Source organism: Kitasatospora sp. NPDC057223, from assembly GCF_042669755.1.
In the GTDB taxonomy this organism is placed as follows: Bacteria; Actinomycetota; Actinomycetes; order Streptomycetales; family Streptomycetaceae; genus Kitasatospora.
Map to the genome: position 1 here is coordinate 1 of NZ_JBHUWW010000030.1, position 56,584 is coordinate 56,584.

Genomic DNA, 56,584 nt, shown 5'->3' on the forward strand with positions numbered 1-56,584 from the left:
GGCCCGGCCCCCGTTTCGTCCGGGGGCCGGGCCTGCGGCTTTCGGCTGTCCCGGACGAATGTCCGATTGAGGGTCAAATATTCGGGTTGGGAGGGGTTTGGACTCGATCGCGCCGACTCGCTAACGTCTGCCACCAGGCCTCCGCTCCGACGGCCGCCCACCCCGGGCGGCGGCGGGTGCCGGGCCGCAGGAATGGAGCCGCGCCGCATGGCGATGCACCGTCACCAAGTTCCAGGTGTGCACACGCTGGTCCGCGCGCTGGTGCTCACCGCCGCCGCCAGTACGGCGCTGGGTGTGACGGCCGGCGGCAGCGCCCTCGCCAGCCCCGGCGGGCCCGGCGGGCCGCCTGAGAAGAAGGACGTCAAGGCCCAGGTCGACCGCCTCTACGACGAGGCCGAACAGGCCTCCGAGAAGTACAACGCCGCCCAGGAGTACCAGCGCCGTCTGCAGGCCGAGACGGGCTCCCTCCAGGAGCAGGTCGCGCTGGCCCAGAACGAGGTCAACCAGCTGCGCGGCGAACTCGCCACCGTCGCGGGCGCCCAGTACCGGGCCGGCGGGATCGGCCCGGCCGCCCAGCTGATGCTGGCCTCCGACCCGGCGGGCTACCTCTCCCGGGCCCGCAGCCTCGACCAGGTCGCCGAGCGGCAGAGCGAGACGCTGCACGACGTGGCCGACCGCCAGCGCCGGCTCGACCAGCGCCGGGCCGAGGCCACCGGCAAGCTCTCCGAGCTGGAGGAGGCCCGCCGGGCGCTGGCCGACAACAAGCAGCAGATCCAGGACCGGCTCGCCAAGGCCCAGAAGCTGCTCAACAGCCTCGGTGCCACCGGCCGGGCCAGACTCGTCGCCCAGGACGCCAGGGAGGCCGAGCAGCGCGCCACCCGGGGCACCGACCGGCTCGATCTCGGAACCGCCCCGCCCGCCTCGGACCGCGCCGCCGCGGCGCTGGCCGCAGCCGTCGCCCGGATCGGCTCCCCGTACGTCTACGGCGCCTCGGGGCCCGGCGCCTTCGACTGTTCGGGTCTGATGTACTGGAGCTGGCGGCAGGCCGGAGTGACCCTGCCGCGGACGTCACAGGGCCAGGCCTACGCGGGCCGGCGGGTCGCTCTCTCCGACGCACAGCCGGGAGACCTGGTGATCTTCTACGGGGACAGGCACCACGTCGGCATGTACGCCGGCGGGGGAGTCGTCGTGCACGCCCCCTACCCCGGTGCCCGGGTCCGCTACGAGAGCGTCAGCGCGATGCCCGTCACGGGGGTGGTCCGGCTCTGAGCCGCACCCTTCCGCACCCGGCGGACGACACCGGCGACCTGCCCCGCGAACGCGCCGGGGCGGGTCGCTCCGTGCTGCCCGCGGCCGCGCCGCTCTCCCGGCGCGGGGCACTGCTGCTCGCCGCCGGCGGCCTGGCCCAGCTCTCGCTGCCGCCCGCCGCCCCCGCACCCCCGCCTGCGCCCGCCGCCGGCCTGCCCGGGGCGGCGGTGACGGCCCTGCTGGCCGCCCGCGCCACCGCGCTGCGCACGCATGACGGCGCCGCGCTCACCGCCACCAGCACCGTGACCGCCCGGGCCGGCCAGTTCGGCCTGCTGGCCGCGCTCGCCGCCGTCCCGCTGGCCGGGCTGGAGTACCGGAGCCCCGTCGTCAGCGGCTCGGTCGCGGGTGGAGCGGCCACCGTCACCGCCGAACTCGCGGTACGGATCGAGGGCCACGACGGGTACCCGGCGCTGTTCGCCCGGCGGCTCACGCTCGCCGAGGAGTCCGGCGGCTGGCGGGTCGCGGGGGAGGAGACGGCCGGCGGCGCCGTACCGCTCTGGGACCTGGGCGCGGTGCAGGCCGCCGCCGGAGCGCACTGCCTGGTGCTGGCCACCGCGGGCGGCCCGGCGGCCCCCGCGGCCCTCGCCGAGGTGGGGGACCGCGCGGTGACGGCCGTCAGCGCCGTCTGGGGCGGCGGCTGGGCCGGCCGGCTGCTGCTGGAACTGCCCGCCACCGAGGAGCAGTTCGCCCGCCTGCTGGACGTCCCCGCGGCCGACTGGACGGAGATGGCGGCCGTCACCACCGCGGCGGCCGGCGCACCCCGGCAGACTCCCGCCGACCGCGTCCTGGTCAACCCGGACGCGTACGGCAGGCTCAGCGCCGTCGGCCGGCAGGTCGTCACCACCCACGAGGCGACCCACGTCGCGACCCGCGCCGACACCCGCCCCTGGACGCCGCTCTGGCTCTCCGAGGGCGCCGCCGACTGGACGGGCTACCTGGACACCGGCCGCACGCCCCGGCAGATCGCCCCCGAACTCGCCCGGGCCGTCGCCGCCGGGCAGCTGCCCTCGGCCCTGCCCGCGGACGCGGACTTCGCGGCCGGCGCACCCGGCATCGCGCGGACGTACGAGCTGGCCTGGCTGGCCTGCGACCTGATCGCCCGCAGGTACGGGCCGTCGAAACTGGTCGCCTTCTACCGCGCGGTCGGGGCGGCCGGCGAGGGCGCCGGGCGCGAGCAGCAGCTCGACCGGGTGCTGCGGGCGGAGCTGGGCACCGGGCTCGGCGAGTTCACCGGCGACTGGGTCGCCGAGGCGCACCGGCTGTTCGCGGCCTAGCCCGTACCGGGGGGCCGCAGGATCGGGCTGTCGAGCCCGCACCGGCGGGACTCGGCGCTCAGCGCTCGGCGCCCGCCGTGGGCCGGTCGATGCCGTCCAGCAGGTCCTGCTCGTAGGCGATGCCCGGCCGGACGGGGTAGGCGGCCGTGACGGCCGCCGGCTCCGCCACGGGGACGAGGACCACCGTCGGGGCGGCCACCGGGCCCCGGGTGGAGCGCCACAGGCGGACGCAGGACAGCACCGCGGCGGCCAGCAGCAGCAGGTTGCGCAGCCCCAGCACGATCACGCCCCACGGGTGGCTCCCGGTCACCTGGCCGAACAGCACCGGGAACTCCAGCGTGGTCAGCGGGGTGGCGATCAGGATCAGCACCGCCACCGGCCGCTGGCTGGTGCCCCGGACGGTCAGGCAGACCGCCGCCACGCCGACCAGCCAGACCAGGTACTGCGGGCTGATCACCCGGCTGGTCACGGTGAACACCAGCAGGGCGGCGAGCGCCGCGTCGTACGTGGTGGCGGCCGTGCGGCGCTTCGTGGTGAGCCGCCAGAACAGCAGCCACGCGAAGCCGGCCAGCGTCCCGGCCACCATCACCTTGGAGATCACGCCGACCCACGGCCCGAGCATCTCGGTCGAGCCGTAGTTCATCTTCACCTGGCCGTCCCAGGCACCGGCCATCCGCGCGAAGTGCAGCGGCATGGCCCCCAGCGACTCGACCTCGATGCCGCGGTCCTTCTGGAACATCAGGAACTCGAAGGCGCCGTTCATCCCGGCGGCCAGCAGGAAGCCCAGGCTCCCGGCGGTCGCCGCGGCGGCCGTCCAGGAGCGGCGGGTGCGCCGGCCGGAGGGGGTGCCGACCAGGGCCAGCAGCGGCCAGATCTTGATGATGCCGCCGAGGCCGAGCAGCATCCCGCCGATCGCGGGCCGCCGCAGCAGCGCCAGCAGCCCCGCGACGCAGAGCGCCGTGACCAGGATGTCGTACCGGTTGTAGATCATCGGGCCGAGCAGCGGCACTCCGGCCACCCAGACCCAGGCCCCGGTGAAGCTGCGGCCCCTGCGCAGGCCGGCCCGCAGCAGCAGGCCCATGGTCAGCGCGTCCACCACGCCGCAGACCACCCAGAACGACACCAGGTAGGACCAGGGCAGCAGCCCCGGCAGCATGATCACCAGGGCGGCCCCGGGCGGGTACTGCCAGGTCACGTCGTCCAGCGGGAAGGTGCCCGTCTGCAGGACGCCGTACCAGCCGTGGTAGATCACCCAGACGTCGGTGCTGACGTCCCCCATCAGCCGGATGACGCCGGTCACCATCAGCAGCAGCAGAGTGCGGCTGGCCACCCAGCCGGCCCCGAGCGCCCACAGGGCACCGCCGGCCGCCCGGGGAGCGGCGGGGACCGGAACCGGCCCGGTCGCGGCGTCGGTGCTGTGGCCGTCGGCGCTGCTGGATCTGCCGGGCTTGCCGGCCTGGGCCAACTCCACTGCGCTCCCTCGTTCGTCTCGGACACCCTTGCCGCAGGCGCCGCGCGACGCCGGGGGCCCTGCGGCCGGCGCTGGAACCAGCCGGCCGCGGCCCACCTGTTGCTAGGACGGACCCGGGGGGGAAACGGTTGCCGTACGTCGTTCCGTTCCCGGCGGGTCGTGCTGTTGACCTATCGTACGGATCACCGAGCGGTACACCGAGCACCCCCCGACCGAGCGAGCCGTGGCCTGATGCACAAGACCCTGATCGTCACCAACGACTTCCCGCCCCGGCCCGGCGGTATCCAGGCCTTCGTCCACAATATGGCAGTACGTCAGCCCGCCGGGAGCATCGTGGTGTACGCCTCCACCTGGCGCGACGGCGCCGAGTGCGCCCGCTTCGACGCCGAGCAGCCGTTCCCGGTGATCCGCGACCGCACAAAGGTGATGGTTCCCACACCGCGGGTCACCCGTCGGGCGGCCGAGATCCTGAAGGCGGAGAGCTGCGACTCGGTGTGGTTCGGCGCCGCCGCCCCGCTGGGCCTGATGTCCCCCGCGCTGCGCCGGGCCGGCGCCGGGCGGCTGCTCGGCATGACCCACGGGCACGAGGCGGCCTGGGCGCAGCTGCCCGGCTCCCGGCAGCTGCTGCGCCGGATCGGGGCCGGCACCGACACCCTCACCTACCTCGGCGAGTACACCCGCTCCCGGATCGCCGCCGCCGTCGGGCCCGAGGCCGCCGCCCGGATGGTGCAGCTGCCACCCGGCGTCGACGAGCAGACCTTCCACCCCGGCTCCGGCGGGCCCGAACTGCGCCGCCGGCTCGGCCTGGCGGACCGCCCGGTCGTGGTCTGCGTCTCGCGCCTGGTGCCGCGCAAGGGCCAGGACACGCTGATCGAGGCGATGCCGCAGATCCTCGCCGCGCTGCCGGACACCGTGCTGCTGATCGTCGGCGGCGGGCCCTACCAGGGCGACCTGGAGAAGCTGGCGGACGCCCGGGGCGTGCGCGCCTCGGTGCGCTTCACCGGGGCGGTGCCCTGGTCGGAGCTGCCCGCGCACTACGGCGCCGGGGACGTCTTCGCGATGCCCTGCCGCACCCGCCGGGGCGGGCTGGACGTCGAGGGCCTCGGCATCGTCTACCTGGAGGCCTCGGCGACCGGCCTGCCGGTGGTGGCGGGCGACTCCGGCGGCGCGCCGGACGCCGTGCTGGAGGGCGAGACGGGGTACGTGGTGCCGGGCCGCTCCGCGGCGGACGCGGCCGAGCGGATCGTCCGGCTGCTGAACGACGAGGCGCTCCGCCGGCGGCTCGGCGAGGCCGGCCGGCGCTGGGTGGAGCGCTCCTGGCGGTGGGACCTGCTGGCCGGGCGGCTGACCACGCTGCTGGCCGCGTAGCGCACGGCCGACGGCCCGCGCGGCCTTCGGGGCCGTGCGGGCCGTTCGTCGTGCCGTGCGGGCGCGTCAGCGCCGGTAGAGGGCCTCGACCTCGGCCGCGAAGTCCTTCAGCACCAGGTTGCGCTTGAGCTTGAGCGACGGCGTGAGGTGCCCGCCGGCCTCCGAGAAGACGGTGTCGAGCAGCCGGAACTTCTTCACCGCCTCGGCGGCCGACACGGCGGCGTTGCCGTCGTCGATCGCGGACTGCACGGCGGCCAGCAGGTCCGCGTCCTCGCGCAGCTCGGCGACGGTCGCGCCGGCCGGCTTGCCGTTCAGCTCCTTCCACTTCGGGAAGAAGTCCTCGTCGAGCGTCACCAGGCAGGCGATGAACGGCTTGCGGTCGCCGACCACCATGACCTCGCCGACCAGCGCGTGCGCCCGGATGCGGTCCTCGATCACGGCGGGGGCGACGTTCTTGCCGCCCGCGGTGACGATGATCTCCTTCTTGCGGCCGGTGATCGACAGGTAGCCGTCCTCGTCCAGGCTGCCGAGGTCACCGGTGGCGAACCAGCCGTCCTGCAGGGCGTCCGCGCTGGCCTGCGGGTTGTTCCAGTAGCCGGTGAAGACCTGCGGGCCCTTGAGCAGCACCTCGCCGTCCTCGGCGATCCGCACGGCGGAGCCGGGCAGCGGCTGGCCGACGGTGCCGATCTTCGGCCGGTCGTGCGGGTTGAAGGCGGTCGCCGCACACGTCTCGGTCAGGCCGTAGCCCTCCAGCACGGTGAAGCCGATGCCCCGGTAGAAGTGCCCGAGGCGCTCGCCGAGCGGGGCGCCGCCGGAGATCGCGTGGGTGGCCCGGCCGCCGAGTGCCGCGCGCAGCTTGCTGTAGACCAGCTTGTCGAAGAGCTTGTGCCGGAGTCTCAGCGCGAGGCCCGCGCGGCCGTGGTCCAGCGCGCGGCTGTACGCGATCGCGGTGTCGGCGGCCTTGTCGAAGATCTTGCCCTTGCCGTCCGCCTGGGCCTTGGCCCGTGCGGTGTTGTAGACCTTCTCGAAGACCCGCGGCACCCCGAGGATCAGCGTCGGGCGGAACGAGGCCAGCTCGGCCGTGACGTCCTTGATCTCCGACACGTGGCCGAGCTTGATCGGGGCGATCGCCGCCGCGATCTCGGCGATCCGGCCGAGCACGTGGGCGAGCGGGAGGAACAGCAGGACGGAACTCTCGCCGGTGCGGAACAGCGGCTCCAGGCGGGCCGTCACGTTGCCCAGCTCGGCCAGGAAGTTGCCGTGGGTCAGCTGGCAGCCCTTCGGGCGCCCGGTGGTGCCCGAGGTGTACACGATGGTGGCGATCGAGTCGGCGCCCGCGGTGGACCGGCGCTCGGTCACCGTGGTCGCGGCGACCTTGGCACCGGCCTCGGCGAGCGCGGCCAGCGCGCCCCGCTCGATCTGCCAGGTCTGCTTCAGCTCCGGCAGCCGCTCGCGGACCTGCTCGACCACGGCGGCGTGCGCGTCGGTCTCGGTCAGCACGGCGACGGCGCCGGAGTCGCCGAGGATCCACTCCACCTGCTCGGCGGAGGACGTCTCGTACACCGGCACGGTGATCGCACCCGCGGACCAGATCGCGAAGTCCAGCAGCGTCCACTCGTACCTGGTGCGGGACATGACACCGACCCGGTCACCGGGGGCGATGCCGGCCGCGATCAGGCCCTTGGCGGCGGAGTGCACCTCGGCCAGGAACTGTGCGGCGGTGAGGTCGGTCCACTGCCCGTCCACCTTGCGGCTGAGCACCGCGACACCGGGGTGCCGTTCGGCGTTCTGGTGCACCAGGTCGGAGAGGTTACCGCCGCTCGGTACCTGGTAGAGGGCCGGAAGACTGAAGTCGAGCAAGACTGCTCCTCGTTCGCGACGCTGCGGGACGCCAGGACGTTACTGCCCGGTAGGCGGGTTCGGCCAGGGGGGTCGGCTCCGGTGTTCGAAGTGTCACACCTTCGCAGCTCCGGCCAGGCCCCGACCGGGTCGTTCGAATGGCACCCTACGGCAGCGCCGAGGTGACCTGCCGGTAGCCCCGGCACCGGCCTGACGGGCCGTGGGCGGAGCCGTTCGCCGATCGCGATAGCCTGCCCTGGGCGGACAGCCGACCAGCACGCACCGGATCACCGGATTACGCGGAGGGCCATACCAATGGCGGAGCACACCAGGGCGAGCATCACCATCGACGCGACCCCGGCCGAGGTCATGGCCGTGATCGCCGACTTCGCGGCCTACCCGGCCTGGACGGGCGAGGTCAAGGAGATCGAGGTGCTGGAGAGCGACGCCGACGGCCGCGGTGCCCGGGTCCGCCTGCTGCTGGACGCCGGTGCCATCCGCGACGAGCACGTCCTCGCCTACACCTGGGACGGCGACCGCCAGGTCGGCTGGACCCTGGTCAAGAGCCAGATGCTCCGCACCCTCGACGGCTCCTACACGCTGGCCCCGCTGGCCGGCGGCGGCACCGAGGTCACGTACCAGCTCGCCGTCGACGTCAAGATCCCGATGCTCGGCATGATCAAGCGCAAGGCCGAGAAGGTCATCATCGACCGCGCGCTGGACGGCCTGAAGAAGCGCGTCGAGGGCTGACGGCGACCGGGCCGGAGCAGGCACCAGCACGACAGGGCGACAGGACGACGGGACAACGACCATGACGGCATCCGCCACCGGATCGGACCCGGCGCTGCCGGCCCGCACCGTCCTCGTCAGCGGTGACAGCCCGGCGACCGCCGTCGTCGCCGCCGCCACCGCGCTGCACGCCGCCCGCCGCGGCCTGCGCACCGTGCTGCTCGCCGCCGACGACCCGCACCGCACCCTCGACACCCTGCTCGGCACCCGCCTGCACGCCGAGCCGGCCCCGTACGCGCCCGGCCTCACCGTCGCCAGGACGGACGAGCAGGCCGTCTTCCGCCGCGCCTACGGCGAGGTCGCCGGCCGGCTCAAGCCCGCCCTCGACCTGCTCGGCGCCGGGGAACTCGACCCGGAGGAGCTCACCGCCCTCCCCGGCACCGGCCGGCTCGCCCTGCTGCACGCCCTGCACGGCTTCGACGCGGACGTGCTGGTCGTCGCCGCGCCGCCGCCCGCCGAACTGACCGCCGCCCTCGCCCTGCCCGAACAGCTCGACCGCTACCTCGCCCGGCTGCTTCCCGAGCAGCGCCAGGCCGCCCGCGCGCTGCGCCCGCTGCTGGCCGCCGTCGCGGGCGTCCCGATGCCCGCCGAATGGCTCTACGAGGCCCGTGGCAGGGCGGCCGCCGCCCTCGGCCGGGCCGGCGCGGCGGTCACCGCCCCCGGCACCTCCGTCCGGCTGGTCGTCGAGGCCGCGAACCTGCGGCCGGAGGAGCTGCGCCGGATCCGGGCCGGCCTCGCCCTGCACGGCCACCGGCCGGACGCCGTCGTCGTGCACGGCGCGCTGCCGGCCGGGGCGGCCGGCTCGCCCGACCCGTGGCTCGCCGGCCGGGCCCGCCACCAGGAGGAGCAACTGGCCGCGCTGGCCGCCGAACTGGCCGGCACGCCGCTGCTCACCAGCCGGGAGCCCGAGCTGACCCTGGAGGGCGTGGCGGCCGGGCTGTACGGCGACGGCCCCGGCCCGGCCCCGGCCCGGCCGGCGCCCCGGACGGTCGAGGACCGCCTCGCCGAGGACGGCCTGCTGCTCTGGCACCTCGCCCTGCCCGGCGCCGACCGCGCCGACCTGGACCTCGTGCGGCGCGGCGACGAACTGGTCGTCGGGATCGGCGCGTACCGCCGCATCCTGGCCCTGCCGTCCGCGCTGCGCCGCTGCACGGTGGCCGGTGCCGGACTGGCGGACGGCGTACTGACGGTGCGCTTCGCACCCGACCCGGCGCTCTGGCCGAGGGGCTGACCGGCCCGCTTCCGGTAGCGTCGAAGGTGGCGGCCGCGCGTGCGGCCGCAGCTGAGGAGGCGCCCGCGATGACCACTGCCGACGACCGGACCACCCGGCCCGGCGACGACCCGGCCGGTGAGCGCACCGGAGACCGGGCCGGCGACCCCACCGGAGAGCGGGCTTCGGCCGGCCACCCGTTCGGACCGGACTTCGGCCCGCTGGTCGACGAGGTCCGCCGGTTCGCGAACGCCGTCGGCGAGAAGGCCCAGGAGGTCGGTGCCCAGGAGTTCGCCGCGGCGGCCCTCGGCTCCCTCACCTCCCTGGCCGAGCTGCCCGGAACCCTGCGCGGGAAGCACCCCGAGGTCTACGGGCACCTGTCCGCGGCCGGGGGCGAGCTGCTCGCCGCCTACCGTGCGGCCGTCTCGGGACATGAACGCCGATGGTCAAGCCGGGACGAGGCCCGGAGTGAGCACATCGACCTCGATACGCCCGAAGGGCCGTTCGCCAAGGAGTGAATCCCCTGGTCAGACATGGTCACGCAGGGGGAAACCCTGCTGACGCAGTGAATCAAAACGTACGACTTTTGAAAGCGGACGGCCATGTTCCCAGGGACTTGCTTTCGGATAATGTAGGCGCCGGTGTGTACGGGAGCGGCGCTGGACGGTACCTTTCCGTGCAGCGGGAACGAGATGAATAGCTGAGGGACACATGGCTCTGACCATCGGCGTCGATGTCGGCGGTACCAAGATTGCGGCCGGCGTGGTCGACGAGGCAGGCGAAATCCTGGCCAGGACCCGGGTACCCACCCCGGCCGACCCCCAGTGGGCGGTCGACGCCATCGCGCAGGCAGTACGCGAGCTCAAGGAGCTCCACCCGGACGTGGAGGCGGTGGGCGTAGGGGCCCCCGGCTTCGTCGACCGCGACCGCTCCACGGTGATCTTCGCGCCCAACATCGACTGGGAGAACGAGCCGCTCAAGGCCCGGATCGAGGAGCTCACCGGCCTCGACACGGTCGTCGAGAACGACGCCAACTGTGCGGCCTGGGCCGAGTTCAGGTTCGGCGCGGCGGCCACCCACGACGACATGGTGCTGATCACCGTCGGCACCGGCATCGGCGGCGGCATCGTCCTCGACGGCCGCCTGCACCGCGGCCGGTTCGGCGTGGCCGGCGAGATCGGCCACCTCAACATGGTCCCGGACGGCCTGCTCTGCGGCTGCGGCGGCAAGGGCTGCTGGGAGCAGTACGGCTCGGGCCGCGCGCTGCGCCGCTACGGCCGGGAGAAGGCCGCCGCCGACCCGGTGCGCGGCAAGCGGATGCTGTCGCTCAACGACGACGTCGCCGAGACCATCCGCGGCATCCACATCACCGAGGCCGCCGAGGCCGGCGACCCGCTGGCGCTGGAGTGCTACGACGAGCTGGCCGACTGGCTCGGCCGCGGCATGGCCGACCTCGCCGCGCTGTTCGACCCGGGCGTCTTCGTGCTCGGCGGCGGCGTCTCCGACTCCGGCCGGCTGCTGCTCGACCCGGTCGCCAAGGCCTTCCAGCGCTACCTGACGGGCGGCGTCCACCGCCCGCGCGCCGAGGTCGTGCTGGCCTCGATGGGATCCGCCGCCGGCATCGCCGGCGCCGGGGACCTGGCCCGTACGGTCTGACCCACCACGGATCCCGAGGATCCGGCAGTACCTCCGCCGACGGCGGGGCGGGAGCCCTCACCCCGCCCCGCCGTCGCGGCGTTTCGGCCCCGCCCGGGCCGGCGGCGGGCCTATCGTGACGGGCGGACCGCCCGAGCCGCAGCAGGGACGACACCGTGACCGAACAGCCCGCACCCCCCGCACCGCCCGCACCGCCCGCGCTGCCCGCCTCCGGACCGGGGCCGGACGGCAGCCGCCGGGTGCGCCTGCTCAGCTACAACATCCGCTCGCTGCGCGACGACCGGCGCGCCCTCGCCCGGGTGATCCGCGCCTGCGACCCCGATCTCGTCTGCATCCAGGAAGCCCCGCGCTACTGGCGGCCCGAGGGCCAGGCCCGGTGGCTCGCCCGGCGGACGGGCACGGTGGTCCTCTCCGGCGGCGGACGCACCGCGGCCGGCCCGCTGCTGCTCGGCCGGCCCGGCGTCGAGGTGCTCTCCGTCCACGACCGGCTGCTGCCGAAGACCCGCGGCCTGCACGCCCGCGGCTTCGCCACGGCCGTCGTCCGGGTGGCCGGCAGCGCCCCGCTCTCGGTGACCAGCTGCCACCTCAGCCTGGACGCCGCCGAGCGGTACTCCCAGTTCCTGCTGCTGCCCGGCCAGGCCGCCCTCGCCGGGCACGGCGTGATCGGCGGCGACCTCAACGAGCACCCCGACGGCCCCGGCTGGCAGTGGCTCGCCGGGCACCTCCGGGACGGCCACCCGGCCGCACCCTGGGGCGGCACCTTCACATCCGTCCCCGCGAACCCCTACCAGCGCATCGACGCCGTCTTCGCCACACCCGGCCTGCGCGTCCTCGCCTGCGGCGTCCCGCACGGCCTGCCCGGCGTCACCGGACCCGACCTGCTGGCCGCCACCGACCACCTCCCGCTGCTCGCCGTCCTGGAGATCCCGGCGGGGTAGCGGCGAACCCGGTCAGTGCAGGTCGGCACTGACGATCACACCGCCGCGCACGGTGTAGGTGCCGGTGAACACCTTGTGGCTCCCGTCGCTCTGCACGGCGTCCAGGACGACGCTCACGGTGGAGCCGGTCGCCCCGATCACGGTGAGATCGTCCCTGGCGGTGGTGGCAAACCCGGCCACGAAGTCCGTGTAGGAGTGGTTCAGGTTCCGGCCGCCGAGAGCCCAGGCCGTGCGGTAGTCCTTGGCGTTGACGGCCGCGTAGTAGGCCTCGACGGTTGCCCGCGCGCCGGCGGCCGGTGTGCTGGACACGGTGGCCGCACCCGATGCGGCGGACGGCGACGCGGCGGACGGAGAGACCGCAGGAGCGGAGGCGGCCGGTCCGCTGCGCACCGAGGCGTCGACCAGCCACTGCCCGGTGTTGTCGGCGAGGCCGGAGTCGAGCGTGAACTGGACCTTCGCCACGGTCGAGGCGGCCGGCAGCTGGAACGTGAGGAACCCGAGCCCCGTGTCGCCGGGGGCGATCGTGACGATGCCGGGGAATCCCGGCCCTGCGGCGGTGTCCGTGAACGTGGCGTTGAAGGCCTGGCCCTGGGTGTCGATCACCTGGGCGCCGTTGGACGGGGAGTCTGAGTACGGGGCGGTGCCCACGTTGTGCAGGCTGAACTGCACGGCCGCCAGCCGGTTGCCGGCGCCCGGCGTCGAGAACTGGTCCTTCGCCGCCGCCGGGTCCACCACCCGCGTCACCGTCACCGCCATCCGGGCGCCCTGCCCGCTGCCGCGCAGCTCCACGGTGTCCCCGACCCGGGCCTGCGAGGTGGACGGTGACGCCGAGGCAGCCCCGGTGGTGCCGGCCGCGGAGCCGCTGACCGGGGAGCCGGTTGCCGGGGAGGTGACGGCGGGCCTGGTCTCGACCGTGTGCGAGGAGCAGCCCGCCACGGCGGCCAGGCCCAGTGCGGCGAGCGCGGAGGCGGAACGTAACGCAAGGGACGGGCGCACGGCGATCGCCTCCCGGGAGGCCCCCGGCGGACAGGCGTGGGGCTGCTGCCCCGCCCCACCACCGTAGGCGGCGCGCCGCCCGGCCGCCCGGCCGCGCGGCCGGGCGGGGTGGCCCGGTCAGACCACTGCGCCGCCGTGCGGGTCCGGGGGTTCGTCCTCGTCGTCGCTCTTCATCCGGGCGACGAGGGTGACGAAGCCGCCGAGGAAGGCGCTCACGCCGACCCAGGCGGGCCAGCCGGCGACCTCCTGCCAGAAGACGGCGTCGAACAGCAGCAGGGCCGGGCCGCCGAGCACGGCGAGCCAGGCGAACTTGGAGGTGACGTCGCCCTCCGGCAGCGGCGGCGGCTCCGGGGGGACGAAGTGGCCCTCGTCCGGGTCCTCGGCAGCCTCGTAGTCGCGCGGGCCGGCGGCCGGCACGGCGGGCTGGGACGGCCGGGGGCGCGGCTGCGGGGCCAGGTCGGAGAGATCGCCGGGGGTGGCCGCGGAGCCGCCCTTGAAGCCCTTGTGCTCGCCCTTGGCGCGGAGGTTCTCGACCTCGGGCCAGTCCGGGTTGTTGAGGTCGACGGGGTCGTCGAACTGGGCGACCAGGGCGGCGAAGATCTCGTCCGCCTCGGCCTGGCTGCGTTCCGGCAGGCGGCGGTCCGGCGACGGCCCCTCGCCGGTGGTGGCGCCGGTGGCGTCGGTGTCCTCGCCGGTGCTCGCGCCGTCGTCCGGGCGCGGGCCGGCCTGCTCCTCGGCAGCCTTCTTCAGACCGTCCTCGCGGGGCGGGTCTTCCTCGCCGCCCGCCGTGCTGCTCTCGTGCACTTCCGGCCCTTCAGCTCAGCCCTGGTGATCGTCGGATTCGACCCGGGTGGCGCCCGCCGCGTGCGCCGGGGCCAGCCGTCGGATGAAGTCCAGACTCGCCCCGAATATTTCCGCCGCGTCGTGGTCCAGCGTCGCGACGTGGAAACTGCGCTCGCACAACCGCTCGGTCACGTCGGTCGAGGATATCCGGGCGAGCACCAGTTCCGAGTTGGCCGGCGAGACCACGTGGTCCTGCGGGCTGCGGAACAGCAGCACCGGCTGGCGAATCTGCGCCAGCCTGCCCTGGACGTCCTTCCACAACCGGGACAACGACCAGGCGGCGTGCAAGGGTGTGCGGTCGTAGCCGATCTCGCGGGAACCCTCCAGCGCGATGTCATTGGCCACCCCGGGCAGGCTCGGTACCAGGTGCCGCAGCACCGGCAGCAGGACGGCCGCCGGGTTGTCCGAGCGCACCGACGGGTTGACCAGGACCAGCCCGGCCACCGCGGGGCCGTGCAGGGCCGCCAGCCGCAGGGCCAGCGAGCCGCCCATCGACAGGGCGAACACGAAGACCTGCTCGCAGCTCTCGGAGAGGGCGAGGAACTCCCGCTCGACCTCGGCGTACCAGTCCTCCCAGCGCGTCACCTGCATGTCCTGCCAGACGGTGCCGTGACCGGGGAGCAGCGGGACGGAGACGGTCAGCCCGGCCTCGGCCAGGTGTTGCGCCCAGGGCAGCAGCGACTGCGGGGATCCGGTGAAACCGTGACAGAGGAGGACGCCGACCGGGCCGCCCTGGTGGCGGTACGGCTCGGCACCGGGCAGCAGCGGCATGAGCGGGTGCTCCTTCGCGGATCCGGGCGGTGCGGCCGCGCGGATGGCCCGGGCGGGAGCGCTGGAGCCGCATCGTCCCACGCGACCCCGGGCCGCGTACACCCCGCCGGGGCGGGGCGCGGCGCGTGGGCGGGCCGCTGGGCATTAGGATCGACCGGTCCGCTAAACAGGAGGCCCGGCCTTGTTCTACCGACTGATGAAGATGATCGTCGCGCCATTGCTACGGATCTTCTTCCGGCCGTGGATGGAGGGGGCGGAGAACATTCCGGAGGAGGGCGCCGCGATCATCGCGAGCAACCACCTCTCCTTCTCGGACTCCTTCTTCCTCCCCGCGCTGATGAAGCGCCGGGTCACGTTCATCGCGAAGGCCGAGTACTTCAACACCCCCGGCCTCAAGGGCAAGCTCACCGCAGCCTTCTTCAAGGGCGTCGGCCAGCTGCCGGTGGACCGCTCGGGTGTCCGGGGCGCCGGTGAGGCGGCCATCCGCAGCGCCGTCGCGGTGATCGACCGCGGGGAGCTGTTCGGCGTCTACCCCGAGGGCACCCGCTCGCCCGACGGCAAGCTGTACCGGGGCAAGGTCGGCGGCCTGGCGCGGGTCGCGCTGGCCACCGGCGCACCCGTGATCCCGGTGGCGATGATCGACACCGAGAAGGTCCAGCCGCCCGGCCAGGTCGTCCCCAACTTCGGTATCCGCCCGGGCATCCGGATCGGCCGCCCGCTGGACTTCTCCCGCTACCACGGCATGGAGAACGACCGCTTCATCCTGCGTTCGGTGACGGACGAGGTGATGTACGAGATCATGCGGCTGTCCGGCCAGGAGTACGTGGACATCTACGCGACCGCCGCCAAGCGGCAGATCTCCGAGGACAAGAAGCGCGCCGACGCCGAGCGCAAGGCCGCCCAGAAGGCCGAACAGGCCGTGCTGAAGGCGGAGAAGGCCGAGGCGGACGCCGCGGAGGCGAAGGCGCAGGCCGAGCAGCAGGAGGACGGTCAGGCCTAGCGCCTGCCGGGGGGAGAGCAGATGACGGACGGCAGCGGCAGAACCGGCGCCGGCACGGCCGCGGGCGGCGCGCTCGTGCAGGCCGCCGCCGGGCCCGCGGGCGTCGGGGCCGCCGTGGCGGCCGGCGGCATGTCGGTCGAACTGCCGCTCTGGCGCGCGATCTCGTACTTCCGGCTGCTGGCGCTCGGCTACGCCGTGCTCCGCTACCTCGACTCCTACCTGGAGTTCGTGCACCCGGTCGCCGGCTGGATCTACATGGGCGCCCTGATCCTCTGGACGCTCGCCACCGTCCGGGCCTTCGCCGGTCCGCAGCGGTGCACCTGGTACGTGCTCGGCACCGACCTCACGGTGGCGGTGACGGGCGTGGTGATGAGCGGCATGGTCGACTCGCCGGACCGCATCCAGCGCGGCGCGCTCACCCTCCCGACCATCTGGGCGGCCAGTACGGTGCTCGGCTTCGCCGCGAAGGGCGGCTGGCGCCCGGCGGCCTTCGCGGGCACGCTGATCGGCATCGCCAACATCTTCAGCCACGGCGGGTTCACCGGCGACAACGTCCACAACATCGTGCTGCTGATGGTGGCGGGCTGCGCCATCGGCTACGTGATCGAACTGGCCCGCGCCAGCGAGGCGACGCTGACCCGGGCGCTCCAGGTGGAGTCGGCCACCCGCGAGCGAGAGCGGCTCTCCCGGGACATCCACGACGGGGTGCTGCAGGTGCTGGCGCTCGTCCAGCGGCGCGGCGGCGAACTGGAACAGGGCGGCCGGGACACCGGTTTCGCCGAACTCGGCCGGCTGGCCGGCGAGCAGGAGCGGGCGCTGCGCACCCTGATGACCGGCGGGCCGCTGCCGCACCAGCGCGGGGCGGCCCCGGCCGGCCCCACGGACCTGCGGGCCCTGCTGGCCCCTTACGCGGCCGAGCTGGTCACGGTGTCCGCGCCCGGCACACCGGTGCTGCTGCCGGGCCCGGCCGCGGCCGAGGTGGCCGCCGCCGTGGGCGCGGCCCTGGACAACGTACGGCGGCACGCGGGCCCCGGCGCACGCGCCTGGATCCTGCTGGAGGACGAGCCGCAGGCGGTGACGGTCAGCATCCGCGACGACGGCCCCGGCTTCCCGGCGGGCCGGCTCGGCGAGGCCGAGCGGGCCGGGCGGCTCGGTGTCTCGCAGTCGATCCGGGGCCGGCTGCTGGACCTCGGCGGCAGTGCCGAGCTGTACTCGGTGCCGGGCGAGGGCGTCGAGGTCGAACTGAAGGTCCCGAGGGAGGGCGCATGACGGTGGAACAGGCCGCGCTGAGGGTCATGGTGGTGGACGACCACCCGATGTGGCGCGAGGGGGTCTCGCGGGACCTGGCCGAGGCGGGCCTCGACGTGGTGGCCACCGCCGGGGATGGCGAGGAGGCCGTCCGCCGGGCGCGCGCCTGCACCCCGCAGGTGATCGTCCTGGACCTCAACCTGCCCGGCCTGCCCGGTGTCGAGGTGTGCCGCCAGGTGGTCGCGCAGGACCCGTCGGTGCGGGTGCTGGTGCTCTCCGCGAGCGGCGAGCACGCCGACGTCCTGGAGGCGGTGAAGTCCGGTGCGACCGGCTACCTGGTCAAGTCGGCCGGGCGGGACGAACTGCTGGACGCGGTCCGCCGCACCGCCGTCGGCGACGCCGTCTTCACCCCGGGGCTGGCCGGCCTGGTGCTGGGCGAGTTCCGCCGCCTCGCCGCCGAGCCCGGGCCGGCCTCGGCGCCGGCCGTGCCGCAGCTGACCGCCCGGGAGACCGAGGTACTGCGGCTGGTCGCCAAGGGCCTGTCGTACCGGCAGATCGCCGACCGCCTGGTGCTCTCGCACCGTACGGTGCAGAACCACGTGCAGAACACCCTGGGCAAGCTCCAGCTGCACAACCGGGTGGAACTGGTGCGCTACGCGATCGAGCAGGGGCTGGACGACGAGGTCTGAGACCCCGCCGCCCCGGCCCCGCGACCTGCCCCGCGTCCGGCCCCGCCGCCCCGGGTCCGGCCGTGGCGGTCAGACCCCCAGCCCGGCCACCACGCCGCTCCCGCGCAGCAGTTCGGCGACGATCTCGACGCCCTCCCGGGTGAGCACCGACTCGGGGTGGAACTGCAGGCCGGCGAAGCCGGGTCCGCGCAGCGCGTGCACGTCGCCGGTGGCCGGGTCGCGCGCGACCTCGACCCCGCCGGCGGCGAGCCGGGCCGCGTCGGCGTCCGAGCAGCGCGCGGTGAAGGTGTTGTAGAAGCCGACGGTCCGCCGGGCCCCGAACAGGTCGATGCGCTCCTGCGCGCCCTGGTACGGCACGGCCTTGCGGGCCAGCGGCAGCCCGAGCTCGGCGGAGAGCAGCTGGTGGCTGAGGCAGACGGCGAGCAGCGGCGCGGTGCGGGTGCCGGCCCGCACGGCGGCCAGCGCGTCCGCCACGATCGGGCGCAGCAGCGCCATCTTGGGGTCGGCGGCGTCCGCCGGGTCGCCGGGGCCGGGGCCGAGCACGAGCGCCCCGGGGTGGGCGGCGACGAGCTCGCGCAGGCCGGGAGTGTCGTAGCGGAGCACCGACACCCGGTGCCCGAGCGAGGTCAGCAGGTGGGCGAGCATCGAGGTGAAGGTGTCCTCGCCGTCCACCACCAGCGTGCGGTGCGGCTCGGTGACGGCGACCGGGTCCTGCATCCGCAGCCAGAACGGCGCGAGGCCGGCGCGCCGGGAGTCCAGCGCCGCCTGCACCCGGTGGTCGTCGGAGAGCCGGGGCCCGCCGGGCCGGGGCAGCCGGGCGGGCGCGGGGCGGGCGCCGATCGCGGTGAGCACCCCGGCGGCCTTGGCGTGGGTCTCGGCGACCTCGGAGTCCGGGTCGGAGTGCCGGACGAGGGTCGCGCCGACCCGGACGACCAGGCCGCCGGTGGCCGGGTCGATGTCGGCGGTGCGGATGCAGATCGGCGAGTCCATCAGCTGCCCGCCGCTGCCGGAGCGGCCGATCAGGGCCAGCGCGCCGGAGTAGTAGCCGCGGCCGGCGGCCTCGTAGCGCTTGATCACCCGGGTGGCGTTCTGCACCGGGCTGCCGGTGACGGTCGCCGCGAACATGGTCTCCTTCAGCACCTCCCGGACGTCCAGCGAGGTGCGCCCGCGCAGCTCGTACTCGGTGTGCGCGAGATGGGCCATCTCCTTGAGGCGGGGGCCGAGCACCTGGCCGCCGAGGTCGCCGACGGTGCACATCATCTTGAGCTCCTCGTCGACCACCATGGTGAGCTCCTCCAGCTCCTTGGGGTCGTGCAGGAACTCGAGCAGCGAGTCGATGCCGGGGCCGGCCGCCGGATAGCGGTAGGTGCCGGAGATCGGGTTCATCACGACCGTCCCGCCGGCCTGGCGCACGTGCACCTCGGGCGACGCGCCGACCAGGATCCGCTCCCCGGTGTGGACCAGGAACGTCCAGTAGGCGCCGCGCTCCTGCTCCAGCAGCCGGCGGAACAGCGAGAGGGCGAGCGCGGGGGAGAAGTCGTCGAGGGTCGCGGTGAAGTCCCGCCGGATGACGAAGTTGGCACCCTCGCCGCGCCCGATCTCGTCCCGGATCACCCGGCGGACGATCTCCGCGTACTCGTCGTCCTGGATGTCGAAGGCACCGCCGGAGAGCGAGACCGGCAGCTGCGGCAGCGCGGGCAGCAGCTCGGCCAGCGGGAACGCGTACTGCTCGTCCACCGAGATCGCCTGCAGGGGCGTGCCGTCGTCGTGGGCGTCGAAGCCGCGTTCGCGGATCTGCCGGTACGGGACGAGCGCGAGCAGGTCGTGACGCGGCCCCTCGGCCGGGACGCCGGCCCGTACGGGCAGGTCGGCGAGCTGCTCGTACGAGCCGGCCGTGCCGAGCAGCACCTCGACCGTGTCCGGCGCGAGCCGGGGCGCGCGGCGGTGCAGCAGGGCGAAGGCGGGGGCGCCCGGGGCGGTCAGGCGGGCGAGCAGGGCTGTGGGACTGGTCACGGTTTCGGCTTCCTTCCGGGAAGGGCTCGGGTGCGGGTGCTGGGGTCCGCTTCCGGGAGGGCCGACTGCTCTCGATACGCAGAAGGCCGCCCCGAGGGGCGGCCGTCGTGTCGTCAGGGACGCGCTATCGGTGGGCCACCTCGGGGATGGTCCACCACCAGGAGAAGGTGTGCGGCGCGTTCATAGGGCAGAGCGTAGCGGATGGACCGCGGGAGTGAGAGGGATCACGGATTTGTCCGGGCGCCGTCTCATCCACCGGTCAGCTCGCACAATTCGGTTGTCACACCCCGTAGCCTTGGCTTTGTGACCGTGACAACTGAGACATCTAGGACTGGCCACTCTTGGCAGTCCCTGCCCGCGGCGCAGCAGCCTGAATGGCCGGATTCTGAGGCGCTGCGCAAGGCTCTTGCAGACCTCGCCTCGTATCCGCCGCTCGTCTTCGCAGGCGAGTGCGACCAGCTGCGCGCCCGGCTCGGTGCCGTCGCGCGTGGCGAGGCCTTCCTGCTCCAGGGCGGCGACTGTGCGGAGGCCTTCGACGGCGTGTCCGCCGAGCAGATCCGCAACAAGCTCAAGACCCTGCTGCAGATGGCCGCCGTGCTGACATACGCCGCCTCCGTGCCGGTGGTCAAGGTCGGCCGGATCGCGGGCCAGTACTCCAAGCCGCGCTCCAAGTCGACCGAGACCCGCGACGGCGTGACGCTGCCGGTCTACCGGGGCGACTCGGTGAACGGCTTCGACTTCACCCCCGAGTCCCGGATCCCGGACCCGGAGCGCCTGAAGCGGATGTACAACGCCTCCGCCGCGACGCTCAACCTGGTGCGCGCCTTCACCACCGGCGGCTACGCCGACCTGCGCCAGGTGCACGCCTGGAACCAGGACTTCGTGCGCAACTCGCCCTCCGGGCAGCGCTACGAGTCGCTGGCCAAGGAGATCGACAACGCGCTGGCCTTCATGCAGGCCTGCGGGGTCGCTCCGGAGGAGTTCAAGACCGTCGAGTTCTACTCCTCGCACGAGGCGCTGGTGCTCGACTACGAGACCGCGCTGACCCGCGTGGACTCGCGCACCGGTGACCTCTACGACGTCTCCGGGCACATGGTCTGGATCGGCGAGCGCACCCGCCAGCTGGACGGGGCGCACATCGAGTTCGCCTCGAAGATCCGCAACCCGATCGGCGTGAAGCTCGGCCCGACCACCACGGTCGACGAGGCGCTCACCCTGATCGAGCGGCTCGACCCCGACCGGGAGCCCGGCCGGCTCACCTTCATCACCCGGATGGGCGCGGGCAAGGTCCGCGAGCACCTGCCCGCCCTGGTGGAGAAGGTCACCGCGTCCGGCGCCAAGCCGGTGTGGATCTGCGACCCGATGCACGGCAACACCTTCGAGGCCTCCAGCGGCCACAAGACCCGCCGCTTCGACGACGTGCTCGACGAGGTCAAGGGCTTCTTCGAGGTGCACCGCGCGCTCGGCACCCACCCGGGCGGCATCCACGTGGAGCTGACCGGCGACGACGTCACCGAGTGCGTCGGCGGCGGCGACGAGGTGCTGGTCGACGACCTGCACCAGCGCTACGAGACGGCCTGCGACCCGCGGCTCAACCGCAGCCAGTCGCTCGACCTCGCGTTCCTGGTGGCGGAGATGTACCGCGGCGGCAACTGACCGCGGCGGCAACTGACCGCGGCGGCCGCGATGCGCCCCTGATGTGACGAAGGCCCCTCCGGATTCGGGACTCCCGAGACCGGAGGGGCTTTTTCGTACCCGGATCGCCGGGTAAGGTAAGGCTTAGTGAACTGAGGCAAGCCTTGGTTGATCATCCCGGAGCTGCTCCGGGCCGCCCTGGAACCACTCCTCGAATCCCCTGGGAGAGACCGCGATGTACGTGTGCATGTGTCATGCGGTCACCGAGGACCAGGTGAAGAAGGCGATCGACGCGGGCGCCAGCAGTCCCCGGCAGATAGCCAGGGGCTGCAAGGCCGGTACCGACTGCGGCTCGTGCGTGCGGCGGATCCAGGCCCTGCTGGGCGAGCACGGCGCGCGGCCCTGCCCGACCGCCAGGCTCGCCTCGAAGCTGGGCCTGGCCGCCCCGGAGGCGCCGGCGGAGCCGCAGGTCGCCCAGGCGCCGCTGCCGGCCGTCCGGGTGCTGGAGCCGAGCCCGCTGCGCGCGGCCTGAGCCCGCGCCGCCCCGTCACTCGCGCTCCCCGGGTCAGGACTCCGGCTGCTCGATCAGCTGGGCCAGGTAGAGCGCCTCGCCGAGCTTCTCCAGCAGTTCCAGCTGGGTGTCGAGGTAGTCGATGTGGTGCTCCTCGTCGGCGAGGATCGACTCGAAGATGTTCGCCGAGGTGACGTCGTTCTTGGCGCGCATCACGACGATCCCGCGCCGCAGCCGGTCGATCGCCTCCACCTCGACCTGGCGGTCCGCCTCGAACATCTCCTTGACGGTCTGGCCGACCCGCACGTGGAAGAGCCGCTGGTAGTTCGGCAGTCCGTCCAGGAAGAGGATCCGGTCGGTCAGGATCTCGGCGTGCTTCATCTCGTCGAACGACTCGTGCCGGGTGTACTTCGCGAGCTTCGTCCAGCCGAAGTTCTCCTGCATCTTGGCGTGCAGGAAGTACTGGTTGATGGCGGTGAGTTCGGCGGTGAGCTGCTCGTTGAGGAACTCGATGACCTCGGGGTCACCCTTCATGGCGTCTGCCTTCCTGCTGTACGTCCGGATCCACGGCTGCCCGCATCCTGGCACCGCTCTGGGGGGTATTTCCAGTAAGTTCACACTCACTCGGACATGTGTCGGAATATCCGTTTTTCGCGTAATTGATCCACCCGGGCGGGCGCATACCCCTGAAGAGGGGCGCGCGCTGCGCCCGGCGCGCCGTCTGTCACCATGGAGTCATGGGTCAGTCCGAACAAGAACCACCTCCGCCGTCTGACCCGAGACTCCCCCCGGGCCAGCGCCTGCAACGCGGCTGGCCCGTCCTGCACTACGGGCCCGTTCCCCGTTTCAAGCCGCTGACCTGGGACTTCCAGGTGTTCGGGGCGACCGCCTCGGCCGAGAAGCACAGCTGGGACTTCGACGGCTTCCAGGCCCTGCCGCGCACCACCGTGCACGCGGACCTGCACTGCGTCACCCGCTTCTCGATGCTCGGCAACGACTGGACGGGCGTGCCGGCCTCGGCCGTCCTCGAACACGTGCCCCCCGCCCACGGCGTCACCCATGTGATGGTCTGGGCCGAGTACGGCTACAGCGCCAACCTCCGGCTGGCGGACTTCGCCGACCCGCGCACCGTGTTCGCGACCCACCACGACGGCGAGCCGCTGACCGTCGAGCACGGCTTTCCCGTCCGGCTCGTGGTGCCGCAGCTGTACGCCTGGAAGGGCCCCAAGTGGGTCCGCGCGGTGGAGTACATGCGGGCCGACCGCCGGGGCTTCTGGGAGGAGCGCGGCTACCACAACCGCGCCGACCCGTGGGCCGAGAAGCGCTTCTCCTACCAGGAGGAGCCCGGCGACGGGCCGCTGCGCTGAGGCGCCGGGTCAGGCAGCCGGCTTGATGTTCTGGTTGAGGTGGAACAGGTTGTCCGGGTCGTAGGTCCGCTTCACCGCCGCCAGCCGGGCGTAGTTGCCCCGGTAGTTGGCCTCGACGCGGTCCTGGTCGTCGGCGCCCATGAAGTTGACGTAGCCGCCCGGTTCGGAGTGCGGCGACAGGGCCGTGTAGTAGTCCCGCACCCAGGCGCTCTTCTCCTCGTCGCCGGCCGGATCGTCCCACACGGCCAGGATGACGGTGGAGAACGCCGCCTCCCGGTACGAGTAGGCGGTGGCCTCCGGCGCGACCCGCTGGGGGGCCCCGTTGAGCGGGTAGATGTGCGTGGTCGAGCTGAGCGTCGGCACCTGGGGCCCGTGCTCCAGGTGCACCGCGATCGCCTCGTCGGTCAGCTCGGTCGCGAAGCTGCCCTTCCAGTACTCCCGCAGCCCCGGCGGCAGCAGCGCGTCGAAGGCGCTGTTGATCGCCGGGTACGGCATCGGCCCGACCGCCTCGGCGACCCGGGGCGCCAGGTCGCGCAGCGGCCGGAGCACCCGGTCCGCGTCCTCCGGCGGGCCGGACCAGCAGACCACGACGATGCCCAGGACGTCGCCGTGCCGGTTCTCGGGGATGAACGGCAGCGGCGGTGCGGTCTGGAAGCCGGGGAACAGGAAGAGCTGCTCGGGAGCGTCCCTGATGAACTCCCGGTAGAAGCGCAGGATGCTCCCCATGTGCTCCAGCTCGAACAGCATCGGGCCGGCCACCACCGGGCCGACCGGGCTGAGCCGGTACTCGAACGACGTCACGGCACCGAAGTTCCCGCCGCCCCCGCGGAGTGCCCAGAACAGGTCCGGGTGCCGCTCGGCATCGGTGGTCAGGAACCTGCCGTCGGCCGTCACCACGTCGGCGGACACCAGGTTGTCGCAGGTCAGCCCGAGGTGCCGGCACAGGTAGCCGAAGCCGCCGCCGAGGGTCAGCCCGGCGATGCCGGTGGTGGAGACGATCCCGCCGGTGGTGGCGAGCCCGAAGGCGCTGGTGGCGGCGTTGAAGTCGCCCCAGGTCGCGCCCGGATCGGCGCGGGCCGTCAGGTTCGCCGGGTCGACCCGCACCCCGCGCAGGCCGGACAGGTCGGCCACCACGCCGCCGTCGCAGGTGCCGAAGCCGGGCGCGCTGTGCCCGCCGCCGCGTACCGCGAGGTCCAGGCCCGTCTCGCGGGCGTAGTCGACGGCCGCCATCACGTCGCCGGCGTTGGCGCACCGGACGACGGCCGCCGGCCTGCGGTCGGCGGTCGCGTTGTAGACCTTGCGGGCCTCGTCGTAGCCGTCGTCGTCAGGGGTGACCACGGCACCCCGGGCGCGTTCTCTCAAGTCCTCGATGGTGGGCCCGGCCATGGCTACCACTCCTTCGTACCGGCCGTGCGACGCCCCGTCCGGAAGTCCCGGCGCTGCGGGCGGCGGTCGGCAGGGGAGAGCGCGGCAGCGGCGCGGCGGGGCCTCGTTCCACGCTACGCCGATCGGCGTGGAGTCTCAGATCAGCGGGAAGGTGAGCACCACGGTGGTGCCCTGTGGGCGGCGCTGGCCGGCCGCCGGGTTCTGGTCGGAGACCTTGCCGGTGCCGAACAGGTTGAGGCCGTTGCTCTGCACCTTGAACCCGGCCTCCTCCAGGGCCTTCGTCGCGTCGTCCTTGGACATCCCGCCCACGTCGGGCACCGGCACCATGCCCTTGCTGACCACCAGCGAGACCGGCGTGTTCTCCGGCACCTGCTCCCCGGCCGCAGGCGAGCTGCTGATCACCGACCCCTGCGCGACGGTGTCGCTGTACTCCTCGCTGCCCGTCCCCACCGCCAGCTGCCGGCCGGCCAGCGCCTGCCGGGCCTGGTCGGCGCTCCTCCCCGTGACGTCCGGTACGGGGATCCGCTTCGGCCCCCGCGAGACGGTGACGGCGACGGCGTCGCTCTTGCGCACCCGCTGCCCGACGCCGGGATCGGCGGCGATCACCTGCCCGGCCGGCACGCTCTCGCTGTACACCTCGGTGAAACGGCCCTGCAGCCCGGCCGCGTCCAGCACGGACACGGCCTGCGGCCGGCTCTGCCCGAGCACGCCCGGCACCGTCGTGTACAGCGCGCTGGACAGCGTGTACGTGGCACCGCCGACCAGCAGCAGCACGGCGGCCAGCACGGCGGCCCAGACCAGCGGCTTGCGCGAGCGCCGCGGGCCCGGCCGGCGCGCGGCGCGCCCCCGGCGGGCGGCCGGCGGCTCGTCGTACGGGCGGGGAGCGGTGAGCAGCCCGTCCAGCAGCTCCGGCGGCACGTCCAGCACGCTGGTGTGCTCCACCGGCGAGTGGATCACCGAGGTCGCCTCGGTGGTCGGGTACGCCGGGCTCGGCCGGGTGGAGGCGGGCGGCTCGGCGTCGAGCTGCGCCGGGGTCAGGCTGCGGCGCACCCGCTGCAGCGCGGCGAGCAGCTCGACCGCGTCGTACGGGCGCCCCCGCGGGTCGCGGGCGGTCGCGGAGGCCACTATCGCGTCCAGCTCCGGCCCGGTCGCCGGGTTGCCGAGGGACGGCGCGGGCACGTCCTCGTGCAGGTGGCGGTAGATCACCTGGGCGGCGTTCTCGCCGGTGTGCGGCTTGCCGCCGGTGAGCATCTCGTACAGCAGGATGCCCGCCGCGTAGACGTCCACCCGCTGGTCGGTGGCCTCGTCCGAGCGGATCTGCTCCGGCGCCAGGTAGGAGACCGTGCCCAGCAGGGCGCCGCTCGCGGAGGTGCCGCCGGCGGCCGCCCCCTCCGCGCCGTTGAGCAGCCGGACCAGCCCGAAGTCGGCGACCTTGACCAGCCCGCCGTCGGTGATCAGGATGTTCTCCGGCTTGACGTCCCGGTGGACGAGGCCGGCCCGGTGGGCCGAGCCGAGCGCGGCGAGCACCGGCTCCAGGATGTCCAGCGCCGCCCGGACGGACAGCGCGCCCCGGTCGCTCAGCAGGTCGCGCAGGGTGCGGCCGGGCACGTACTCCATCGCCAGGAACACCGCCGCCCCGTCGGCGCCCTGGTCGAACACGTTCACCACGTTCGGGTGCGAGAGCCGGGCCACGGCCTTGGCCTCGCGGATGAACCGGCCGGTGAAGTCGGCGTCCCCGGCGAGCGAGGGGTGCATCACCTTCAGCGCCACCACCCGGTCGAGCCGGGTGTCGGTACCCCGGTAGACGGTGGCCATCCCGCCGGTCGCGATGCGCTGCTCGACCCGGTACCGGCCGTCCAGCAGGGTACCGATCAGCGGGTCGTGCAGTGCCATGTCCACCCCGGCAGTCTAGGCGGGCCGGCGGCCGCGGCCCCGGGCGGACACCGCGGCCCGGGGCGCTTGTGCCCGGCTTGTGACACGTACGCGACCCTTCTGCTCAGAAGGCCGGCCGCTCCCGGTGGTCCAGGTCGGCGCGGCCGGCCATCGCGGAGGAGGCCTCGGCGTGGAAGCGGCGCGGGATCCGGCCGGCCCGGTACGCGAGCCGGCCGGCCTCGACGGCGTGCCGCATGGCCTGCGCCATCAGCACCGGCTCCTGGGCGCGGGTGACGGCCGAGGCGAGCATGACGGCCGCGCACCCCAGCTCCATCGCCAGCGCCACGTCGGAGGCGGTGCCCGCGCCGGCGTCCAGGATCACCGGCACCTTGGCGCTCTCCACGATCAGCTGGAAGTTGTGCGGGTTGCGGATGCCGAGGCCCGAGCCGATCGGCGAGCCGAGCGGCATGATCGCCGCGCAGCCGACGTCCTCCAGCTTGCGGGCCAGCACCGGGTCGTCGTTGGTGTACGGGAGCACCGTGAAGCCGTCGTCGACCAGTGTCTCGGCGGCGTCCAGCAGCTCGATCGGGTCGGGCAGCAGGGTCCGCTCGTCCGCGATGACCTCCAGCTTCACCCAGTCGGTGCCGAGCGCCTCGCGGGCCAGGCGGGCCGTCAGCACGGCCTCGCCGGCCGTGAAGCAGCCCGCCGTGTTCGGCAGCACCCGGATGCCGCTCCGCTTCAGCACGTCCAGGACCGAGCCCTGGGTGGCGGTGTCGACCCGGCGCATCGCGACCGTGGTCAGTTCGGTGCCGGAGACCCGCAGCGCCTGCTCCAGGATCTCCAGGCTCGGCGCCCCGCCGGTGCCCATGATCAGGCGGGAGGCGAAGGCGGTGCCCGCGATCGTCAGAGTGTCGTCGGCCACCGCGCTCAGCCTCCCTGGACGGCGGTGAGGATCTCGACCCGGTCGCCCGTCGCGAGGAGCGTCCGGGGCCAGGCGCCGCGCGGCACCACGGCCTCGTTGACGGCGGCGGCGACGCCGGAGGGCGCGCCGCTCACGGTGGCGACCACCTCGGCGAGGGTGCTGGTGGCGGGGACCTGCCGGTCCTCGCCGTTGACGGACAGGGAGATGACGCTCATGCGAGGGCCTTTGCGGAGAAGCGGGAGAAACGGGTGGGGGAGAACGGGGCCGCGAGCGCGGGGGTGACCCCGGTGGCCAGCTCCTGCGCGGCCAGGTCCGCGGTCACCGGCGTCAGCAGGACGCCGTTGCGGTAGTGGCCGGTGGCCGCGTACAGGCCGGGCAGGCTGGTCCAGCCGATCAGCGGCGCGTTGTCCGGCGAGCCGGGGCGCAGACCGGCGGAGGTCTCCACCAGCGGCAGCTCGGTGATGCCGGGGACGAGGTCGTGGGCGTCGCGCAGCAGCTCGTACACCCCGCCGGCGGTGACGGTGGTGTCGTACCCCTGCTCCTCGCTGGTCGCGCCGATCACCAGCTCGCCGTCCTCGCGCGGCACCAGGTACAGGTGCTGTCCGCGCACCACGGCACGCACGTTGCGGGACAGGAACGGGCGGTACGGCGCGGGCACGCGCAGCCGCAGGATCTGCCCCTTGACCGGGCGGATCGCGGGCAGCACGCCCTCCGGCAGGCCCGGCAGCAGGTGGCTGCGCGGCCCCGCCGCCAGCACCACGGTGTCGCCGGCCAGGGTCGTCCCGTCGTCCAGCCGGACACCGGTCACCCGGTCGGCGCCGGCCCCGGTCAGCAGCTCGGCGGCCCCTGCCCGCAGCAGCGTCACCCCGGCCCGGCCGCAGGCCTCGACCAGCGCGGCCGCCAGCCGCCGGCCGTCCACCTGGTGGTCGTCCGTCACGTGCAGCCCGCCGCGCACGCCGGGTGCCAGCATCGGTTCGAGCCGGCGGCACTCGCGGCCGGTCAGCCAGTGCGAGGCCAGCCCGAGGCGCTGGTGGAAGGCGTGCAGCTCGCGCAGCTCCTCGCGGTCGTCGGAGTCCAGCGCGACGGCGAGGGTGCCGCAGGCGCGGTAGCCGGTCGACAACCCGGAGGCCTCCTCCAGCTCGGCCGCGAACTGCGCGTACCGGGCGTTGGACGCCAGGCCCAGCTCCAGCAGGGCCTCCTCGCCGTACTGCAGCTCGGTGACCGGGGCCAGCATCCCCGCCGCGACCTGCGCCGCGCCGCCGCCCGGCGCCGGATCGACCACCGTGACGCCGAGGCCGCGCTGCGCCGAGCGCCAGGCGACCGCCAGGCCGATGATGCCGCCGCCGACGACCAGCAGGTCGGGACGGGTTCGTGCCGAAGTCATTGCTCTCCCTTCGCCGGTATGACCCGGATCAGGTTCGGACGGTCGCAGGCCGTGTCAGCCCGCCTCTCAGCCCGGTCCGCCGGGCTCCCGTGATGAAGGTGCACCCCACCTTAACGCCGGGTGTCAGCGCTGCCGAAGGCGCGTACGAAGGGTGGCCGGCCCGGCCGATAGGCTGGCGCCGTGGGAGAGCAGCGGAGCACGGACCAGGTGGTCGTTGTCGGGGCGGGGCTGGCGGGTGCCCAGTGCGTGGGCGCGCTGCGCAGAGGGGGCCTGCAGGGGCCGATCACGCTGCTGGGCGACGAACCGCACGCACCCTACGACCGCCCGCCGCTCTCCAAGGACGTCCTGCTCGGCAAGGCCGACTCCACCACCCTGGACGTCGACTACCGCCGGCTCGGCGTCGAACTGCTCACCGGCCGCCGCGCCACCGGCCTGGAGCCCGGCGTCCTGCACACCGACGCCGGCCCGCTGCCGTACGGGAGCCTGGTGATCGCCACCGGCGCCGCCCCCACCGCCCTGCCCGGAGCGGACGGCGCGCACCTGCTGCGCACCCTCGACGACGCGCTCGCGCTGCGCGCCCGGCTGCGGCCCGGCAGCCGGATCGTGCTGGTCGGGGCCGGCTGGATCGGCGCCGAGACGGCCACCGCCGCCCGGGAGCTGGGCTGCGAGGTCACCGTGGTCGAGGCAGGGCCGGCTCCGCTGCCCGGCGCGCTGCCCCGGGCAGTCGGCGGGGCGATGACCGCCTGGTACGAGGAGGCCGGCGTCGTGCTGCACTGCGGTGCCCGGGTGGCGGCGGTCGGCCCCGGCGAGGTGCTGCTCGGCGACGGCACCCGGCTGGCCGCCGACGAGGTGGTCGTCGGCATCGGCGCCCGGCCCGCCACCGGCTGGCTGGCCGGCTCGGCGGTGGCCCTGGACGCGGGCGGCGCGATCCTCGTCGACGAGCGGCTGCGGACTTCGCTGCCGGGCGTCTGGGCGGCCGGCGACTGCGTCTCCTACCCCTCGGCCCGCGCGGGCACCCGGCTGGCCGTCCAGCACTGGGACCACGCGCTGCAGTCCGGCGACGCGGTGGCCGCCGCACTGCTCGGGGCGGACACCCCGTACGACCCGGTGCCGTACTTCTGGTCGGAGCAGTTCGGGCGGATGGTGCAGTACGCCGGGCGGCACACCGAGGGCGACGAGCTGCTCTGGCGCGGGGCGCCCGGCGACCCGGCCTGGTCGGTGCTCTGGCTGCGCGGCGGCGAACTGCGCGCCCTGCTGACCGTCGACCGCCCGCGCGACCTCGTCCAGGGCCGCAAGCTGCTGGAGCGCTCCGCCGTGCTCGACCCGGCCCGCGCGGCCGACCCGGCCGTGCCGCTGAAGTCCGCCCTCGCGGGGTAGCACCGGGCGGTCACACCGGGTCACCGGGGGCCTCGCGGGAGTGGGTTTGGTGCGCGGCGGCCCGGCGAGGTGGCAGTCTGGTGACGTGAGCGAGATCGAAGCGAAGATTCAAGACCTTGTCCCCGGGTGGATGTACCTGCCCGACATCTCGGAGCAGTGGGGTGTCCGGGTCACCGAAGTACGGGACCTCGTCAAGAGCGGCGGCCTGATCGCCGTCCGGCGTGGCCCCAACAAGTCCCTCCAGGTGCCGGCCGCCTTCATCGACGGCCCCGGGCTGGTCAAGCACCTGTCCGGCACGCTGACGGTGCTCCGCGACTGCGGGTACAACGACGCGGAGATCCTGGAGTGGCTGTTCACCGAGGACCCGTCGCTGCCCGGCAGCCCGATCCAGGCCCTGCAGGAGAACCGCGGCACCGAGGTGAAGCGCCGGGCCCAGGCGATGCTGATCTGATGGCGGCGGACACCCCCCGGGAGCAGCTGGCCGACGCCCGGCTCTACCTGTGCACCGACGCCCGCCGCGAGCAGGGCGACCTGGCGCAGTTCCTGGACGCCGCACTGGCCGGCGGCGTCGACATCGTCCAGCTCCGCGACAAGGGCCTGGAGGCCAGGCAGGAGCTGGAGTACCTGGAGGTCTTCGCCGACGCCTGCCGCCGCCACGGCCGGCTGCTCTCGGTGAACGACCGCGCCGACGTCGCCCACGCGGCCCGCCCGCAGGTGCTGCACCTCGGGCAGGACGACCTGCCGGTGCCGGCCGCCCGCGCGATCCTCGGCGACGACGTGATCATCGGCCGGTCCTGCCACGCCGAGTCCGAGGTGGACGCGGCCGTCGCCGAACCGGGTGTCGACTACTTCTGCACCGGGCCCGTCTGGCCGACCCCGACCAAGCCGGGCCGCCACGCCCCGGGCCTCGGCCTGGTCTCCTACGCCGCGAAGCAGCCGACGGACCGCCCGTGGTTCGCCATCGGCGGCATCGACCTGGGCAACCTCGACGAGGTGCTGGCCGCCGGCGCCCGCCGGGTGGTCGTGGTCCGGGCCATCACGGCCGCCGACGACCCCGGGGCCGCGGCCGCCGAACTGGCCCGGCGCGTCCGGGCCGTCTGACCTCTGGCCTCGGCCTCCGATCTCTGACCGCGGGCCGTCCGGCGCTACTGCTCAGTACCGCCGGACGGTCGCCGCCTCGGCCAGCGCCAGCAGTACCGCCCGGGCCTCGCCGTCCGCCAGCGGCGCGGCCTCCAGCGCCGCCAGCGACTCCCGCATCAGCTCCTCGATCCGCCGCTCGACCAGCTCCGGCGCACCGGAGCGCTCGACCAGCGTGCGCAGCACGGCGACCTCCTCGGGCGCCAGGCCGGGGGCGCCGAGGCGCTCGTCCAGGTGGCGGGCGTCGGCGGCGGACAGCCCCCGCATCGCGTGGGCGACCAGCAGCGTCCGCTTTCCCTCCCGCAGGTCGTCCCCGGCGGGCTTGCCGGTGACGGCCGGGTCGCCGAAGACGCCCAGCAGGTCGTCCCGCAGCTGGAAGGCCTCGCCGAGCGGCAGGCCGAACGCCGAGTACGCCGCGACCAGCTCGGGCGACGCCCCGGCCAGCAGCGCCCCGACCTGGAGCGGCCGCTCGATGGTGTACTTCGCCGACTTGTAGTGCAGGACGGTCTGCGCCCGCTCCAGCGCGCCCTCGTCGGTGGAGTCGCCCGCGACCGGCTCCAGCACGTCGAGGTACTGGCCGACCATCACCTCGGTGCGCATCAGGTCGAACGCCGGCTTGGCCCGCAGCACGGCCTCGGCCGGCAGGCCCGAGCGCAGGAACAGCTCGTCGCACCAGATCAGCAGCAGGTCGCCGAGCAGCACGGCGGCCGAGGCCCCGTACTGCTCGCGGTCCCCGCGCCAGCCGCTGTCGCGGTGCAGCGCCTCGAACCGGCGGTGGACGGACGGCACGCCCCGGCGGGTGTCGCTGCGGTCCATCAGGTCGTCGTGCACCAGGGCGCTCGCCTGGAGCAGCTCCAGGGCCGCCGCCGCGTGCGTGATGCCCGCACTGCCGGCCGGGCCGCCGGCGCCGCGCCAGCCCCAGTAGCAGAACGCCGGGCGCAGCCGCTTGCCGCCGTCGAGCAGGAAGTCCCGCAGGGCGTCCGCGGCGGGCACCAGTTGCGGCGATATCTTGCCGAGCAGGACGGCCTGCCCCTCCATGAACTCCGCGAGCGCGTCGTTCACGCGCTCGCGCACGGCCTCCACATCGATCGGGTTGGCCGGCCGGGTGCTGGACGAGGTCACGATGAGGCTCCGGAAGAGTCGCGGTGGATACCGGCCAGCCTAGCCGGGCCGCCGCGGACACACCTACGGGCGCCTCGCCCCGGCGTCCACCCGTCGTCTCAGTCGGTGGACGCCGATTGTCGGGGGTCCGAGAACGGCGGATAACCTGCCAGCATGGCACTCGGCATCGCTTCCACCAGAACCGACCGCGCACTGACCGTTCGCGAACTGATGGCGGCGGGCAAGCGGTCGTTCTCCTTCGAGTTCATGCCCCCCCGCACCGAGGCCGCCGAGAAGCGGCTCTGGGACGCGATCCGCCGGGTCGAGTCGCTGGACCCCAACTTCGTCTGCATGACGTACGGCGCCGGCGGCTCCTCGCGCGGGCGCACCGTGGACCTGGTCGGCCGGATCGCCACCGAGACCACGCTCACCCCGGTCGCCCACCTGACCGCCGTCGACCACTCGATCGCCGAGCTGCGCAACATCATCGGCCAGTACGCCGACCAGGGCGTGCGCAACGTCCTCGCGGTGCGCGGCGACCCGCCCGGCGACCCGCTGGGCGAGTGGGTCCGCCACCCGGACGGCGTCAGCTACGCGGCCGAGCTGGTCGAGCTGATCAAGGGCATCGGGGACTTCTGCGTCGGCGTCGCCGCCTTCCCGCAGATGCACCCGCGCTCGGACAACTGGGACGACGACATCCGCCACTTCGTCGCCAAGTGCCGGGCCGGCGCGGACTACGCGATCACCCAGATGTTCTTCGAGGTCGACGACTACCTGCGGCTGCGCGACCGGGTCGCGGCGGCCGGCTGCGAGGTGCCGATCATCCCGGAGATCATGCCGGTCACCAACATCAAGCAGCTGGAGCGGTTCCCGCAGCTCAGTGGCTCGGCGTTCCCGGAGGACCTGGTGCGGCGCTTCCGCGCGGTCGAGGACGACCCGGCGGCGGTCCGGGCGGTCGGCATCGACCACGCCACCGCGATGTCCGAGCGGCTGCTCGCCGAGGGCGCCCCCGGGCTGCACTTCATCACGCTCAACCACTCCACCTCCACGCTGGAGATCTACCAGAACCTCGGCCTGCACCGGCGCTGACCTCCGCCGCCCGCGGGCGGCCCGGCCGCTGCCGGGAATGTGGGTCAGGACGCGATGAACCGGTACAGTCGCCGGACACGCGCGGCGCGCGCGTCACCCGACTGGAGGTAGCGGGCGGATGGGCATCGGATACCTGCTGCTGTACGTCGCGTTGGCGGTGGTGGCACTCTGGCTCGTCGCCGAGCTGCTGCTGCAGAACCGTGCCCCGCTGCACTGGCGGGTGGTCGCCCTGGGCGGCTTCCTGGGTGTGGTCGCGGGCATGGCGGCCGGCTCGGTCGTGGTGATCGGCGCCGGGGCGGTGCTCTTCGCCCTGGGCCAGGTCTTCGTGACCCTCTCGGTGAAGCGCGGCCACCGTGACGGCTGGTCCCTGCGGAAGTCCGACGGCGCGCTGCCCGGGCCGCTGGCCAAGGTGCCGCTGCTCAGCGCGGCCACCGGCGGCGAGGACGTGGCGGAGCCGGTCGTCGTCCAGCACGTCGGCGAGGTGGGCGAGATCGAGGCCGAGGAGGTGGCCGTCGCGGCCTTCGAGAGCCCGGCCTTCGAGACCCAGGCCTTCGAGACCCCCGGCTACGGCAGCACCCCGGTGGTGGAGCAGACCGCCGCCTTCGAGATGCAGGAGATCGCCGCCGACGGCGTCTACGCCGACGCCCCGGTCTACTACGAGCAGCAACAGCAGCCCGCCTGGGACGGCGGCCAGCAGCAGTGGCAGCCCCAGCAGCCCGGTTACGGCGACCAGCAGCAGTGGCAGCAGCCCCAGCACCAGCAGCAGCCCGCCTACGGGTACGACCAGGGCTACGGCGGCTACCAGCAGCAGCCCGGTTACGGCGACCAGCAGCAGTGGCAGCAGCAGCCCCAGCACCAGCCCACCTACGAGGGCTACGAGCAGCAGCAGCCCGCCTGGGACGGCGGCCAGCAGCAGTGGCAGCAGCCCCAGCAGCCCGGCCAGCAGCAGCCCGTCGTCCCGCAGCAGCCGGTGTACGACTACCAGCAGGGTGCCTGGCAGCAGCAACAGCAGTAGCGGGGCCGGCCCCGCGGGTCAGGGCCCTTCGCGGACGAGCTGCGCCGAACCGCCGGCCGGCGCCGGGACGGCGGCCGGTACCGGCGGGCCGTCCTGGAACTCCAGCGCGGTGGCCCGCAGGACGCACCCCAGGGCGAGCGCCATCAGCGCGGCGAGGAATCCCATCGTCAGGTAGTTGCCCACCTCGGGCGCCAGGTAGTGCAGGTACGAGCCGAACGAGGAGACCTGCACCAGCACGGGCAGGTACCAGAGCCGCGCGGGGACGTGGAACGCGGCGATCACGCTGAGTACGTCCGCGAGGTAGAAGTACCGGTCGTGCATCGACGGCAGCAGGAACGGCACCAGGACGACCGAGCAGGTCGCCAGCAGCACGATCTGCGTGTCCGTCAGCTCCCGCCCCCGGCCGCCCGGTCCCGGCAGCGGGCCCCGGCCGGGGCGTCGCACAACGACCAGCGTGACCAGCGCGAGCACCACCAGGCCCGTGACCAGCACACCCGCCGTGCGGACGGCGTCGGTGTAGTCGCCCACCTGGAAGAACTCGTAGACCGACGGCGCGTTCATGCTGAGCGCCGGGTAGGTGCCCGTCTGCCGGGCGTACACCGTCAGCAGCCGGCCGGGGTCGGCGCCGACCAGCAGGGCCGGCACGTCGAGCAGCAGGTACACCGCCGGGACGGCCAGCAGCGCCCGCCAGGGCACCCGCCGGGTCAGCAGCATGACCAGCAGGAACGGGAACACGAACACGGCCTGCAGCTTGAACGCGAGGGCGATCCCGAGCAGCGTGCAGGCCCACCAGGGGCGGCGGCGCAGCACGGCGTGCACGCCGGCCAGCGCGAACGTCGCGTACACCGAGTCGGCCTGCCCCCACCAGCCGCTGTTGGCCGTCACCGTCGGCAGGAACAGCACCACGGCCCCCGCCGCGTACGGCCGCCAGGAGTGCCCCGGCCGGCGCAGGTCCACGATCAGGAAGGTGAGGTACGCCGCCAGCAGGTCGAACATCGTGGACACGGTCTTGATGCCGGCCAGGTCCTGCACCGGCAGGTGGCTCAGCGCGGCCAGCACGTACAGGTACGGGACGTTGTAGTCCGCGAAGCCGGTGTCCTTCAGTGCCTGGAACCCGCCGTGCCCGGCGATGAACTCGTACCAGGGGTGCAGGAAGTAGCGGTAGTCGTCCGACTCGGCCGGGAACATCAGCCACCGCAGGCCGATCGCCGCCGCCACCACCCCGATCGCCAGGACGCCCGCTCCCGACGGCCGCCACCGGAGGACCGGCCGCTGCTCGGCGGCGGTGACTCGGGACATTGCGGACCTCCGGTGAAGGGGGTGGGGATGCTGGGATGCTAGCGGCCGGGCCGTCGGACTGTCATTCACCCCGGCGGCCCGTCGTCAGGCCGGCCCGATCAGCCCCGCCGTGACCGAGGCGGACATCCCCACCCGGGCCAGCCCGCCACCGGGGTGGGCCGCACCGCCGATCAGGTAGAGGCCGGGCGTGGAGCCGTGGTTCGGAGCCTGGAGCAGGGCGCCGCCGAGGCCGGCGAGGGCGGGCCTCGGGACGGAGCCGAGGAAGGAACCGGTCTCGTGCTCCGTGTCCTGCGGTGTCCGCACCACGCGCCAGAGGACGCGCTCGCGCAGGCCGAGACCGGCGGCGTCGACGTGGGCGAGCATGCCGTCCGCGAACCGGTCGGCGACGCCGGGCGCGGACCAGTCCAGCCCGAGATTGCGGGCGGTCGCGGTGAGGACGACGGTTTCGTGTCCTGCCGGGTGGAGTGACGGGTCGTCGGGGCGCAGCACCTGGACGGTCGGCCGGTCCGCGGGCGGAGTGCCGGGCCCGAACAGCGAGGCCGCTTCAGCGGCCGGGTCGGCGGCGTGCACCACGGTACGGTGCGCCGTCCCGGCCGGGCGGGCGCCGCGCAGGGCGAGCAGGACGCTGACCCGGCCGGGAACGTCGCGGGGAGTACCCGCCTCCGGGGCGGCGTCGGGCCCGATCCGTCCACTGCGGAGCACCCGGGCGTCCATCGAGGAGAGCACCGTCCCGCACTCCAGCCGGCTGCCGTCCGCCAGTTCGACGCCGCTCGCCCGGCCGTCCTCGGTCAGGACCCGGGTCACCCGGGCGTCGAACCGGAACTCCACCTTCCGCTTCAGGCAGCGCTCGTACACGGCCTCGGCCAGTGCCCGGATACCGCCCCGGACGTACCAGACGCCGAAGGACTGCTCCATGTACGGCAGCACGGCGCCCCCGGCGGGGGTCTCGGCGGGGTCGAAGCCGAACCGCAGGGCGTACTCGCCGAGCAGGGCGGTCAGGCCCGGGTGGCCGCCGAGTTCGTGCTTCGCGACGTCGGCGAGCGTCCACGGCGCGCGCCGCAGGCGGGCCAGGCCGCGGCGCGGGGGAGCCGGGTAGGGGTCGGTGTGCAGCGACTCGGGGGAGGCGGGGAGGGGCTCCTCCAGCAGCGGTCGGCGGGTGGCCTCCCAGACGGTGCGGCCGCGGTTCATCACGGCGCTCCAGCGCTCGCCCGAGCCCGCGCCGAAGGCGGCGTCCAGGGCCTGGGCGACCCCGCCCCGGGAGGCGTTGGGCAGCAGCAGGTCGGTGCCGTCCGGGAACAGGTGCCGGCTCTCCGGGTCCACCGGGGTGAGGCCGACCAGCTCCTCCAGCGGCTCCTTGCCGGTCTTCAGCGCGAGGTCGCGGTAGACGGCGGGCAGCGTGAGCAGGCCCGGCCCGGTGTCGAAGGCGAAGCCGTCCCGCTCGAAGCGGCCAACCATGCCGCCGTACGTCGACGCGGCCTCGCAGACCGTCACCCGGTGCCCGACGGTCGCCAGCCTGGCGGCTGCCGCCAGCCCGCTCATTCCTGCCCCGATGATGACGATCCGTGCCATGCGCTGATCCTAGGGTGCGTTCTCGGACTCCCGTCCGCCGGGCGCCGCGGGGCGTTCGGCGGCGCGCGCTAGTAGCGGGCCGCGAGCCGTTCGGGCCCGGCCGCGCGGGCGGCCCGGCGGTCGCGGCGCCTGGCCAGGAAACGGCGGATCCGGGTGACGGCGAACCAGACCAGGACGAGGCCGGCCACCAGCAGCACCGAGGCGATCGAGGCGGCGAGCCACGGGTGGAAGATCGCCAGGCTGACCAGGCCCGCCACCGAGAGGTCCTCGCCGAGGCTGATGACGATGTTGCTGGCGGGCTCCGGCGAGGTGTTGACGGCCATCCGCAGGGAGGCCTTGACGCCGTGGCTGAGCAGCGCCGTCGTGCCGCCCATCGCGCCTGCCGCCACCGAACCGAGCGAGCCGGGGTCGTGGCTCGCGAGCAGGGCCGCGACGGTGGCGCCGGCGACCGGGCGGATCACCGTGTGGACGGCGTCCCAGGCGGTGTCCACGTACGGGATCTTGTCGGCGACGGCCTCCAGCAGGAAGAGCACGGTGGCGGCGATCAGCACGTCCGGGCGCTCCAGTACGGGCGGCACCGCGTCGGCGCCGCCGAAGCGTCCGAACAGGCCGAGCAGCAGGACCACCGCGTACGCGTTGATCCCGCTGGCCCAGCCGCTGGTGAAGATCAGCGGAATGACCGACATGGTGTTCCTTCCCCGGCCGGAGCGCCCGCCCGCAGGGCTGCGGACGTGCCCGGCACACTCCCGGCGCTCTCATGACGCCCGCCGCGGCTCCGTGGTTCCACCCGGCGCCCGGACCGGGCGGATCTGAGTACGGGTACTCAGATCAGGGGTTGAGTATGCCAACGGATAGCCCGCCGACCTGCGAGGACGGCAGAATCGTGGCACCGGGACGACGGGCCGCGAGGCACGGGGGACACCCGGTCGCGGCCGGGGTTCGGTCCGCCGGGCACGGGGGTGTCGGCGGAGGGGCCACGCCGCGCACACGGGCCGGCCCGGGGGCCGCACACCGCCGCCGAGTGCGGCGGCGGAGCGGAGCGGGGCCGGCGGTGGGGGATCCGGAGCGCCCGGCGCGCACCGGAGGACGTACGGGGTGACACCGTGCGGTCGGCCCGGACGGGGGAGACGTCCGGCCGGCCGCCGGGTGTCACCCTTCCGTGCGTCCGGGCGGAAGGGTGACACGTCCGGGCGGTCCGCGCACGGCCGATTGTCAGTGCGGCCCGTCACGATGGAGTCGCACGGGCCGCCCGGCCCGCGCGACTCGCCTCGGACCGGGGGAGACCATGACCATCAGCCACCCTGAGCCCGTCACCGCAAGCCGCCGCCATCCTGCCGACGACCAACCGCGAACGGGCCCGTCGGGCCCCGCGGTGCCCGCGCCGCCCGTGCCACTTCCGCTGCCCCAGTCCTCGCTGCCCCAGCCCGCCCTGCCGCTCCCACCCCTGCCCTCGACGCCGCCGCCCCGCACCGCCGACGTGCACCCGGTGCTGCGCCGGGTCGGCGCGCCGCCCGCCGCGCTGGACCTGCTGCTGCAGGCCCAGCGCACGCTGCTCCAGGCCGACCGCGCGGAGGATCCGCTGGAGCGGTACGCCACCGCCCACCTGGCCGCGCTGCGGACGGTCGCGGCGGTGCTCGCCGTCCGTGGCCGGCCGGAGAAGAACCCGAGGCGCCGCAAGGCGATCCGCAGCGCCTGGGAGGTGCTGCCCGAGGTCGCCCCGGAGCTGGCCGAGTGGGCCGGGTACTTCGCGGCCGGCGCCCGCCGCCGGGCGGCCGCCGAGGCGGGGATCACCGGCGCGGCCACGGCCCGGGACGCGGACGACCTGATCCGCAACACCGCGCTGTTCCTGCGGATCGTCCAGCGGCTGCTGGGGCTGCACCCGGTGCCCCCGGCGCCGCGGCTGCCGCTCGACGGGGCGGAGGGCCGCTGACGACGGCGAGCCGGGCGCGGCCGGCGGGAGTCCTGGCGGTCTAAGGTGGAGCCGTTCCGGCCCACCTTCACCGCGCCAAGGAGTCCTCACCTTGTACCCGACGCGTCCCCGCAGTGCCCTGCGTACCGCCGTGGTGTGGGAGGTGGTGCGGGCGGCCCTGGAGAAGCGGGCGGGCGAACTCGGCCGGCCGGTCCTCGACGTCGTCGACACCGGTGGCGGCACGGGTAACTTCGCCGTGCCCGTGGCCCGGCTCGGCCACCGCGTGACGGTGGTCGACCCGAGCCCGGACGCGCTGTTCGCGCTGGAGCGGCGGGCCGCCGAGGCCGGTGTCACCGGGCTGGTGAGCGCCGTCCAGGGCGACACCCAGACGCTGCCGGACCTGGTCGCCGCGAAGAGCGCGGACGCGGTGCTCTGCCACGGCGTGCTGGAGGTCGTGGACGACCCGGCCGAGGCGCTCGGCAGCCTGGTGGGCACCCTGCGCAAGGGCGGGCTGGTCAGCCTGCTCGCCGCCAACCGCAACGGCGCCGTGCTCGCCCGCGCCCTGGCGGGCCACTTCAACGAGGCCCGCACGGTGCTGGAGGCGGCCGAGGGCCGCTGGGGTGCGGGCGATCCGGTGCCCCGCCGGTTCACCGGCGAGGAGCTGGGCCGGCTCGCGGTCGGCGCGGGCCTGCGGGTGGAGTCGGTGCACGGGGTGCGGGTCTTCGCGGACCTGGTGCCCGGGGTGCTCGTCGACACCGAGCCGGGGGCGATGGAGGCACTGCTGAAGCTGGAGACGGCGGCGGCCGGGCAGCCGGCCTTCCACGCCGTCGCCACGCAGCTCCACCTGTTGGCCACACTCGCCTGACCCGCGCTTCGTGTGCGGTACACCCACTGTTCCCGGGGGCGCCCCGGGGGTATCCGCCCACGTCCGGGCTGATTCCAGCGACTCGGGCACTTGTTCCCGGCCTCCCGCGTTGGGACCGGTGCGGCTACAGCGTGCCGACGTGGCCCGAACCACGCGTGGCCGACCACGCCGGATTACGCCGGTGGACCGTATGATCTGGGTAAAGCCGGAAAGCATGACAGCCGGACGCATGGGGCATATGGACGACACAGGGCCAGGACGGTGGAGCTCCTCGGGGCAGGCACCACGACCGTCCGGGTCGCACGGTGGCGGGTATCCGCCGGGGTGGAACGAGCACCCCGGTACTCGGCCAGCACACAAGCGTCTGACTGCGTGTCTTGAAGGCTGAATGGACTGGCCACCCCGCAGGGGGTGGCGGACCGGTCGCCCCGCGACCGACGAGTAGGAGGACTCCGTGCCGCTCTCGGAGCACGAGCAGCGTCTGCTCGAGCAGATGGAGCGAGCGCTGTACGCCGAAGATCCCAAATTCGCGTCAGCGCTTGAGGGAACCGGGCTGCGCGCCTACACCCGTCGGCGGGTCTACCAGGCCGCTGCGGGGTTCGTGGTGGGCATCGGCCTGCTGATGGGCGGCATGGTCGCCCAGCAGATCTGGGTGAGCGTCGTCGGGTTCCTGGTGATGCTGGGCTGCGCCGTCCTCGCCGTCACCGGCTGGAAGCGTGCTCCGGCCGGTCACCACGGGTCCGGCGCCGGCCCGGCTCCCTCCCCGCGCCGCAAGGCCGGGGTGATGGATCGGATGGAGCAGCGCTGGCAGCGCCGCAGGGACGAGCAGAGCGGCCTCTGACCCCGCCGCCGGGTACGGCGGACGACGAGGATCCCGACCGGACACACCTACGCCGAGGGCGGGCAGTCGATCCGACTGCCCGCCCTCGGCGTGTGCGGCCCCGCGCCGCCGTTACCCGCGCGGGCCCGGCCGCAGCCGGTCCCAGGCGCGCCGTACCGGGGCGGTCGCCGCCCTGACGGCCCGCGAGACCCGCCCGCCGACGGCGGTGCGGGTGTCCTGGACGCGGTCGGAGGCCTGCCACCACAGCTTCGCGGAGGAGGGCGGCAGCAGCACCGCTCGGGCCCGGCCGGTGCGCCGGGCGGAGGCCCGCAGGCCCTCCCGGGCCCGCCGGACGTCCGGGGCCAGCGGGGCCGCCGGGCCGCCGCCGCGGGCGTACAGCACCCGCTCGGTGGCCAGTGCCACCCGCCCGGCGGCGGCCGTGGCGTCCTCGTCCAGTTCGCCGGCCTCGGCGATCCGCCGCACGGCGGACCTCGGGGTGCGCGAGTCGTCCGGCGGGATGCCGAGGTCCCAGGCGGAGTCGACCAGTTCGTCCCAGGCGGCCAGCACCTCCTGGTCGGAGAGCCCGCCGGGCCCGTCGCCGCCGGGGCCGCGCCGGCCCCCCGCCCCGAGCCGGCGGCGCCGGGTCAGGGAGCGCCAGAGCATCGGCGTGCTCAGCAGGCCGAGCAGGACGAGCACGCCCGCCGCGGTGCCCAGCACCTGCCAGGACAGCAGCCAGGAGCTCTCCTGCGCGGTCGGTGCGGCGGCCTTCTGCTGGTCGGCGCAGCCGTCCGCGCGCTGCTTGGTGCTGCAGCTGCTGCTGGGCGTCGCGGAGGGCACCGCGCTGGTGCTCGGCGCCGCCGTGGTCGGCTGCTGGGTCGGGGCCTTCGTCGGGGCGGCGACCGGCGCCGAGTACTCGGGGGTGCTGCCCCGGCCGGGGGTGGGCTCGAAGCGCAGCCAGCCGGCGCCCTGGAAGTACAGCTCGGGCCAGGCGTGGTAGTCCCGGTCGGTCACCCGGAAGGTGTTGGCCCCGGCGTTGTCGCCCGGGGTGAAGCCGAGGGCGACCCGGGAGGGGATGCCGAGGGTGCGGGCCATCGCGGCCATGGTGGACGCGTAGTGGACGCAGAAGCCCTTCTTGTTCTGCAGGAACGCGGCGATGGCCTCGCTGCCGGTGCCGCCCGGCACGTCGGTGCTGTACGCGAAGCCGCCGGTGCGGGAGAACCAGGTCTGCAGCGCCACCGCCTTGTCGTACGCGGTGGACTGGCCGCGGGTGACGTTCGCCGCGGTGCTCGCGACGATCTGCGGCAGGCCGCTGGGCAGGGCGAGGTAGCGCTCGTTGACCGACTCGGGGGCGGCCCCGGCCGTGCGCAGCCGGTCCGCGGTGGGCCGGACGTCGAGGCTGGTCACCTCGTACTTCAGGCCCCGGGTGGTCTGCCCGCCGTCGCCGGTGAGCGTCCGGGTGGAGCGTTCGAAGTTCCACCGCCCGGGCGGCTTCGCCTCGGTGGCCGGGTAGGGCATCGGCAGCCAGGCGGACTCCATCCGGTCCGCGATGCTGAAGGCGGTGGTGAACGCGCCGACGCCGGTCTCGGCGGCCAGGCCCTCGGGTGCGGGCAGGCTGCCCGGGTTGGCGGAGACGTCCTTCGGGGAGAGCTTCCACTCGGTGCCGTCGAAGGTGTCGAGCGCGCCGGTCCGCAGGTAGGTGGTGCCCGCCCCGTCGCCCTGCATGGTGTAGGTCATCATCTCGGCGCCGGAGGGCCGGCTCAGCGAGGAGGCCAGGCTCACCAGCGGATCCAGCGTGGTGACCCCGGAGCCGCCGCCCTTGCCGATGCCGTGGCCCGTCCGGTCGCGGAACAGGCCCAGGTCCCACTGTCCCAGGAGCATCGGCAGGACGAGCGCGGCGGCCAGCGCGAGCAGGCCGATCGGCCGGCCCCCGTGCGAGAGGCCGCCCCTGCTGTCGGTGCCGGGCCGGCCGCCGTGGAACACCCGGCCCCAGCGCGACAGCCGGTCCTGGCCCTCCGCGAAGAGCAGCAGCAGGTAGCCGAGGGCCGCGAACAGGAACCAGAGCCAGGCCTTGCCGTCCTCGTCGGCCAGGCCGGTGCCGACGGAGTACAGCGCCAGCAGCGGCAGGCCGGCCAGCGCGGACTGCCGGAAGGTGACCGCGACGGTGTCCACCAGGACGGCGATCAGTGCCACCGAGCCGACCAGGATCAGCCGCAGCCCCGGGGAGGCCGGCGCCGGGATGGCGTACTGCTGGATGTCCTCGATGCCCTGGCGCAGCACGGCCGAGAGGGCGTCCAGCGCGGCCGGCCCGGGCAGCAGACCGCCGGCCAGCGCGGGGCGCACGAAGCCGAGCGCCAGCGCGTACAGCAGCACCAGGAGCTGTCCGGCGGGCACCAGCGGGCGCGGCACGGACAGCCGGCGCAGCCCGGCGCCGGTGGCGGCGGTCAGCGCGATCAGCAGGAACGCGTGGGCGAGCCACCCGTTGGAGCCGAGCAGCGGGGTCAGGCACAGCGTCGCCAGCGCGCAGGCCAGCGCCGAGTACAGCGTCAGTTTGGCCCGGGTGGTCACGCGTCGGCCTCTTCTCGGTAGGCGGAGGACGAGTCGGCGCGGTCGGCGGCCCGCCACAGGTCGGGCACGGAGTCGCCGGCCCGTACGGGCAGCACCGTCCAGCCGGCCTCGCGCAGCTGCCGGATCCGGGCGCGGATCTCGGCGCCGCCGGTGTCGGGGGCGAGCAGCCGCAGGCCGGCCCAGGTCTCGGTGTCGATCAGGAAGAGCACGGCGGTGCCGGTGCGCCGGCGCAGCCGCGCGAGGCGGGCGGTCTGCTCCTCGTCGAGGGCGCCGAGGACGGCGACCAGCAGGCCCTCGCCGCCGAGCCGCAGCGCCTCCTCGGCGCGGGACAGCGAGGGGCCCTCGGACAGGTCGACGAGGGCGAGGGCGTCCAGCAGCATCCCGGAGGCCTCGGAGACGGTGTTGACGCCGCCGTTCGGGCCGGGGACGGCCTGCCCGGTGTCGGTGAGCAGCCGGACCTGGTAGCCGCGCTCCATCAGGTGCACGCCCACCGAGGCCGCGCAGCTCACCGCCCACTCGAAGGAGGAGGCCGGACCGGTGCCCCGGTGGGCGCTCTCACGGGTGTCCAGCAGGACGGTCGCGCGGGCCTTCTGCGGCTGCTCCTCGCGGCGGACCATCAGCTCGCCGTAGCGGGCGGTGGACCTCCAGTGCACCCGGCGCAGGTCGTCGCCGTGCCGGTACTCGCGCAGGATGACGTCGTCGTCCCCGGCCAGCGCCAGGCTCCGGCTGTGGCTCTCGCCCTGCCCGGACCACTCGCCGCGCAGCCGCACCTCGGGCAGCACCTGGACCCGGGGGACGACGGTCAGGGTGTCCCAGGCCGCGAAGGACCGGGACAGCTCGCACATCCCGAACGGGTCGGAGAGCCGCAGCTGGAGCGGGCCGAGCGGGTACTGCCCGCGCAGGTCGGAGCGGACCCGGTAGGAGACCTCGCGGTGGCCGCGCGGCTCGATCCGGTCCAGCACGAAGCGCGGGCGCGGCCCGAGCACGTACGGGACCTTGTCCTCCAGCTGGAGCAGGCCGGTGGGCACCCGGGAGACGTTGTCGACCCGCAGGTGCACCCGGGCCTCCTGGCCGGCCGTCGCCCGGTGCGGGCTGAGCCGGCGGCCGCTGGCCACCCGGTAGCGGGTGCGCAGCAGGAGCAGGGCGGCCGACAGCGGCAGGGCCATCAGCAGGACCCCGACCCGGAGCAGCGCGTCCTGGCCGAGCACGAAGGCGCAGAGCACCGAGGTGACGCCGGCCGCGAGGAAGGAGCGGCCCCGGGTGGTGAGCCCGGCCAGGCCGGCCCGCAGGCCGCGGGGGCCGGCCCCGCCCTGCCCGGCCGCTTCGGACGGTGCCACCTCAGCCCCTCCGCGTGGCCGGGCCCTGCGGGCGCGGCAGCGGGAGGCGGGCGACCAGGTCGCGGACGATCTCCTCGGAGGTGCGCCGGCTGAGCTGGGTCTCGGCGGTCGGCATCAGGCGGTGCGCCAGCACCGGGACGGCCAGCGACTGGATGTCGTCGGGGGTGACGTAGTCGCGTCCGTCCAGGGCGGCGGCGGCGCGGGCGGCCCGGACGAGGTGCAGGGTGGCCCGGGGCGAGGCGCCGAGGCGCAGCTCGTGGCTGGTGCGGGTGGCGCCGACCAGCTCCACGGCGTACCGGCGGACCGGCTCGGCGATGTGGACGGTGCGGACCAGCTCGATCAGCTTGAGGATGTCGGCGGCGTGCGCGACCGGCGTCAGGTCGTCCAGCGGGTTGGCGCCGCCGTGCACGTCCAGCATGGCCAGCTCGGCCTCGGGGCTCGGGTAGCCGATGGAGATCCGGGCCATGAAGCGGTCGCGCTGGGCCTCGGGGAGCGGGTAGGTGCCCTCCATCTCGACCGGGTTCTGGGTGGCCACCACCATGAAGGGGGACGGCAGCTCGTAGCTGGTGCCGTCGATGGTGACCTGGCGCTCCTCCATCGACTCCAGCAGCGCGGACTGGGTCTTCGGCGAGGCGCGGTTGATCTCGTCGCCGACCACGATCTGCGCGAAGATCGCGCCGGGCCGGAACTCGAAGTCGCGCTGGTGCTGGTCGAAGATGTTGGTGCCGGTGACGTCGGAGGGCAGCAGGTCGGGCGTGAACTGGATCCGCCGCACGGTGCAGTCGACCGACTTGGCGAGCGCCTTGGCCAGCATCGTCTTGCCGACCCCGGGCACGTCCTCCAGCAGCAGGTGGCCCTCGGCCAGCATCACGGTCAGGGCGATCCGGACGGCCTCCGGCTTGCCCTCGATGACGCTCTCGACGGACGCGCGCACCCGCTCCACGACGGCGCCGAGCTCGTGCAGCCCGCCCCGCTGGAAGCTCTCGGCCTGCCGGTCGCTCCCGCGACCGCTCTGACCGGCCTGATCGTATGTGCTCGTCACCCGTACGCTCCCTGGCATTGCGCCGGTCCTCACCCCGAGGACGGCCCCCACCCGACTGACGCGGCGCGTCCGGGGTGCGGTTCCAGTGGCCTGGACCGGCACCCGGCGGCGCCTGCGGCCAGGCCGCCCCAGGTGGTGCGGGGTAAGGCCTGCCGTCGCATTCTTCCCTGTCGGACGGGCAGAAGTCACCCTTCACCCCGGGCAGCGGCCCGGTGCGGGCCGCTCGGCGGGAGTCTGTGCGGGAGTCTGCCGGGCGACAAGGGTGCAGTGTCCCGGTTCGTCCCCGGATTATCTGCCGTCCGGCTCTTCGGGACTGCCCGGAGGGCACCTCGCGGCGTGGTCGGGCGGGCACGGGAAAGGGCCCGGACGACGCTGGCCGGGCCCTGTGCGGACGGTTCGGTACTAGTCGATCTCGCGGAGCAGGCCGGTGTGGACGTCGAAGACGAAGCCGCGGACGTCGTCGGTGTGCGGCAGGAACGGTGAGGTCCGCACCCGCTGCATGGACTGGCGGACGTCGCCGTCCAGGTCGACGAAGGACTCGACGGCCCACTGGGGGCGCTGGCCGACCTCCAGCTCCAGCTCGCGGCGGAAGTCCTCGGTCAGGCCGAGCAGGCCGCAGCCGGTGTGGTGGATCAGGGCGATCGAGCGGGTGCCCAGGGCGCGCTGGCTGATGGTCAGCGAGCGGATGGTGTCGTCGGTGACGACGCCGCCCGCGTTGCGGATCACGTGCGCGTCGCCGAGCTCCAGCCCGAGGGCGGCGAACAGGTCGAGGCGGGCGTCCATGCAGGCCACCACGGCGACCTTCTGGACGGGCCTGGCGTCCATGCCGCCGTCGCGGAAGTCGACGGCGTAGGCGCGGTTGGCGTCGAGGAAGCGGTCGATGATGCCGGGGGCGGACGCGGCGGGGGCGGCAGCGGCGGTCGGCCCGGTCCGGTCGGGGGTCACTGTCATAGCTCCGACGTTAGTGCGATTCGGCCCGCCATGGTGCGGGGACGGCCCTGCCGGCCCGCCGCTGTGATCGAGTGCATACCGCGGCGGCGGGGACTGATGCTCAATCGCTGTGGTCTGTCCTGAATTATCCGGCGCGGAGCGGAGGCCCACGGGCGCGGGAGAAGCGGCCGCGCGCGGTCGCTCCGCAAGCCCGTCCGACGGGCCCGGCGGGGGCGGCGGCCTGCGGAGATCCGTACCGCCGCCCGGGTGGCGCGCCGGTGCGGGCCATTGACGGGAAAGGTGTCCGCGATAGAGTTTGCGGCGCAGTGCAGCACAACCGCCGAGCACCGTCAACCGGGCCTTTCAGGCCGGTCGGGCGGCCTCGGCGCAGGCGTACGCAGCCCGCGGCCTCCTCCCGCTCCGTGCCTCCTGGCGCACCTTCCCCGGTGCCGGGCGGTCACGATCTTCCCCAGTGAGCGGGCGGGGACCACGGGCGGCGTGCGGGCCCCATGCGGTGGGCCGGGCGCGGAGTGGGCCAAAATGGTCGCAGTCCCCCCGTGTCCCGGGCCCCTCGAAGCCCGGCGGACGGCAAGGAGGGGGGCTTCGCACCGAGGAAGGGCGCAACAGCGCACATGAGCACCAACGACCCGGCACCCAAGCACGTCCCGGTAATGCTCCAGCGGTGCATGGACGCGCTGGCCCCGGCGATCTCCGAGCCCGGCGCCGTGGTGGTGGACGCCACCCTCGGCCTGGGCGGGCACAGCGAGGCGCTGCTCACCCAGTTCCCCGGTGTCCGGCTGGTCGCCGTCGACCGCGACCCGGCCGCGCTCAAGCTCTCCGCCGAGCGGCTCGCCCCCTTCGGTGACCGCGCCACCCTCGTGCACGCCGTCTACGACGAGATCCCCGAGGTGCTGGAGCGCCTGGAGATCCCGAAGGTCCAGGGCATCCTGTTCGACCTCGGCGTCTCCTCGATGCAGCTGGACGAGGCCGGACGCGGCTTCGCCTACGCCCAGGACGCCCCGCTCGACATGCGGATGGACCAGACCCGCGGCCTGAGTGCCGCCGAGGTCCTCAACACCTACAGCCACGGCCAGCTCGCCCGGATCCTCAAGCTCTACGGGGAGGAGCGGTTCGCCGGGAAGATCGCCTCGGTGATCCTGCGCGAGCGCGAGAAGGAACCGTTCACCAACAGCGCGCGTCTGGTGGAACTGGTGAGGAACGCCATCCCGGCCGCCACCCGGCGCACCGGCGGCAACCCCGCCAAGCGGACCTTCCAGGCGCTGCGGATCGAGGTCAACGGCGAACTGGAGGTCCTCGACCGGGCCGTACCGGGAGCACTGGACGTGCTCGCGGTGGGCGGCCGGATCGTGGTGATGTCGTACCAGTCGCTGGAGGACCGCCTCGTCAAGCAGTACCTTGCGGCCGGTGCCACCAACACCGCTCCGCCCGGCCTGCCGGTCATCCCCGAGGAGCACCAGCCCTGGCTGAAGCTGATCACCCGTGGCGCCGAGCAGGCCACGGAGCAGGAGATCGAGGAGAACCGGCGTGCCGCGCCCGTCCGGCTGCGGGTGGCGGAGAGGATCAGGGACCGAAGCACCCGGCGCTGACCAGGCCCGGGACGAGCGCGGACGACGTCCGCGGCCCACAGGTCGCGGACGGTGCGCACAGTCGCGACGAGGAGAGTGTGGTGCGGTGGCCGGCGGAGGGGTGATCCGGGAGAGCAGCGGCAGACTGCTCCCGGGGCAGGGCGGCAGGGCGCGGATCACCGTACGGCCCGGCCGGGCCCCGGCCCGGGGCCGTACGCCCTTCGCCGTCCTGGTGGTCGCGCTGCTCGCGGGCGGCCTGCTTGGCCTGCTCGCGCTCAACACCGCGCTCAACGAGGGGTCGTTCGAGCTCTCCCGGCTGCAGAAGCAGACCACCGTGCTGACCGACCAGGAGCAGAGCCTCCAGCGTCAGATCGACCAGGGCTCCGCACCGGACGCGCTGGAGCGGCGGGCCCGCGAGCTCGGCATGGTGCCGGGCGGCGGGATGGCCTTCCTCCAGGAGGACGGGACCGTGCTCGGCAAGCCGGGGCCGGCCCAGGACAGCCCGCCGGTGAAGCGTTCCGGCGCCGAACCCTGGGGCGGCGCCCGCCCCGGGGCCCCCGCCGTCACCCCCGTCCCCTCGCCGGCCCCGCCGGTGGTGGCGCCGGCGGCTCCGGCAGCCGCCCCCACCGCGCCTGCGGCGGCGCCGACCGGTGACACGACCGTCCAGATCAACCCGGCAGGCCCGGCCTCGCCGACCCCGAGCGGAGGCCCGGCCCGATGAGTACGCCCCGCCAGCCGCCCCGTGGATCGGGTGACCGCAAGCCCCCCGCCCGGGGCGGCGGCGAGCGCCCGCGCGCGCAGCAGCCCCGGCCCCCGCAGCCGCGCCGCGCCGCCGGGGAGCCGCCGAAGCCGTCCGCCAAGGGCCAGTCCAAGGGCCAGCCCAAGAGCCAGCCGAGGCCCCGGCCGAAGGCGCCCGCCGGTGCCGGCGGCACGAAACCCAAGCCGCTGTCCAAGTCGCAGATGGGGCTGCGGTCCGGCCCCGCCGGGCCGCCCAGGCCGCGCCCCCGCCCGCCCGTCCGGCCGCAGCCGAAGACCATCACGCTCGCCGACCCGCGCCGCCGGCTGCGCTTCGCCACCATCGCGATGGCCCTGGTGTTCTCCGTCTTCGCGGGCCGGCTCGTCCAGCTCCAGCTGATCGACTCCGACGCGCTGGCCGCCGACGCCAACACCAACCGCTACCAGGACATCGAACTCACCGCCGAGCGCGGCTCGATAACGTCCTCCGACGGCGTGGCCCTGGCCACCACCGTCGACGCGTACGACATCACCGCGGACCCGCAGATGTTCACCCCGGCGGCGACCGGCCTCCCCGACGCGCCCGAACAGGCCGCCGCGCTGCTGGCCCCGATCATCGGTGTGGCCAAGGAGCAGATCGCCACCGACCTGCACACCCCCAAGAGCCGCTACAAGCGCCTCGCCGCCCAGCAGACCCCCGACACCAAGAACCAGATCAGCGACCTCAAGGCGAGCCTGGAGAAGCAGGCCGGCTCCAAGGCCTGCCAGGCCCAGCGCAAGCTCCTCGCCACCCCGGCCGACCAGGGCGGCCGCACCCGGGTGGACAACGAGTGCGCCAACCCGCTGGCCGGCGTGTTCAACCGGGAGACCCAGCGCCGGGTCTACCCGTCCGACGGGCTGGCCTCCAACCTGGTGGGCTTCGTCAACTCCGAGGGCAAGGGCGCGGGCGGGCTGGAGCAGCAGTACCAGGACCAGCTGGCCGGCAAGGACGGCCGCAGCACCTACGCCCAGGCCGGCGGCCGGCTGGTGCCCACCGCCGGCGGCTCGCTGAACGCCGCCGTCCCGGGCACCGACCTGCGCCTCACCATCAACCGCGACATCCAGTGGGCGGCCCAGCGGGCCATCACCGACCAGGTGTCCAACGCCGGGGCGCAGAAGGGCTACGTCATCGTCCAGGACGTCAAGACCGGCCAGGTGCTGGCGATGGCGACCTCACCCGGCTTCAACCCCAACGAGCTGGCGTCGGCCAAGGCCGACCAGCTCGGCAACACCGCGCTCCAGGACGTCTACGAGCCGGGCAGCACCGCCAAGCTGATGACGTTGGCCGCCGTGCTGGACAGCGGCAAGGCGACCTGGGACACCCACGTCACCGTCCCGAACACCCTCCAGCGCGCGGACCGGGTCTTCCACGACGACGTGGACCACGAGACCTGGTACCTGACGCTCGCCGGGGTACTCGCCAAGTCCTCCAACATCGGCACCATCGAGGCCGCCGAGCAGCTCGGCGCGACCCAGCCGGAGGCCAACCAGGTGCTCGGCGGCTACCTGCAGAAGTTCGGCATCGGCCGGCCCAGCGGGCTGGGGTTCCCCGGCGAGACCAAGGGCATCCTGGCGAAGCCGGAGGACTGGAAGGGCTCGCAGCAGTACACCATCCCGTTCGGCCAGGGCCTGTCGGTCAACGCCCTGCAGGCGACCTCGGTCTACTCCACCATCGCCAACGGCGGCGTCCGGGTGACCCCCTCGGTCGTCCAGGGCACCACCTCGCCGGAGGGCAAGTACACCCCGGCCGCGCCCGGCGCCCAGGAGCGGGTGGTCAGCGAGCAGACCGCGAAGACGCTGACCGAGATGCTGGAGTCCGTCGTCACCGACGAGCAGGGCACCGGCGGCCGGGCGGCCATCCCGGGCTACCGGGTCGCGGGCAAGACCGGTACCGCCAACAAGGCGGACGGCAAGGGCGGGTACTCCGGCTACACCGCCTCCTTCATCGGCTTCGCCCCCGCCGACAACCCCCGGGTCACCGTCTCCTGCGTCATCCAGGACCCGGTCAACGGCCACTTCGGCGGCCAGCTCTGCGGGCCGGTGTTCAAGCAGGTGATGGAGTTCTCGCTCAAGACCCTCCAGGTCGCGCCGAGCGGCAGTGAGGCGCCGAACCTGCCCGTCGACTGGAAGCCGTGACCGCCGATGACCACCGAGCCCCGTGATGTGAACCCGGTCACAGCCCCCGCCGCGGCGGGCGGGCGAGCACCCGGCGGCGGGCCGAGCCCGGGCAGTGGCGCCCGGGGTGGCCGGTTTGGCCCTGGACACCCTTCGGCCGATAGCCTGCCCGCCGTGCCGAAACCCGATCAAATCACCGTGAGCCCTCCCCGTCCCGACCGGGTGGCGGCGCTGCCGCTGCCCGAGGTGGCCCGTCTGCTGGGCCTGGAGCCCGTCGACGGGGGCGCGGTCACCGGCATCACCCACGACTCCCGCGCCGTGCGCCCCGGCGACGTGTACGTGGCCTTCCCCGGTGCCAACCACCACGGCGCGGCGTTCGCCGCCCAGGCCGCCCGGGCCGGCGCCGTCGCACTGCTCACCGACCCGGCCGGCGCCGAACTCGCCGCCGGGGCCGGGATCCCGCTCCTGGTGGTGGACCGCCCCCGGGCCCGGATGGGCGAGCTGGCCGCCGCCGTCTACGGCCGTCCGTCCGAGCAGCTGCTGACCATCGGCCTGACCGGCACCAACGGCAAGACCACCACCTCGTACCTGGTCGAGGGCGGCCTGCTCGGCGCCGGCCGGGCGCCCGGCGTGATCGGCACCGTGGAGATGCGGGTCGGCACCGAGCGGATCAAGAGCGAGCGCACCACCCCCGAGGCCACCGACCTGCACGCCGTCCTCGCGGTGATGCGCGAGCGCGGCGCCGACGCGGTGGCGATGGAGGTCTCCAGCCACGCGCTGGTCTTCGGCCGGGTGGACGGCGTGACGTACGACGTCTCGCTGTTCAACAACCTGACGCCGGAGCACCTGGACTTCCACCCGGACATGGAGGACTACTTCCAGGCCAAGGCCCGGCTGTTCGCCCCGGGGAAGTCGCGTCTCGGCGTGGTCAACCTGGACGACGCGTACGGCCGCCGGCTGGCCGCCGAGGCGAGGATCCCGGTGACGTCCTTCTCCGCGAAGGGCGCCCCCGGGGCGGACTGGCGCGCGGTGGACGTCCAGCTCGGGCCGGTGGGCTCGACCTTCCGGGTGCTGGGGCCGGACGGCGCCGCCGCCGACGCCTCGGTGCCGCTGCCGGGGCCGTTCAACGTGGCCAACGCGCTCGCCGCGATCACCGTGCTGGTGACCGCCGGGCTGCCGCTGGACCGGGCCGTCGCGGGCGTCGCCGCCGTCCCCGGCGTGCCGGGCCGCCTGGAACGGGTCGACGCCGGGCAGCCGTTCGTCGCCGTGGTCGACTACGCGCACAAGCCGGACGCCCTGCAGGCCGTCCTGGAGTCGCTGCGCGAGGTCACCAAGGGCCGCCTGCACGTCGTGGTCGGCTGCGGCGGCGACCGCGACCCGCACAAGCGCGCCCCGATGGGCGCGATCGCCGCCCGGCTGGCCGACACCGCGGTGCTGACCAGCGACAACCCCCGCAGCGAGGACGCGTTGGCGATCCTCGCCACCATGCTCACCGGCGCCGCCGGAGTGCCCGAGGCCGAGCGCGGCGCTGTCCTGGTCGTCCCCGACCGGGCCGAGGCCATCGCCGGCGCGGTGGCCCGCGCACACGCCGGGGACACCGTCCTGGTGGCGGGCAAGGGCCACGAACCAGGCCAGTACGTACGAGACGAGATCCGCCCCTTCGACGACCGGGAAGTCCTGCGGGACGTCATCTCCCGCTCCTCGGCCGCCCGGGGCACCCGAGGAGTGGAACAGCCGTGATCGCACTGACCCTCGCCGAGGTCGCCGCCGCCGTCGGAGGAACCCTGGCGGACGGCGCCGATCCGGCCGTCCTGGTGACCGGCCCGGTCGAGTACGACTCCCGGCAGGTGCGCCCCGGCGGCCTGTTCATCGCCTTCGTCGGCGAGCGGGTGGACGGCCACGACTACGCCGAGCGGGCCGTCGCGGCCGGAGCCGTCGCCGTGCTCGCGGCCCGCCCGGTCGGCGTGCCCGCCGTGCTGGTCGCGGACGTCCTGGACGCCCTCGGCAAGCTGGCCCGGGCCGTCGTCCTGCGCGCCACCGGCACCTCGGTGGTCGCGCTGACCGGATCGGCCGGCAAGACCAGCACCAAGGACCTGATCGCCCAGCTGCTCCAGCGCCGCGGCGAGACGGTCTTCCCGCCCGGCTCGCTGAACAACGAGATCGGGCACCCGATGACGGCCCTGAAGGTCGAGCCGACCACCCGTCACCTGGTGCTGGAGATGGGCGCCCGGCACAAGGGCGACATCGAGTACCTGACCACCATCACCCCGCCGGTGGTCGGCGTCGTCCTCAACGTGGGCACCGCGCACCTGGGCGAGTTCGGCTCCAAGGAGGCGATCGCCGAGGCCAAGGGCGAGCTGGTCGAGTCGCTGCCCCCGGAGGGCCTCGCGGTCCTGAACGCCGACGACCCGCTGGTGCGCGCGATGGCCTCGCGCACCCGGGCCCGGGTGGTGCTGTTCGGCGAGGCCAGGGACGCGGACGTACGCGCACAGGATGTTCGCCTGGACTCCACCGGACGGCCATCGTTCACGCTCACCACCCCGGCCGGTTCCGCAGCCGTACAGCTGCGCCTGTACGGTGAGCACCACGTCTCGAACGCCCTCGCCGCCGCTGCGGTGGCGATGGAGCTCGGACTGTCCGTCGACGACACCGCCGCCGCCCTGGGCGAGGCGGGCGCGCTGTCCCGCTGGCGCATGGAGGTCGTCGAACGGGCCGACGGTGTCACGGTCGTCAACGACGCCTACAACGCGAACCCGGACTCGATGCGGGCCGCGCTGCGGGCACTCGTGTCGATGGGGGGCCGCGGTCCGGGGCGCCGCCGTACCTGGGCGGTGCTCGGCGAGATGCGGGAGCTGGGCGAGGAGAGCTTCGCCGAGCACGACGCCATCGGGCGCCTCGTGGTCCGACTGGACGTCACCAAGCTGGTGGCGGTCGGCGGACGCGACGCGGCCTGTATGGAACTGGGCGCGAGGAACGAAGGTTCGTGGGGTGAGGAGTCGGTGCTGGTGTCCGACGCGGACGCGGCGGTCGAACTGCTGCGTGGTCAGCTGCGGCCAGGGGACGTGGTCCTGGTGAAGGCCTCCCGTTCGGTGGGTCTGGAAAGGGTGGCCGACGCGCTGCTCTCCGACGGGGTACAGCTGACGGACGGTGCTGCGCTGTGATGAAGCAGGTTCTCATCGCGGGCATCATCGGCCTGGTGCTGTCCCTGCTCGGGACCCCGGCGCTGATCAAGGTGCTCGCGAAGCGCGGCTACGGCCAGTACATCCGCGACGACGGCCCCAAGGCCCACCACAGCAAGCGCGGTACGCCCACGATGGGCGGCATCGCCTTCATCCTGGCGACGCTCGTCGCGTACTTCGCGACCAAGGTGATAGCCGGAGAGAGCCCGACCGCCTCCGGCCTGCTGGTGCTCTTCCTGACGACGGGCCTCGGCCTGGTCGGCTTCCTGGACGACTACATCAAGGTCGTCAAGCGGCGCTCGCTGGGCCTGCGGGCCAAGGCGAAGCTGCTCGGACAGTCCTTCGTCGGCCTCGCCTTCGCCATCCTGTCACTGCAGTTCGCCGACAGCCGCGGGCTCACGCCGGCCTCCCAGGAGCTGTCGTTCGTGCGCGACCTCGGCTGGTCGGTCGGCCCGGTGCTGTTCGTCATCTGGGCCTATTTCATGATCGCCGCGATGTCGAACGGCGTGAACCTGACGGACGGTCTGGACGGCCTGGCCACCGGCGCCTCGGTGATGGTCTTCGGCGCCTACGTCTTCATCGGCGTCTGGGAGTACGGCCAGAGCTGCGCCTACGCGATCTCCGCGACCACCCAGTGCTACGACGTGCGCGACCCGCTGGACCTCGCCGTGGTCGCGGCCGCGCTGATGGGCTCCTGCTTCGGCTTCCTGTGGTGGAACACCTCGCCCGCCAAGATCTTCATGGGTGACACCGGCTCGCTCGCCCTCGGCGGCGCGCTGGCCGGCCTCGCGATCTGCTCGCGCACCGAGATGCTGCTCGCCCTGCTCGGCGGCCTGTTCGTGATCATCACCCTGTCGGTGATCATCCAGGTCGGCTCGTTCCGGATGACCGGCAAGCGCGTCTTCAAGATGGCACCGCTCCAGCACCACTTCGAACTCAAGGGCTGGAGCGAGGTCCTGATCGTGGTCCGCTTCTGGATCATCCAGGGCCTCTGCGTGGCCGTCGGCCTCGGCCTCTTCTACGCGGGATGGGTAACCGGATGACCAGCACCCCCGACACCCCGGACTGGGCGGACCTGCCGGTCGCCGTGGCCGGCCTCGGCCTGTCCGGCATCAGCGCGGCCCGCGTCCTGCACGGCCTCGGTGCCCGCGTCACCGTGGTCGACGGCGGCGACGGCGAGGGCCTGCGGGCCCGCGCCGCCCAGCTGGAGGACGAGGGCGTCACCGTGCGCCTCGGCGACGGCGAGAGCCTGCCCGAGGGCACCCGCCTCATCGTCACCTCGCCCGGCTGGCCGCCGAACAGCCCGCTGTTCACCGCCGCCGAGCAGGCCGGGGTGCCGGTCTGGGGCGACGTCGAGCTCGCCTGGAAGCTGCGCAGGCCGCTCGTGAGCACCGGTGAGCCCGCCCCCTGGCTGGCCGTCACCGGCACCAACGGCAAGACCACCACCGTCCAGATGCTCGCCTCGATCCTCACCGCCGCCGGCCGCCGCACCGCCGCCGTCGGCAACGTCGGGGTCTCCGTCCTGGACGCCGTGCTGGCCGACGAGCCGTACGACGTGCTCGCCGTCGAACTCTCCAGCTACCAGCTGCACTGGGCGCCCTCGCTGCGCCCGCACTCCGCGGTCGTGCTCAACCTGGCGCCCGACCACCTGGACTGGCACGGCTCGATGGAGGCGTACGCCGCCGACAAGGGCCGGATCTACCAGGGCAACGCCGTCGCCTGCGTCTACAACACGGCCGACCCCGCCACCGAGGCACTCGTCCGCGAGGCCGACGTCGAGGAGGGCTGCCGCGCCGTCGGTTTCACCCTCGGCGCCCCCGGCCTCTCCGAGGTGGGCGTCGTCGACGGCCTGCTGGTGGACCGCGCCTTCGTGCCCGACCGGCAGAAGAACGCCGCCGAACTCGGCTCGGTCGAGGACGTCAACCCGCCCGCGCCCCACAACATCGCCGACGCCCTCGCGGCCGCGGCGCTGGCCCGGGCCTACGGGGTCGACCCGAAGGCCGTCCGCGAGGGCCTGCGGGCCTTCCGGCCGGACGCCCACCGGATCGCCGAGGTCGCCGTCGTCGACGAGGTGACCTACGTCGACGACTCCAAGGCCACCAACACCCATGCCGCCGCGGCCTCGCTGGCCGCCTTCCGGCCGGTCGTCTGGATCGCCGGAGGCCTCGCCAAGGGCGCGGCCTTCGACGGCCTGGTGCAGGGCGCCGCGGGCCGCCTGCGGGCCGCCGTGCTGATCGGTGCCGACCGCGCGCTGATCCGGGACGCGCTGGCGCGACACGCGCCGGATGTGCCGGTGATCGAGGCGGCCGAGGGCCAGACTGGCGCGGTGGCGATGGCCGAGGTGGTCGCCGCGGCCGCCGGGATCGCCCAACCGGGTGACACGGT

At 74.2% G+C, this 56,584-nt stretch carries 49 protein-coding genes and 1 riboswitch (1 of these 50 cut by a window edge); of the genes, 29 read left to right on the top strand and 20 right to left on the bottom strand.

Going from position 1 to position 56,584, the window contains the following annotated elements; all coding sequences use genetic code 11:
- The first annotated feature begins 207 nt into the window (after positions 1-207).
- Positions 208-1,269, top strand: a complete 1,062-nt coding sequence (locus ACFUK0_RS13915; protein ID WP_380249606.1) for an NlpC/P60 family protein — start codon at positions 208-210, stop codon at positions 1,267-1,269.
- 71 nt (positions 1,270-1,340) lie between these two features.
- A complete protein-coding gene (locus ACFUK0_RS13920) occupies positions 1,341-2,582 on the top strand; it encodes a hypothetical protein (RefSeq protein WP_380249608.1) in 1,242 nt (413 codons plus the stop codon).
- Positions 2,583-2,640: 58 nt separating this feature from the next.
- Here ACFUK0_RS13920 and ACFUK0_RS13925 read toward each other — a convergent pair whose 3' ends face one another.
- The gene (locus ACFUK0_RS13925) at positions 2,641-4,053 is read right to left on the bottom strand and encodes a glycosyltransferase 87 family protein (protein ID WP_380249610.1); all 1,413 of its coding nucleotides are present in this window, start codon (positions 4,051-4,053) and stop codon (positions 2,641-2,643) included.
- Positions 4,054-4,284: 231 nt separating this feature from the next.
- On the opposite strand from ACFUK0_RS13925, the gene ACFUK0_RS13930 reads away from it, so the two are divergent.
- Positions 4,285-5,421: a glycosyltransferase family 4 protein gene (locus tag ACFUK0_RS13930; protein ID WP_380249612.1), complete on the top strand. Its 1,137-nt coding sequence runs from the start codon at positions 4,285-4,287 to the stop codon at positions 5,419-5,421.
- 66 nt (positions 5,422-5,487) lie between these two features.
- On the opposite strand, the gene ACFUK0_RS13935 is transcribed toward ACFUK0_RS13930, so the two are convergent.
- Entirely contained in the window at positions 5,488-7,281 is a 1,794-nt protein-coding gene (locus tag ACFUK0_RS13935; RefSeq protein ID WP_380249614.1) for an AMP-dependent synthetase/ligase, read from the bottom strand.
- Between the two features lie 294 nt (positions 7,282-7,575).
- Between ACFUK0_RS13935 and ACFUK0_RS13940 the strand changes: the two genes are divergently transcribed.
- The 5 genes from ACFUK0_RS13940 to ACFUK0_RS13960 all read left to right on the top strand — a co-directional run bounded on the left by ACFUK0_RS13940 (position 7,576) and on the right by ACFUK0_RS13960 (position 11,853).
- A complete protein-coding gene (locus ACFUK0_RS13940; protein ID WP_380249616.1) occupies positions 7,576-8,010 on the top strand; it encodes an SRPBCC family protein in 435 nt (144 codons plus the stop codon).
- 61 nt (positions 8,011-8,071) lie between these two features.
- On the top strand, positions 8,072-9,280 hold the full coding sequence (locus ACFUK0_RS13945; protein ID WP_380249618.1) for an ArsA family ATPase: 1,209 nt from the start codon (positions 8,072-8,074) through the stop codon (positions 9,278-9,280).
- A 68-nt stretch (positions 9,281-9,348) separates the two neighbouring features.
- Positions 9,349-9,777: a DUF5304 family protein gene (locus tag ACFUK0_RS13950; protein WP_380249620.1), complete on the top strand. Its 429-nt coding sequence runs from the start codon at positions 9,349-9,351 to the stop codon at positions 9,775-9,777.
- Positions 9,778-9,970: 193 nt separating this feature from the next.
- Positions 9,971-10,915 carry an ROK family glucokinase gene (locus ACFUK0_RS13955; protein WP_380249622.1) on the top strand — a complete coding sequence of 315 codons (945 nt, stop codon included), beginning with the start codon at positions 9,971-9,973 and terminating at the stop codon, positions 10,913-10,915.
- Positions 10,916-11,070: 155 nt separating this feature from the next.
- Positions 11,071-11,853: an endonuclease/exonuclease/phosphatase family protein gene (locus ACFUK0_RS13960; protein ID WP_380249624.1), complete on the top strand. Its 783-nt coding sequence runs from the start codon at positions 11,071-11,073 to the stop codon at positions 11,851-11,853.
- 12 nt (positions 11,854-11,865) lie between these two features.
- Here the strand turns inward: ACFUK0_RS13960 and ACFUK0_RS13965 are convergent, their stop codons facing one another.
- The 3 genes from ACFUK0_RS13965 to ACFUK0_RS13975 all read right to left on the bottom strand — a co-directional run bounded on the left by ACFUK0_RS13965 (position 11,866) and on the right by ACFUK0_RS13975 (position 14,463).
- The gene (locus ACFUK0_RS13965) at positions 11,866-12,849 is read right to left on the bottom strand and encodes a DUF4352 domain-containing protein (RefSeq protein WP_380249626.1); all 984 of its coding nucleotides are present in this window, start codon (positions 12,847-12,849) and stop codon (positions 11,866-11,868) included.
- A gap of 117 nt (positions 12,850-12,966) precedes the next feature.
- Positions 12,967-13,653: a hypothetical protein gene (locus tag ACFUK0_RS13970; RefSeq protein ID WP_380249628.1), complete on the bottom strand. Its 687-nt coding sequence runs from the start codon at positions 13,651-13,653 to the stop codon at positions 12,967-12,969.
- A 15-nt stretch (positions 13,654-13,668) separates the two neighbouring features.
- Positions 13,669-14,463 carry an alpha/beta hydrolase gene (locus ACFUK0_RS13975; protein WP_380249630.1) on the bottom strand — a complete coding sequence of 265 codons (795 nt, stop codon included), beginning with the start codon at positions 14,461-14,463 and terminating at the stop codon, positions 13,669-13,671.
- Between the two features lie 181 nt (positions 14,464-14,644).
- Here ACFUK0_RS13975 and ACFUK0_RS13980 point away from each other — a divergent pair, with 181 nt between their 5' ends.
- From ACFUK0_RS13980 to ACFUK0_RS13990, 3 genes are read left to right on the top strand one after another with little or no spacing between them, the layout of a single operon-like run.
- The gene (locus tag ACFUK0_RS13980) at positions 14,645-15,463 is read left to right on the top strand and encodes a lysophospholipid acyltransferase family protein (RefSeq protein ID WP_380249632.1); all 819 of its coding nucleotides are present in this window, start codon (positions 14,645-14,647) and stop codon (positions 15,461-15,463) included.
- A gap of 21 nt (positions 15,464-15,484) precedes the next feature.
- Positions 15,485-16,732 (top strand): MacS family sensor histidine kinase, encoded by a 1,248-nt coding sequence (macS, locus tag ACFUK0_RS13985; RefSeq protein WP_380249634.1) that lies wholly within the window; start codon positions 15,485-15,487, stop codon positions 16,730-16,732.
- Entirely contained in the window at positions 16,729-17,400 is a 672-nt protein-coding gene (locus ACFUK0_RS13990; protein WP_380249636.1) for a response regulator, read from the top strand. The genes macS and ACFUK0_RS13990 overlap by 4 nt, the downstream gene beginning before the upstream one ends.
- A gap of 69 nt (positions 17,401-17,469) precedes the next feature.
- Here ACFUK0_RS13990 and ACFUK0_RS13995 read toward each other — a convergent pair whose 3' ends face one another.
- Positions 17,470-19,413, bottom strand: coding sequence for an anthranilate synthase family protein (locus ACFUK0_RS13995; RefSeq protein ID WP_380249638.1), 1,944 nt, complete (start codon positions 19,411-19,413; stop codon positions 17,470-17,472).
- A gap of 303 nt (positions 19,414-19,716) precedes the next feature.
- Between ACFUK0_RS13995 and ACFUK0_RS14000 the strand changes: the two genes are divergently transcribed.
- Together ACFUK0_RS14000 and ACFUK0_RS14005 are read left to right on the top strand one after the other, a co-directional pair.
- The gene (locus ACFUK0_RS14000) at positions 19,717-21,069 is read left to right on the top strand and encodes a class II 3-deoxy-7-phosphoheptulonate synthase (protein ID WP_380249640.1); all 1,353 of its coding nucleotides are present in this window, start codon (positions 19,717-19,719) and stop codon (positions 21,067-21,069) included.
- 214 nt (positions 21,070-21,283) lie between these two features.
- On the top strand, positions 21,284-21,580 hold the full coding sequence (locus ACFUK0_RS14005; RefSeq protein WP_380249642.1) for a bacterioferritin-associated ferredoxin: 297 nt from the start codon (positions 21,284-21,286) through the stop codon (positions 21,578-21,580).
- A 33-nt stretch (positions 21,581-21,613) separates the two neighbouring features.
- Here the strand turns inward: ACFUK0_RS14005 and bfr are convergent, their stop codons facing one another.
- A complete protein-coding gene (bfr, locus tag ACFUK0_RS14010; RefSeq protein WP_380249644.1) occupies positions 21,614-22,093 on the bottom strand; it encodes a bacterioferritin in 480 nt (159 codons plus the stop codon).
- Positions 22,094-22,296: 203 nt separating this feature from the next.
- Here bfr and ACFUK0_RS14015 point away from each other — a divergent pair, with 203 nt between their 5' ends.
- Complete coding sequence (locus ACFUK0_RS14015; protein ID WP_380249646.1) at positions 22,297-22,926, top strand: molybdopterin-dependent oxidoreductase; 630 nt, start codon at positions 22,297-22,299, stop codon at positions 22,924-22,926.
- Positions 22,927-22,935: 9 nt separating this feature from the next.
- On the opposite strand, the gene ACFUK0_RS14020 is transcribed toward ACFUK0_RS14015, so the two are convergent.
- The 5 genes from ACFUK0_RS14020 to thiO form a co-directional block, all read right to left on the bottom strand.
- Positions 22,936-24,312, bottom strand: a complete 1,377-nt coding sequence (locus ACFUK0_RS14020) for an FAD-binding oxidoreductase (protein WP_380249648.1) — start codon at positions 24,310-24,312, stop codon at positions 22,936-22,938.
- A gap of 135 nt (positions 24,313-24,447) precedes the next feature.
- Positions 24,448-26,205, bottom strand: a complete 1,758-nt coding sequence (gene pknB, locus ACFUK0_RS14025; protein ID WP_380249715.1) for a Stk1 family PASTA domain-containing Ser/Thr kinase — start codon at positions 26,203-26,205, stop codon at positions 24,448-24,450.
- Positions 26,206-26,308: 103 nt separating this feature from the next.
- Positions 26,309-27,052: a thiazole synthase gene (locus ACFUK0_RS14030; RefSeq protein WP_380249717.1), complete on the bottom strand. Its 744-nt coding sequence runs from the start codon at positions 27,050-27,052 to the stop codon at positions 26,309-26,311.
- 59 nt (positions 27,053-27,111) lie between these two features.
- Positions 27,112-27,321: a sulfur carrier protein ThiS gene (thiS, locus tag ACFUK0_RS14035; protein WP_380249650.1), complete on the bottom strand. Its 210-nt coding sequence runs from the start codon at positions 27,319-27,321 to the stop codon at positions 27,112-27,114.
- Positions 27,318-28,490 carry a glycine oxidase ThiO gene (thiO, locus tag ACFUK0_RS14040; protein ID WP_380249652.1) on the bottom strand — a complete coding sequence of 391 codons (1,173 nt, stop codon included), beginning with the start codon at positions 28,488-28,490 and terminating at the stop codon, positions 27,318-27,320. Before thiO ends, thiS begins: the two co-directional genes overlap by 4 nt.
- Positions 28,479-28,591, bottom strand: a riboswitch (TPP riboswitch). It overlaps the preceding gene by 12 nt.
- 79 nt (positions 28,592-28,670) lie before the next feature.
- Here thiO and ACFUK0_RS14045 point away from each other — a divergent pair.
- The 3 genes from ACFUK0_RS14045 to thiE all read left to right on the top strand — a co-directional run bounded on the left by ACFUK0_RS14045 (position 28,671) and on the right by thiE (position 30,968).
- The gene (locus tag ACFUK0_RS14045) at positions 28,671-29,867 is read left to right on the top strand and encodes an NAD(P)/FAD-dependent oxidoreductase (protein WP_380249654.1); all 1,197 of its coding nucleotides are present in this window, start codon (positions 28,671-28,673) and stop codon (positions 29,865-29,867) included.
- 85 nt (positions 29,868-29,952) lie between these two features.
- On the top strand, positions 29,953-30,318 hold the full coding sequence (locus ACFUK0_RS14050; RefSeq protein WP_380249656.1) for an Rv2175c family DNA-binding protein: 366 nt from the start codon (positions 29,953-29,955) through the stop codon (positions 30,316-30,318).
- Positions 30,318-30,968: a thiamine phosphate synthase gene (gene thiE / locus ACFUK0_RS14055; protein ID WP_380249658.1), complete on the top strand. Its 651-nt coding sequence runs from the start codon at positions 30,318-30,320 to the stop codon at positions 30,966-30,968. The genes ACFUK0_RS14050 and thiE overlap by 1 nt, the downstream gene beginning before the upstream one ends.
- Before the next feature lie 51 nt (positions 30,969-31,019).
- On the opposite strand, the gene ACFUK0_RS14060 is transcribed toward thiE, so the two are convergent.
- The gene (locus tag ACFUK0_RS14060; RefSeq protein ID WP_380249660.1) at positions 31,020-32,126 is read right to left on the bottom strand and encodes a polyprenyl synthetase family protein; all 1,107 of its coding nucleotides are present in this window, start codon (positions 32,124-32,126) and stop codon (positions 31,020-31,022) included.
- A 153-nt stretch (positions 32,127-32,279) separates the two neighbouring features.
- Between ACFUK0_RS14060 and metF the strand changes: the two genes are divergently transcribed.
- Together metF and ACFUK0_RS14070 are read left to right on the top strand one after the other, a co-directional pair.
- Positions 32,280-33,194 carry a methylenetetrahydrofolate reductase [NAD(P)H] gene (metF, locus tag ACFUK0_RS14065; protein WP_380249662.1) on the top strand — a complete coding sequence of 305 codons (915 nt, stop codon included), beginning with the start codon at positions 32,280-32,282 and terminating at the stop codon, positions 33,192-33,194.
- 118 nt (positions 33,195-33,312) lie between these two features.
- Positions 33,313-34,209 carry a hypothetical protein gene (locus ACFUK0_RS14070; protein ID WP_380249664.1) on the top strand — a complete coding sequence of 299 codons (897 nt, stop codon included), beginning with the start codon at positions 33,313-33,315 and terminating at the stop codon, positions 34,207-34,209.
- Positions 34,210-34,227: 18 nt separating this feature from the next.
- On the opposite strand, the gene ACFUK0_RS14075 is transcribed toward ACFUK0_RS14070, so the two are convergent.
- From ACFUK0_RS14075 to ACFUK0_RS14085, 3 genes are all read right to left on the bottom strand, one after another.
- Positions 34,228-35,508 (bottom strand): glycosyltransferase 87 family protein, encoded by a 1,281-nt coding sequence (locus ACFUK0_RS14075; protein ID WP_380249666.1) that lies wholly within the window; start codon positions 35,506-35,508, stop codon positions 34,228-34,230.
- An 84-nt stretch (positions 35,509-35,592) separates the two neighbouring features.
- A complete protein-coding gene (locus tag ACFUK0_RS14080) occupies positions 35,593-37,077 on the bottom strand; it encodes a phytoene desaturase family protein (RefSeq protein WP_380249668.1) in 1,485 nt (494 codons plus the stop codon).
- Positions 37,078-37,145: 68 nt separating this feature from the next.
- Complete coding sequence (locus ACFUK0_RS14085; protein WP_380249670.1) at positions 37,146-37,763, bottom strand: DUF4126 domain-containing protein; 618 nt, start codon at positions 37,761-37,763, stop codon at positions 37,146-37,148.
- 701 nt (positions 37,764-38,464) lie between these two features.
- On the opposite strand from ACFUK0_RS14085, the gene ACFUK0_RS14090 reads away from it, so the two are divergent.
- From ACFUK0_RS14090 to ACFUK0_RS14100, 3 genes are all read left to right on the top strand, one after another.
- On the top strand, positions 38,465-39,007 hold the full coding sequence (locus ACFUK0_RS14090; RefSeq protein ID WP_380249672.1) for an SAV_6107 family HEPN domain-containing protein: 543 nt from the start codon (positions 38,465-38,467) through the stop codon (positions 39,005-39,007).
- Positions 39,008-39,098: 91 nt separating this feature from the next.
- Positions 39,099-39,851 (top strand): methyltransferase domain-containing protein, encoded by a 753-nt coding sequence (locus ACFUK0_RS14095; protein ID WP_380249674.1) that lies wholly within the window; start codon positions 39,099-39,101, stop codon positions 39,849-39,851.
- 454 nt (positions 39,852-40,305) lie between these two features.
- Positions 40,306-40,692: a DUF3040 domain-containing protein gene (locus tag ACFUK0_RS14100; protein ID WP_380249676.1), complete on the top strand. Its 387-nt coding sequence runs from the start codon at positions 40,306-40,308 to the stop codon at positions 40,690-40,692.
- A 111-nt stretch (positions 40,693-40,803) separates the two neighbouring features.
- Here the strand turns inward: ACFUK0_RS14100 and ACFUK0_RS14105 are convergent, their stop codons facing one another.
- The 4 genes from ACFUK0_RS14105 to ACFUK0_RS14120 form a co-directional block, all read right to left on the bottom strand.
- Positions 40,804-43,236: a transglutaminaseTgpA domain-containing protein gene (locus ACFUK0_RS14105; RefSeq protein WP_380249678.1), complete on the bottom strand. Its 2,433-nt coding sequence runs from the start codon at positions 43,234-43,236 to the stop codon at positions 40,804-40,806.
- Positions 43,233-44,573 carry a DUF58 domain-containing protein gene (locus tag ACFUK0_RS14110; protein ID WP_380249680.1) on the bottom strand — a complete coding sequence of 447 codons (1,341 nt, stop codon included), beginning with the start codon at positions 44,571-44,573 and terminating at the stop codon, positions 43,233-43,235. Before ACFUK0_RS14110 ends, ACFUK0_RS14105 begins: the two co-directional genes overlap by 4 nt.
- Before the next feature lies 1 nt (position 44,574).
- Positions 44,575-45,537 carry an AAA family ATPase gene (locus tag ACFUK0_RS14115; protein WP_380249719.1) on the bottom strand — a complete coding sequence of 321 codons (963 nt, stop codon included), beginning with the start codon at positions 45,535-45,537 and terminating at the stop codon, positions 44,575-44,577.
- Positions 45,538-46,017: 480 nt separating this feature from the next.
- Positions 46,018-46,566: a beta-class carbonic anhydrase gene (locus ACFUK0_RS14120; RefSeq protein WP_380249682.1), complete on the bottom strand. Its 549-nt coding sequence runs from the start codon at positions 46,564-46,566 to the stop codon at positions 46,018-46,020.
- 611 nt (positions 46,567-47,177) lie between these two features.
- On the opposite strand from ACFUK0_RS14120, the gene rsmH reads away from it, so the two are divergent.
- From rsmH to murD, 7 genes are all read left to right on the top strand, one after another.
- Positions 47,178-48,152: a 16S rRNA (cytosine(1402)-N(4))-methyltransferase RsmH gene (gene rsmH / locus ACFUK0_RS14125; RefSeq protein WP_380249684.1), complete on the top strand. Its 975-nt coding sequence runs from the start codon at positions 47,178-47,180 to the stop codon at positions 48,150-48,152.
- Between the two features lie 85 nt (positions 48,153-48,237).
- Positions 48,238-48,852 carry a septum formation initiator family protein gene (locus ACFUK0_RS14130; RefSeq protein ID WP_380249686.1) on the top strand — a complete coding sequence of 205 codons (615 nt, stop codon included), beginning with the start codon at positions 48,238-48,240 and terminating at the stop codon, positions 48,850-48,852.
- Positions 48,849-51,041: a peptidoglycan D,D-transpeptidase FtsI family protein gene (locus ACFUK0_RS14135; RefSeq protein WP_380249688.1), complete on the top strand. Its 2,193-nt coding sequence runs from the start codon at positions 48,849-48,851 to the stop codon at positions 51,039-51,041. The genes ACFUK0_RS14130 and ACFUK0_RS14135 overlap by 4 nt, the downstream gene beginning before the upstream one ends.
- Before the next feature lie 153 nt (positions 51,042-51,194).
- Positions 51,195-52,760, top strand: coding sequence for a UDP-N-acetylmuramoyl-L-alanyl-D-glutamate--2,6-diaminopimelate ligase (locus ACFUK0_RS14140; RefSeq protein WP_380249690.1), 1,566 nt, complete (start codon positions 51,195-51,197; stop codon positions 52,758-52,760).
- The gene (gene murF / locus ACFUK0_RS14145) at positions 52,757-54,181 is read left to right on the top strand and encodes a UDP-N-acetylmuramoyl-tripeptide--D-alanyl-D-alanine ligase (RefSeq protein WP_380249692.1); all 1,425 of its coding nucleotides are present in this window, start codon (positions 52,757-52,759) and stop codon (positions 54,179-54,181) included. Before ACFUK0_RS14140 ends, murF begins: the two co-directional genes overlap by 4 nt.
- A complete protein-coding gene (gene mraY, locus ACFUK0_RS14150; RefSeq protein ID WP_380249694.1) occupies positions 54,181-55,242 on the top strand; it encodes a phospho-N-acetylmuramoyl-pentapeptide-transferase in 1,062 nt (353 codons plus the stop codon). The genes murF and mraY overlap by 1 nt, the downstream gene beginning before the upstream one ends.
- Positions 55,239-56,584, top strand: partial view of a UDP-N-acetylmuramoyl-L-alanine--D-glutamate ligase gene (murD, locus tag ACFUK0_RS14155; RefSeq protein ID WP_380249696.1) — the 5' portion only. 94 nt of this gene lie beyond the right edge of the window; the window shows 1,346 of its 1,440 coding nt (coding positions 1-1,346); the start codon lies at positions 55,239-55,241; its stop codon lies off the right edge, out of view. Before mraY ends, murD begins: the two co-directional genes overlap by 4 nt.

Coding starts and splice junctions, on each gene's coding strand:
- ACFUK0_RS13915 (WP_380249606.1), top strand. CDS start 208: ATGGCGATGCACCGTCACCAAGTTCCAGGTGTGCACACGCTGGTCCGC.
- ACFUK0_RS13930 (WP_380249612.1), top strand. CDS start 4,285: ATGCACAAGACCCTGATCGTCACCAACGACTTCCCGCCCCGGCCCGGC.
- ACFUK0_RS13940 (WP_380249616.1), top strand. CDS start 7,576: ATGGCGGAGCACACCAGGGCGAGCATCACCATCGACGCGACCCCGGCC.
- ACFUK0_RS13945 (WP_380249618.1), top strand. CDS start 8,072: ATGACGGCATCCGCCACCGGATCGGACCCGGCGCTGCCGGCCCGCACC.
- ACFUK0_RS13950 (WP_380249620.1), top strand. CDS start 9,349: ATGACCACTGCCGACGACCGGACCACCCGGCCCGGCGACGACCCGGCC.
- ACFUK0_RS13955 (WP_380249622.1), top strand. CDS start 9,971: ATGGCTCTGACCATCGGCGTCGATGTCGGCGGTACCAAGATTGCGGCC.
- ACFUK0_RS13975 (WP_380249630.1), bottom strand. CDS start 14,463: ATGCCGCTGCTGCCCGGTGCCGAGCCGTACCGCCACCAGGGCGGCCCG.
- macS (WP_380249634.1), top strand. CDS start 15,485: ATGACGGACGGCAGCGGCAGAACCGGCGCCGGCACGGCCGCGGGCGGC.
- ACFUK0_RS13990 (WP_380249636.1), top strand. CDS start 16,729: ATGACGGTGGAACAGGCCGCGCTGAGGGTCATGGTGGTGGACGACCAC.
- ACFUK0_RS14005 (WP_380249642.1), top strand. CDS start 21,284: ATGTACGTGTGCATGTGTCATGCGGTCACCGAGGACCAGGTGAAGAAG.
- bfr (WP_380249644.1), bottom strand. CDS start 22,093: ATGAAGGGTGACCCCGAGGTCATCGAGTTCCTCAACGAGCAGCTCACC.
- ACFUK0_RS14015 (WP_380249646.1), top strand. CDS start 22,297: ATGGGTCAGTCCGAACAAGAACCACCTCCGCCGTCTGACCCGAGACTC.
- ACFUK0_RS14020 (WP_380249648.1), bottom strand. CDS start 24,312: ATGGCCGGGCCCACCATCGAGGACTTGAGAGAACGCGCCCGGGGTGCC.
- pknB (WP_380249715.1), bottom strand. CDS start 26,205: ATGGCACTGCACGACCCGCTGATCGGTACCCTGCTGGACGGCCGGTAC.
- ACFUK0_RS14030 (WP_380249717.1), bottom strand. CDS start 27,052: ATGGGCACCGGCGGGGCGCCGAGCCTGGAGATCCTGGAGCAGGCGCTG.
- thiS (WP_380249650.1), bottom strand. CDS start 27,321: ATGAGCGTCATCTCCCTGTCCGTCAACGGCGAGGACCGGCAGGTCCCC.
- thiO (WP_380249652.1), bottom strand. CDS start 28,490: ATGACTTCGGCACGAACCCGTCCCGACCTGCTGGTCGTCGGCGGCGGC.
- thiE (WP_380249658.1), top strand. CDS start 30,318: ATGGCGGCGGACACCCCCCGGGAGCAGCTGGCCGACGCCCGGCTCTAC.
- metF (WP_380249662.1), top strand. CDS start 32,280: ATGGCACTCGGCATCGCTTCCACCAGAACCGACCGCGCACTGACCGTT.
- ACFUK0_RS14070 (WP_380249664.1), top strand. CDS start 33,313: ATGGGCATCGGATACCTGCTGCTGTACGTCGCGTTGGCGGTGGTGGCA.
- ACFUK0_RS14075 (WP_380249666.1), bottom strand. CDS start 35,508: ATGTCCCGAGTCACCGCCGCCGAGCAGCGGCCGGTCCTCCGGTGGCGG.
- ACFUK0_RS14080 (WP_380249668.1), bottom strand. CDS start 37,077: ATGGCACGGATCGTCATCATCGGGGCAGGAATGAGCGGGCTGGCGGCA.
- ACFUK0_RS14085 (WP_380249670.1), bottom strand. CDS start 37,763: ATGTCGGTCATTCCGCTGATCTTCACCAGCGGCTGGGCCAGCGGGATC.
- ACFUK0_RS14120 (WP_380249682.1), bottom strand. CDS start 46,566: ATGACAGTGACCCCCGACCGGACCGGGCCGACCGCCGCTGCCGCCCCC.
- rsmH (WP_380249684.1), top strand. CDS start 47,178: ATGAGCACCAACGACCCGGCACCCAAGCACGTCCCGGTAATGCTCCAG.
- ACFUK0_RS14135 (WP_380249688.1), top strand. CDS start 48,849: ATGAGTACGCCCCGCCAGCCGCCCCGTGGATCGGGTGACCGCAAGCCC.
- mraY (WP_380249694.1), top strand. CDS start 54,181: ATGAAGCAGGTTCTCATCGCGGGCATCATCGGCCTGGTGCTGTCCCTG.